This window comes from Acinetobacter sp. AKBS16 (assembly GCF_002899995.1).
GTDB classification, from domain to species: domain Bacteria; phylum Pseudomonadota; class Gammaproteobacteria; order Pseudomonadales; family Moraxellaceae; genus Acinetobacter; species Acinetobacter baumannii.
Genome location: NZ_POYH01000061.1, coordinates 1 through 43,817, shown reverse-complemented (window position 1 = coordinate 43,817; position 43,817 = coordinate 1). Strand labels below are relative to the sequence as shown.

Genomic DNA, 43,817 nt, shown 5'->3' with positions numbered 1-43,817 from the left:
CCTGTACAATATAGAAACCAGTTTATAAAAACTGCTTAACTAACTGTCCAACTTTATGGGGGCAGATCATTCCGCCGCAGAGGGGGCACGAGGGGCTAAGCATTAAAAGTAAAACCTTTAATGCTTCTATGATACGGTCCGTCAAAACCGACTAGCGATGTAGGCCAGCACGCAAAGGATAATAGTCACTCTATTTATCGTCAAGCACAAAAAATGACATTTGCACTAAAATACAGCAATTAAAATAATCGACAGTTAAACAAGTAGTTAACAAATTTTTTTAGAATATCTAACTAAAAAAGTTATAATTTCACAATATGCATAAGATTAACTAAAATCAGGCTTCTAATAATTAAATAGAAGCCTCTTTTTTATAAATTAATAAATACTTGTACACTTCTCATAGGCTAAGCGTACCGCTTGTCCTAATTCTTCATCAGTTACATTATTTGTAACAATAATTTCATCATCTTTACTTAAATCTGAAAAAACTATAATCTAATCATCTTGATGATATCAATTAAACTCTATGAGTATTACTACATACTAAATCATAAAACAATCCTATAATCCCTATCTACAAGGGGTTTTATTAATTTATTCCACCAATATATACCATTTTTTACATCATCTGGTAAATAATCCAAACTACTTGATAACCTATTAATCTGATCAATAATAAAATGAAAATCTTGTTTACTTAACTCATCAAAACGCATAAAAATAATTTGTTCAACAATTTGTTCATATATATCTGGATAACTTTTCTCAAAAAGATATGAAATCAAACTTGATATATAGGCATCAACAGTAGAGTTAACATTAATAGTCAACAATATTTCATCAGAAAGTTTTTTTCTTTACCAATAATATAAGTCATACCCATATTCTATCTCACTATTAAAATCTTTTCTCTTTGATAAGAAGGAAGGCTTTTTATAAAATTATTAGATACAAAAAATCAATTAAAATTTTGTCTTTATTAGACTTTCCTAATAAGACTATTAAATGATCTAAAAAACTATTCGTCATTTTTCTTAACCTCTTCCTGTATGATATTTTTTAGGAATTTATCATAATCCACATTAGTGAAATCATTAAATTCTCATGAACTAAATAAAAAGCCCCTGATCAAGCAGGTTTTTTTTATTATTAAGTATTAGTCTCGACTTTTGATCTCCAATCCTGGCTTAGAAATATCAATATCAAAATTATTGTTCTTAACAGTCCCTTTACTAATACCTCCAACAACAATTCCTGCTGCTGCATTAATTAAATACTCTGCTCCCTGCTTACTATTACTTAATTCATTTGATAAGGACTCATAAGTATCTCGTTCAGCTTCAGGGACTTCACTCTCATATTGTGGATTTGTTAATTTCTCTACAACATCTGTACTTGTCAAATGCGCCGATGCAGTAAACGCATTCGCCAATACATCTATACTTTTTCTTTATAAGGGTACACTCTTAACTATTACTGCTAACTAAAAAACCCACTTAAATTTAAGTGGGTTTTACTAATATACTTATTTAACCCCTAATCTACAGGTATTTAGTTATTCTAAAATTCTTTAATAATATTTAGATACCTTACCCTAATAAGTAATATCACTTCTTAAACTAAGCTACGAAAATACTGCTTGATTATGAGGCCTCCAAATTAACCCAACAAAAACGATTTTAGGTTCACAAAATAAAATATCAAAATTTCCACCAGAAACAATTATAAATATCAAACTTCAACGATTACTTTTTCCTTACTTCCCGATTTAAGATACTCCCCCACAAATTCAAAATTTTTAGAAATAAATCTGTAGGTATACCACCTCTATAACCTATTTGTATATTAGGCATTATATTAAAAGCAGTTATATCCTTACATACCTCTGCCTTTCTAAAATAGCCATCCACTATATATTGGCATTCATTACTATTATCATCCAATACATTACTTAATTGAATAAGTATACTTTCAACTTTTTTACTTGTATCAACATTACTGATAAAGTATAAATAATCATCATTACCTTCTAAAAAATTTTCAAACCCTCTATTTTCATCCAGATTATCTAATCTAAATAATTGTGGAACAAGAGTTCCTTCATCACCTTCATATTCTTCACGTAAAGTATAAGAAAATTCTAAAATCATTTTAACCTCAATCATTGTAAAGGCCATCCTCGCCATTGACTAATATTACCACTAGGTGGTACAAACTTAACTTTTACCCCAGAAGGTGTAGTAGTAAAATCTTCTTGTGGACGTAAATTAGCTGGCTTATTTTTAAAAGCCTCTGATAGTTCATATTTCAATCTTGCTTCCGACCATCCTTGAGGAAAAATGTCGAGCCATTAGGCTGACCTTGTTTATCCTTTTCTACCTCATTGGCAAATTTAAGACTGGCTATTACTACTAACTAAAAAACCCACTTAAATTTAAGTGGGTTTTCCTAATATATTTTTTAGCTCCTAATCTACTGCATCTACCCATTCTAAAAATTCTTTAATGATTTTTAATAAATAAGATTTAGGCACCTTACCTGAATAAGTAATATCACTTCTTAAATCAAGATATGAAAATACTGTTTGATTATGAAGCTTCCAAATGAATTCAACAAAATTTGATTCATATTCATAAAAGAAAATATCAAAATCATCAAAGGAGTCACCTAAACTTGCCATATATTTTCCAGTTGTATTAGGATTTAAGAAATAATCAAATTTTCCTTCTGTGCTTAGTTCTACTTTCTTTATATCAAGCTTTTCTGGATTAACAATTCTATTAAGGCTCGCTTTAAATGTAGGAATATAAGTGCCATCCTCTAATGTACCAACTTCAATTCCATTTATAACAAGCACTAAGTTAATCATGACTTTTCTTTGCTTACTATTAGCATCAATACACTTTAAGGCAAAAATACTAGGATCACCAAATAACATTTTACTTCCTCAATATTTCAGGTGGAATTTTGCTAACATCACTTCTATCAACCCCACTTGCTGTTTTACCATTCGTAGAACCGTTCCAATGGAAATTACCATTACCATCATTTTGGAAGCGATGATAAATGGTAGTTCCATCTTTCTGACCCTCTGATTTCAGCGTCAAGTTATTCAATAGCGCTATACAAACAAACATAAAAAAGGACTATTGCCTAGCAATAACCCTCTAAATTAAATTCTAAACATCATTCATGGAGTAATTTTAAGAAATTATCAAAAATTGTATTACTTGGGTACCTTAATCCAAATAGCTTCAACTTTGGCATTATCTCCCTCTTCATCAATATTGGGGATATAAAAACGAACTGTATCATTAAAAATATTACCCCCTAAACCTTCATCATCTAAGGTATATAGTATATCTAGGCTCTTCAATATTTCCTTCAACTCAAAATAACTTATTCCCAATAGATTCTTATCTGATAAAAATAAACGAGCATCTAAATCATAAAGTTCTATCTCAATTAAGACATTAGCTTCATCATACCAACATTGAGCAATTAGCCGACCAAATGAATCAGTTGAATTTTCACTAAACTCTGTTTTAGGTAAAACTCTATATTCTACACCTATGGCTGCACGTACATCTTCACGATTGCGTATCCCCTTTAATATTGTTAAACCATCTGTTTGACTATAATAAAAGTCCATATATTCATCCTATTTCTTAATAAAGTCTTTTGGCTCTAATGTATCAATATATTTTTGCATTTCCAAAATATGTTGATCATATTTGTCTCCAAATTTTGAACGTATATCATTTATATCCATATCTACAGCTTCTTGTAATCTTCCTTGGCTTAATAGTTCCTGTTGTTTGGCTCTATATCTTTTGGCAACACTGCCATTGCCATAACTAGCAGTCTCTCTATGATCAGCAGGCTCCATTTTAATTGCGGGACCATTTGCACTGCTAATTGGCGCCCCCTTGTAACAATCTTTTGCTGGGCAATGATGCGAATCAAACCCATCATTAACAGGTTTTGATGTTTCTTTATGTGCTCCACCTAATATACCTCCAGTCTGAGAAACCTCAACCTCATTGCCATCAATCTTAGCAGTCTTCGCAATACCACCAGTCCCTAACACCACACTTGCCAAGAAGCCAACACCATCTTTAGTGCGTTGTAATTGCTCAGAAACTTGTAAGGCTGTTTGTGATGCAGGATCATTCAGACCCGATAATTGCTGTTTTGTACTATTTGAAGTATAGCCAGAAACGGTGTCATAGCTCGTATCTCTCACAACCGCCGTAACTTCATTCTTCAGTGCATCACTACCCTGTGCTAGCGGTTCTCCTACTAAGGTATCGGTTATTAAATCTCTAGCTAAACCAACTGGTCCACCAAATGCTAAAGATAAAGCTAACCCTGCTGTTGCGGGATCTATGCCTGTTTTCTCTATCGCATCGTTTATCTTATAACTTACCGCTGCACTTTGATCGAAGAATTTAATTGCTAAATTACTTCCATCAATTACTTCGGCTAAAAAACTTTCATGAAATAAAAAAGCATGTCAATTTAGACATGCTCTATATTTTAAAAAACGAAATCTCAACAGTTAATATTAACTTTCATCATAAATAAACTTAGTATGAGCTCGGCCTTTCTCATCTAAACTTAAAATAAACTCTTTCCAATTACTTCCAGTATGGGCAGTCATAATGTTGTGTAATTTATTTACTAAGTTACTAACCATCAGGCCATCATATACTAAATATTCTGATTTAACCTCACCATTTATTTGATAAGAAAACTTTTCTCCAACTGAAACAGAGCCATCATCTGGATCTTTATAATAATCAAATATGCACTCCATAGAGTCATATGGTTCATCTACACTGTTATGCATTACTTGCAATAATTGGTTTAAAATCTCTGTTTGTGTTTCAATACTATTACTCATTTAATATCTCACTTAGAACTTTCATTTGTAAAAGTTTTTCGTAATTTAACGCCATTAATACTATAATCAATTTTTAATGAATCCAGTCTAATGTTAGTAGGATTTGATCTATCAAATTGTACTTTAACTTTTCCAACTTGCTCACCATTTTTTAAAGCGCCACGTATCTCATTTTCCCATTTTTTATAAGCAGAATTATTGAAATTACTATTTTGTGGAAATAAATTAAAATTATCACATGTCCCACCTAATGAGCATCCTTGAATGTGCCCACCAACATCTCCCTTATTTCCTTGCTTACCAACTGCAGTTTGTCACGAGGATTCTTTGTTAAACTAGGTTGGAATTAAACCTCATCTACACGTCCATATGAATTAGTCTTGAACTCAGTACCATTATCTAGCTTAACATGACTATTTGCTGGCGGATTATTCAATATGTCATACTCTTTTGTTCCTTTTATAGCTTGATCAGCTTTAATATTGATAACTTTAAGTGTCGTTTTAGGAGGTAAAGAAAAACCATTAGTCTGAACATTTAAACTAGGATCAAAATCTGCCTTAAGTTTAACCTTCTTGGCGGCCTCAACAACAATTTTGCCTCCTTTCTTAGCAACCGTGATTGTACCCGCACTTACAGCATTTAAAACTGTTGTCATCTCGGCATTACCCAGTTTTTCAAACTCTGCTGGGCTGTTACCAACTAAATTAACATTTGTTATAGTCTTTCCTGTTTGCCATAACTCGCCTGGAATATTTTTGACTCCATCCCAAATCGCTGCCATTGCTCCCATCGGATCGTTAGTTAGTGCGTCATAAACTTCTTTTGGAACATTTGGCAGGTTTTTAATGTCATTCATGAATTTTGTAACGGCTTTAGCCCGACCAAGCCTAAATGCTTTTTCTTGTGCAGCATCCATTTTTTGATAGGCAACTGTACATTCCTTACTCCAACAATCTAAGTGCTTTATATCTTGCCAATATGATGTTTTTTCATCAATCTGATCTGCATGATCAGATATTGCGTCTAATGCTTTAGTATTGTCTTTTTCTAACACAGCTACATTTTGTGCTTGAGTAGAAGCATCCTTTCCATCACCTAATTGATCTTTATATTGATCAATTGTGGCTTCATTATTTTTAACACCCGAACTGAATGCCCAATCTACCGATTTACCAACCAAGTCAGCAGAGGTTTCATTGCTAATCCCTTGTCCATGCGCTATTTCATGGCCTGTTGTGCTTAAGATAGATGATCTGTTTTCATTATTTACGTCTAAAACAACAGTATTTGTTTGATGGTCATAAGCACCTTTAATACCAAGGAATGACGTCATTGATGTTGTAAGTACATCCACATCTTGCCCTAGTGCTTGTGCCAATAATTGAATGCTGCCTTTCGTCTGTAATAAACCGTCATAATTTCCATTTTTGAATTGTTCGAGCACCGTTGCTGCCTCTGGATGCTTCTGTACAAAATCAAAAGTTCGTGCAGGATTCATAACAGTGTCATAAGCTTGTTTAAGATTTTGGTCTTTCGTCGCTAAAGCAGCCGTCGCCACGCCTAAACTGGTTACGCCTGCCGCTGTCATTTTTCCAACAATTTCTGCATTCCGCGGCAAATCTTTCTGCTGCTGAATAATCTCCGCTCTTCCACTTTCACTCAGTAATCGATGATCGACCATTACACTACCATTTAACATTCCTGTAGTTTGGTCACGGGTAATCTCTTGAGTAGTGTTAATGTCTCGATTGGTCAGTTCAGTTGTGTTTTTAACCGTACCAAGCCCCATCGTCGCTTTTGTTAACTGCTCCGTTTCCTGTCCACTGCTTTGTAATCCAAGCGTGGTACTGCCATTCGGATATTTCCCTTTCTCACCATCTTTTTCTTGAGTAGTCTTACCAATTGTCGTAGAGACATTTAGTCCACGGCTACTGTTATAGTTATGGTCTTGAATATCTTTCAACTCAAGCGCACCGCTATAATTCAGCCCCTTATGATCGGTCAACCTACCATCTGCATTCTTGGTCGCATTGGCAATCACACCACCAATATTCGTAACCTGTTTAACTCCCATTGCATCTAGGTTAGCATCGTGGTCTTTGTCACCTATAAGCAACTTACTCGTGTTATTGACCCACGCACTGTCACTACTGCCCTTACTTTGGTTATAGCTAGCACTAACATTACTGATTCCACTTGAACCAAAACCAGCTCCAATACTGCCGCCTTTGCTACTGTTACTACTTTTCGCCGTATCTTGTAAACTTTCTACATGGATTTGGTTGACCTGTAGATTACCTCGGTCAGCAATGGAAACTTCACCACCCTGAATATTGAGTTTATTCAACTGGCCTTCTGTACGGTTTAATGCAACCTCACTGTTCACATGAGTGAGGCTTTCACTTTGTGATTGACTGGTTTGTTTGCCAATTGAAGCACTTCCACCACCACCTGAACTATAACTAATACTTTGACTGTTAGTTTTACTACTGCTCTCTTGGGTACTATGTTCTGTACCTGCCGTTACATTTAAGTCTTTAGTTCCATTGAAAGTCGTTGTGCCCGTAGCTGTTAAACGACTGCCTTGAATATTGGCATTTTGGCCTTCAGATTTCAGCGTCAGATTATTCAGCTCTAAATTACTACCTTGCCAATCCCTGAGTCTGATTGTTATTGGTTGTGGTTTCTATGCGTTCACCATTCGCACCAATGGTAAAACCATAAGTCGCGGAACTGGCTGCTGCCGCGGCGGCTGAAGCACCCACTGCAATTTGTGCGCTGGCTAAGTTTGCTGTAGCTATCGCAACATTTGCTTTACTGTCATCCAATGCTTCTTTGGTGAGTTTACCTGCTGCATAATCACGCTGGGCCTGACTATAAGCATCTTTGGCATCTTTCAGTGCTGAAGCCGCATCTTTCACCGCACCCACTGCGGCCGGGTCAAGGCCTAATGCATTTAACATATAGTCCGACGATAACCACTGACGGTACTGGCTAAAGTCCGTATCCGTTTCAATGATATAAGCCGATCAGCTAAACCTCAAAAACCATAAATAAAAAATAATCGAGTAGCTTATCGCGCTCATCCACTTTATTTTCCCCTAGAAGCCTCACCATTGCTCCATCAATCACAAATAAAAATAGATAGGCATCTTCAACTGTAGCTGTACCTTTTTGAGTTAAAATAAGTTGATGGATTTCTTTAATTAGCCAATGTCTATAATCCGTTGCAACTTGATAAGCTTCTGGATACGTTTTTTTCAAGTTCAAATATCGCTTTAAATGGCAAATGATAAAAGCTTTCTATATCGACATGTAAAAAGTAAATCTTTTTTAATTTTTCTTGTACGCTTAAGTCATGAGACAAGTGTATCAGTGAAAATACTTTTTCCTTAAGCGCATCTTTTTGAAAAGTTAGGCTCATTTCAATAAGCCGTGCTTTGGAATGAAAATATTTATAAAATGTCGTTTTAGTCACATTTGCCGATGCTATGATTCGGTCTACGCCGACATTATGAAAACCATATTTATTAAATAAAAAACGTGACGTATGAAGTACACTTAAAGCACGAAATGAAAGGTCTAAATCTGACATAATTTTACCGTTATAAATTCTTGTTGTTTGTAAATGAGATACTTTTTTGGGAGAAAAAAAGGCACAGCAAAGCCGTAAAGACTGTGTTTGGCACATCTCAAGTTTTATAGTTGCTAAGTTTTTGGTCGTGATGATTTAAAGCCTGATTAGCCTAATGGCAATCAAACTCGTTACAAACTAAGTTGTGTCGTTATAGCTTTTGGCATTGAGAGCCAAAAAATAATGGATGTGCAAAGCCAACTCCTTTTTATTGGGAGTTCTGCCAGACATTAAAATTATGGTGGCAGAACGAAGGGGGTTCGCAGACTGGCTTCAAGACCCAGCACACCCGAAGGTGTCCCCCTCCGTTCCACCATAGAGGGGGCGCGAGGGTATACACACTAAAAGAAGAATCTTTTAATGCTCTTGAAGTACGGTCTGCGACAACCGACTGGCAATGTAGGCCAGCACGCAAAGAATAATAGTCACGATATTTGTCGTCAAGCACAAAAAGTGACAACTGTTTTAAAATAAATCAGTCAAATTATTTGATAAATCAGTGGGTTTTTAAAGTTTGGCTTAATAAAAATTATAATTAAATATTATTATGACTTTTCTGTTTCCAACACCACTAATATATCTCTTATAAAAAACCTATCTAATGTTGATAGGCTTTTGAAAATTTAGTATTTGATTATGCCAAAGGAAAAAGTTGATCTGTTTTATGAGTGTAGTAATCAATCCAGTTTTGAAGATATTCATACGGATACGACAACTTATATGGCTTCATAAAGTCAACAATATCCTGATATTCCTCTTCAGGAAGTGGCTGATATTGAATTAGCTCTTTTGGTGCTATCTCATGATCTATTCCTAAATCAAAACCATGCATAGATGCTAATTTTGCATAAACTAATACTTGTGGTTGTAAATAAAAATCAAAATAGACTAGGGTATGTTTAGCAGCATCTTGCGCTATTTTTTTTGTAAAAAATGGTTCTAAGGCTTTTTTCATCCCATCGATATCTTGCTCTGCAAAAGCCACATAGAAATGAAAATCATATTTTCTTAATTCGAGCTCTTTAACAAATTGCTTAACTTGAGGAATTGGAGCCTCAAGTACCTTTAAACTACGCTGCTTTAATCGCTCTAATTGTTTGCCTTCTAGCATCAGTAAAGTGTTGTAAATCATTTGACAATTTAAATCATATTCATCATCTAAATCCTCTGTATCATTTGCAACTTCCTCGATATTCCTCACTAAAAAATCACGAATTTGGGTACTATCACTCATCAGCATATGAAACATGGGTTCTTTTACATTAGTGTAATCCGAACGAAAAAAGAATGGCATTGGGTCTTCATAATCAACACTTTGCAATATTGCCAATTTTGAATATCTATAGGAACATTGCTTAAATTTGATTAAATCTTTATGAAACAACCAATAACCGGACATCAATCCATCAAACCTCATCATAATACTATCCATAGCAGCAAATGAGTTTCCTGTGCGTTCCACAATATGGCGTGATAAATCAAATAAAATAGCCTCCCCCCCTTCTAAATAACTATTAATCACCATCGTCATATGATCAAATCGTTGTTGTGCATCTTTAAATTCTCGACGTGCACACATCATATTCATTTGCATGAGTATCTTCCTTTTATTTGGTCACTTTTTTAGATATTGTAAGTTTAGACGGAACTTGAACTGGAATAATCACAGCTTTACCTGTAGCGCGATCAACACCTGTTACTGCTGTTTTTAACTTCCCAGCAATTCGTGCCTGTTCAACTGCAATTTTAGTAGGATCACTATCTGGTAATTTTCTCATAACAGCAGCGATCCAGTCTGAAGATAATTGTGTATTACCTCCCGCACCATTAGGGTTTAAACTGACTGTTCCATTTTTAATCTGCTTACTATCCGAAAGAATCGTCACACTCCCATCTTTTGCAACCCAAACATGGTCAAAACCATTATTTGCACCATATTTCCCACCTTTTACTACAGTAAATCCATTTTGTTTAGCTAAAGAGTCAAATAACTGTTCAGTTAGTTTCCCACCTTGATCTTTACCTTTTGCAATTTGATTCACTAAATGTTCATCTGATTTATTGGTTACTGTCAAAGTAGTTTGACTAGCTGTTATCTTGGTTTTATTGATATGCCCTTTCTCTGTCGCTATGGCTACACCTTTTTCCAAGGCTTTTTTCATTTCAGCTAAGTCACCAGCTTTCTCAGCAACTTTATAAGCATTACGTGCCTCTCCAAGTCCAGGTACAAATCCAGCAATTCCCCAAATTACATCAGCCGCTGATTGTGCTTGCGCAATTGTCTGGATATCGCCAATTACTGGTATAAAGCTAGTCCCTATCCAAAGTACCTCTCGTCGCTCTTTATACATTTGAGCAGAACAAGCAGATGCACTCAAACCTGAACAATTATTTTTTCTATAAGCTTCATCTTGTTCTTTAACTTGATCTTCTGCTTCCTGAGCTAGTGTCTTGCCTTTCAAATGTGCATTCACCATATCAGAAACAGTATTATTCTCCACCGCATTTTGCCCAATTACACCCGCTAACTGTGCATTCGATGCTGAATCCCCGACTGTGCCACCTACAACTGCGCCAATCGCTGCTGTTAAATCCCGAATACCTGACTTAACATTTTCCGGTAATAGGTTTGCATCGAACTTACCTGTCTCAGGATTAATCGCTGTTTTGCCATCATTGTATTGATTTGCAAAGTAATCTGCCGCTGCCTCACTCGCAACTGCTGCACTACCGCCCGCTGCCGGATTACCTCCATTTAAGTAAGCTAGCGTTGCACCCAATATCGCATGACTTGCTAATTGTGCAGCCTTGTTCTTGTCCTCTCCATGCCCAAACTTCTCTCCAATCATATTGGCTGCATAAGGTGCTAAGGTATTTGCAGCAACTTGTAAATCGGTTTGTCCACCAAGGGCACCCGTAATTGCTGTAGTTACCGCATTTAAAGCACGGCTCTTGTCTCCGCCCATACCCCATTGCTGGGTTACTGCTTTTTCTTTGGCAAGCGCTGCATCATAAACACCGTATTGCGCTAAATATGCATCCTTCTCAGCTGCAGTCATCTCTTTCAGTTTGGTTTGTTCTTCCGAACTTAATTGACTGGCAATCTGCTTTCCAATCGCTTCTTTTTCCGCTGCTGCATTCTTGATCTGGTCTTGGGCATAAGTACGGGAGGCAGCCGCAATCGTAGAAGTCGCATCCGCTACTGTTTTTTGCTTGTCTAAAATAGTTTGTGTATCTCCCTTTAATTTCAAAGTCATTAGTGTTTTTTATAAAAAAAGCCTATCTAATATTGATAGGCTTTTTTAGGGTCCAGTCATTACTGAAAAATCAAGCTAAATACAGCTACTAATATAAATCTCTAAAGCATTTTCCGAAATCATCAACCATTGTTTTTGATTGTCCTAACTCTCATCTATTTTAAATACTTCAAATCGTTGGGAAAGGGTGATCTTTCAAATAATTTTCTACTTCGATCATCTCTAATCCTTTAACACCATTTTCAAGCCATTTATTAAAATAATCTATATACCATTTATACACACTTCCATCCTCATCAACTACCACTTGATCAGTAGCACCAAACTTTTTTAAAAAACGAATATGATGTACTGAAAGAGTATATTGCTCAATTTCATCTTTTGTTTGAGGTATATTATTCATTGAATCAGATGAATAAACTGAGTCTTCACTTAAAAGATTCAATAAATCATCAAATCGCTTTAATTCAATCATTTTTAGAACAAAATTTTTAAGCACCTTATTTCCTCTCAAATATAACTTTAGGCATACCACTAGTATTTTCTACTGATTTAACTTTAAAACCTAAGTCCCTCATTGACTTACCTAATGGCGTATTATTAACAGCATCGATCAAATTTCCTGATTTTTTATACGCGTTATCAAAAGCTTCTTTATTTGTTTGTGCTAACTCAGCTTTAGCGGTTTTAATTTTTGAATATCCTATTTTTTCAATAACCTGAGATAACATTTCTTTACCTGTAGCATTACCTGGTTGTAAAGCTGCCATTTTTTGAATGTATAACTCTCCAGAATTTTCATTAAATGAAGAATATAAATATGATTTTGTAAATTTACCATCTTTAGGAATACCGTTACTATCAAATGTTTGTTTTGTTGAAACATCAATATTTTGATATCCATGTGCCTTATTCTCTATATCAACGGTATAATTTAATTTTGGTTTTATAGGAACAAAAGCATTAGTTGACTTAATATCACAACAATTCGCATTATGGACCCATACTCCCAACTCACCAACATGATAGGTATGAAATCCCTCAACTTCAATGTTATAAACCGTTTCCAGTTTGTTCGAAATTAATGCCTGACTTACTATCGTAATCTCTTGATTATCACGATCTAATAAAGTCATACCTGACTGTAATAAAGATGCTTTTAACCAACCTAAATCTTTAATCCAAAATGGATGTTCAGCAGTGGTTTCAAGAACGTCTATCTGTCCTTGTTCATTCTGAACTGTTACATGGAAAATTGGTTGGTCAGCCGTTACTTTCGTTGCGATTACAGGACGATAACCATACTCTAAAGTAAGATCATTTCTTGCCCAAACTAGTTCTCCGCCTACAAATTCTTCTACAGCTTTTAGACCTTGATCTGTTTCAATTAATGTCCCTGCCGTAAAACATGTACTTCCAGAACATGCATGAACTGCATCTTGCATGGCAGCCTTCATTTTGGCTACATCACCTACTTTGCTTGCAGCCTCATAAGCTTTTTCAGCTTTATAAAAATCTTTTGCTGCATCTCCCACTAATGGAACTAATCCCACTGAGGCAAATACATAATCTCCCACCGTTTCTGCTTCTACGAAGCCTTTGATATCTCCAATAACAGGTAAAAAATCTGCTGTTAAACTTCCAGCTTTTTTGAGTATTGTTAATGTTTCATTACGAAGATATTGGCCACAAGCCGCTGAACCTGGTGCTAATCCGGCAGCAGAACAAGAAGCATTTAACTCCTTTTTCATAATTTGTTGGCTTGCTTTTCGCTCGGCAGGAGAATCAATATTATTCTCTACCGCATTCTGACCAATCACACCTGCTAACTGTACATTCGATGCAGAATCTCCGACTGTGCCCCCAACAACTGCACCAATCGCTGCCGTTAAGTCTCGAATACTTGATTTCACATTTTCAGGCAGTAAGTTCGGTTCAAACTCTCCTTTTCCATTCTTATAAGCTGGGTCATCTTTGTACTGATTCGCTAAGTAATCTGCTGCTGCTTCACTTGCAACTGCTGCGCTGCCTCCAGCTGCTGGGTTACCCCCATTTAAGTAAGCTAGCGTTGCACCCAAAATCGCATGACTCGCCAATTGTGCAGCTTTGTTCTTGTCCTCGCCATGTCCAAACTTCTCTCCAATCATATTGGCTGCATAAGGGGCAAGTGTATTAGCTACGACTTGAACGTCTGTTTGACCGCCAAGTGCGCCTGTGACTGCCATGGTCACTGCATTCAGTGCCCGACTCTTGTCTCCGCCCATACCCCAAGCTTGATTCATATCACTTGCCTTAGCGTAGTCAGGTGAATATTGACGTAGATATTCCTCTTGCTTCGCTGAATCAAGGCTTTCGTAATACTTCAGCGCATCACTATCTAGCCCTAGTTGATTAAGTACATTTTGCTTTTCAGCATTTTTTGCTTTTTCAGCCTGTTGTTGCTGATTCTGACTATACGTTCTTGTCGCTGCTGCAATCGTAGAAGTCGCATCCGCTACTGTTTTTTGCTTGTCTAAAATAGTCTGTAAGTTCGGCAAAGTCTCAACCCCTCTGTTGGCTGTCGAGGCATCGCTATGAATACCCAGTTGCTCAACCGTAGTCGACTTACCACCAACTTTAATATTCCCCTCACTTAAAGTCGCATAAGTGGTACTGCTGTCTTTGTCAGACTCATGTTGCGGTAAGCTTGGGCTAAAGCTGGTTGCATTACGCCAATTGTCATTATTGGTTGGTGTTGATGCTTTGCTATCTCCAGTTTTACCTTTGCCTAAACTTGTACCTCCAGACAGGCTAACTGTAGTCGCGTCGTACTGACTTTGGTTCTCGATATTGCTAAAGGTTAAGCGGTTTGTGGTCAGATCATTCTTATCTTTAGTTGCAGTTGAAACAATTGCACCGCCTTTTAAGTCAACACTATCTGCTTTTACATGGTAACCACCGTTTCCAGCAAATAAACCAGACTGTTGATTAACGCTATTCGAATCACCCGAAGCCTTACTACTGCTAAAATTACCAGATGCTTGCCAAGCTGTACCAAACGAAGCTTGCAAGCGCCCGCCTGCTCCAGTTTGTTTGGTATTTTGCTCAACAGTGTCTTGTAAACTTTCAACTTTGAGCTGACCGCCTACATTCGCATCAATACGATCTGCTTTTGCCTGTGCTCCACGTAGTGTGGTGTCACCTTTACTGGTTAAACTGATATTTTTTGCATCTAGTGTTGTTTGGTTATGTGTATTGCTGTCTAAATGGTTACTTCCTTTTCCAAATCCAGCCTCACCATAAATATAAACACCTGTTTGTGCACCAACAGATGCTCCCACTCCAACACTTAAACCTGCATTGCTATTTTTACCATCGGCTTTATTTTGGCTTTGGCCAGATTCCAGCACAATATTTTTTGCAGAATCCAGATTAATCTTATCTTCTGCTTTCACCTGAGTATTTTGAAGGTGAATATCTCCATGAGTACTGGTTAAGTTGACATTGCCGCCAGCTTTCAGGTTGTTTTGTTGTGAAGTGGCATAGCTGCTATTTTGCTGGTTGTTACTGGTACTAAAACCAATGCCAGATTCAGCTTTAAATAGTGCTCCACCTTTTATATCACTATAAGTTTGGTAACCTTGAGCACCTGCTGCAATAGCTTGTAATGCTTGCGTACGGTCATCCGCTTGACTCTTTGTGGCTTTATCCGCTGCATTCACTAAATCAATAAGAGGTGAACTCACACGGCTAAATTGTCCAACTTTTAAGTCTTTGCTATTTTCAGATGAACTTCCCGTATTATGGCCTTCTAAAACCTGAATATCTTGCGCTTTAATATTTAGATCTTTTGCAGCAATAACATCAGCAACTTGTTGGGTATATTGACGACCGGCCTGAATATTCACATTGCCTTCTAAACTACCCACCTGACTACGTTGTTGTTCAACACTATTACTTGTACTTTGGCTCTTGCCACTCATATAGCCATAGAACTGCTCAGTATCTGAAATCTGCGCGCTACCAATACCTTTATTCGAACTCTGCTCACTTTGGCTTTGGCTGTTCTGGCTCGACTTGATATTGATATCACGAGCAGCATGGAGATTCACATCACCTTTTGAGGCAACCGAACTACCTACAATATTAATGTCGCCTTGCCCTGTTTGTAGGGTTGTTTTCCCGCCAACCGAAAGCTGAGTTACCGTAGTTTGTGTATTACGCCCATCACCTTGATTTTTGTTTTTAAATGTTCCGGCAGGTGCAGCCCAATCACGGTTATCAATACTAAAACCACTTTGTTTACGATCAACCGTCTGCTCTGAATGGCTCTGTGCAACATTTAGGTTAATATTTTCCTTAGCATGCAATAAGGCATCACCTTCAGCTGAAAGTTGTGCACCCTGGCTATTAATACTTCCTTCTGTTGCAATAATATTTAAATTGCCTTTAGCCGTAGCTTGGGTAATCACAGCCTGAGTGCTGGATGTATTACTCACCTCATTTGTTTTTTTGCTACCTGCTTGAATAGTCACTAGCGTCATCGCCGCCATAGAAGCCTTACGAGCAGCTTCACCTTGGGCCATCACTTGACCAACGGCGCTATCAGAGAATTGACCATTGTTCATACTGTTTTTGTAAGCAGCTGCAGCAGCCATAGCTGGAGAATAGGTCACGCCAACCGAAATACCAGACTGTTTGCTATGAACTTCTGAATGTTGCTCATCAGTTGTGTAGCCCGCATTCAGGTTCACATTGGCACCTTTAAGGTTCAGGTCTTTACCTGCATCTAAAATAGCGGCTTCTGTGGTCAAATCTTTACCAGCGATAATGGTTGTATCACCTGTTTTGCTACGAATCACACTTTGGGTAAGTGTTGTAGATTTTCCATCCTCTTTTGTATTAAGGCTCGATTTGCCATAGCCTACACTTGCAACACCATCAGAAAGACTCGCTTTAAATCCTGATTTCTTAACTGTCTGCTCAAATTGATTTGAGTACTGATTCTCTGCTGTGGTAATACTGATGTTTTCTTTAGCCTGAATCTGGGTCAAATCATCCGACACCACTTGGCTACCACGAATATTGATATTATTCGCGTCTAGTATGACTTTTTTCCCTCCAATCGTACTGGCAATTGCTTCATTGGCTTGATCATGAATAGAACCTGTATCAGTCTTACTGCTTAAAGTACCTTTACGTTTACTATACCATTGGCTATCTAGCTGACTGGTTTGTCGGCCCTCTTCAATATTCAACTGCTTCACAGCTGCAAGTTGTGTAGTCGCTTGGCTATTTAAACCTGAACCTTTAATATTGATATTCTGACCGTTGATAAGCAATGAGCCTGTACTATTAATCTGACTACCGACATCTTGAGTTTTCTGGCTGACTGAATTATTTCTAGCATCTAAAACTGTGCCAAGTTTATAGCCTGTTTGCACAGTACCGATATCAACATTACCCTGTGTATTGATTAAGGTTGCACCATTGCTGTTATTAATTTCAGCGCCTTTTAATACACTATCACCCGCAACATTCAATACAAATGTCGCTTTATTCAAATCGACTGCCCCGGCTTGAATATCACCAACATATAGACCTGCAACCCGATCCAAACCAGTTGTACTTGCACTGAATCCACCGACTTGCGTATCAGTGGTACGCGTGGTTGATGTGACATTAAGATTCCCACCGACATTCATGGCCATGGCATCTTTAGCTTGAATTGACCCACCAATATTATTCAGGTCTTTTTTACTGGTGATATCAACCGTATTCCCTTGAATACGTCCCATCAGGTTGTTGACATTGTCTGCGGTAATCTGCACGGCCTCACGTCCAGCAATTGTTGCTGTATTGAGTAAATCACCATCCAGATTAAATTTGATGCTATTCCCTGAAAGTAATGTTCCATCTCCTTTTAAATCACCCACACGAGCTTTGACATACACCTGTGGTGCTAAAGCCTTGGTTTGAGTTCCATCTGGTAATGTGACATCTTTTTCAACCAACCATACAATATCACTGGTCAGTTGTGCGATCTGTGCTGGGGTTAAAGCAATGCCCGGACGTAAGCCATATTGTTTGGCATAAGTGACACCGTTATTCATCAAAGCTTTATATTGTTCTTCATCCGAACCATAGCCTTCAAGGAAGCGATAACCAGTTAAATTAGCAATCTGGTCTTGAACCATACGCTGCTCATAAAAACCATCACCCAGACGTTTTTGTTGTAACGCTGGGTCTAACCCTAATGCATCTAACATGTAGTCTGAAGAGAGCCATTGGTTATAATTGGTAAAACTTGGATCAGTTTCGATTAAATAGCCAGCTTTGCTGTCAGCACCCACACGGTATAAGGCATTATTTGCAACTTTAAACTGGCTATTGTTGATCGTACGGATTTCAAGCTGCTCGCCTGTTCCAGCTTGGTCTGGTGCATTTGCTTGATCCGTTGTCGATGCCTCAGACACCTGTTCTGCCGTTTGACCTTGCAATTGCTCCAAAACTGAAACTTGTGTCGTATTGTTTTTAGCCTGAGTATTAGCAGTATCTTGATTGAGATCAGAAACTTGTATGTCTGACTGAACAGCATTTGGCTGTGCAGAAACTAAATCTTGCCCTTGTGCCTTTTGAGCATCTGCTACATCAACTTGTGATGTACTCACAGTCACATCATTATTTTGTGTAGTCTGAGAAATATCAGGGTTTTGTGAAGTCGTTTGAGCATCAGTACCTTGTGCAGTCTGACCAGAATCACTCACTGATAAATTCTGTCCTTGTGATGTTCCAGCCTGTCCAACATCTGTGGTTTGATCTGTTCCTTTTAAACCATTGACATTAGTTGTATTGGTTTGTGCTGATGTTATGTTATTGCTACTGGTATTATTAGATACCCTAGTAATATCTTGGTTCGTTTGGTTAAGCGGATAATGCCCTATCGTTTGACTTACAGGCAATTTGATCGTTTCTACTGAACTAAAACTAAATTGATAATCTCCAAAGAAATCTTTTCCACTACGCTTTTCATAGAGATGTTGCCAACCACTTACATTCGTTTCTCGATTACCAAGAACTTCCGTGTTTGTAATCGTTCCGCCCGTATTCGTTAAATTTCCGCCCGCAAAAATCTGACTTTTATCATTAATCACTTGTGAACCTGATAAATCCATATTACCACCAGCGATAATTTTTGCAGGTGCAGAAGTTAGAACCTGAGTTTCAGTAATAACTTCATCGTAATCATAGCTACTGGAGTCCTCACCAGGATGCATGTATCTAAATACAGTCCCATCAAAGTTGGCCCAAACACCATCAAAATACTTATTTAGCCCCTCTTGACGTGAAACCTCCACCTCATGAGTACTAAAATTCTTATTAATATTATTAATCGTTTGAGTTGAAAGGCGCATATCGCCCAGTGATTCAATCGTTGCACTTTCATTATTAATGACAGTCGCTTGACCTGTGGCTTTACGATTCTCATCTAAAGCACCACCCAAATATAAATTTCCAGCACTAAAGATCAATGCCTGACTGTCATAATCCTGCGTATTCGCCAGATTATTCAGAACATTAACACCTAAGTTCATGTCACCACGTGATGCAATCACCGGTGCAGTGCCATTGGCATCAGGTAAGTTATTTAAAGTGTTAGTACTAATCGCCAAGTCTGTTCCATAAATACGACCCGTACCTTGGTTATTCACCGTATCGGCAGTCAAAGTAGTCAAATCACCATTGATCAACCCTGTATTATTAATCTGCTGCTGAGCTATAAGCTGGGTATCATGACTCTCTATTTTAGCGTTGTTACTATTACTGATATTCACTGCACTGAGTTGTAACTGATTGCCCGCATTAATAGTGCCATCGTTATTGATGTCACCAGCACTGGTTAGGCTCAGGTTTTGATTGGCTTGCAGTTGCGCAGTTGCATTGTGTTGATAACTGTCTTTAAGCTGGATATCAGCATTCCCTAGACTTAACACCTTGCCATCACCTGTCAATGATTTCGCATTGATATTCAGATTTTCACCAGCAAGTAATTGCCCATTCAGGTTATTCATCACAAGCTGGTCACCTTGAATACCCAATTGCTTCACTGCACTGATTTCACTAGATTGGTTATTGAGTTGCTGGCTAATATTCAATTGACTGTTTTGGCTACTACGGATTGCACCCGACTGATTATTTACAATCGCAGCATTCAGGTTCAGATTTCCAGCATCAATACCCTGAACTGTATCAGCTACTAAAGTATTTTGGTTATCGAGTTGCTGAGTTTGAATATCCAGCTGACCTGTTGCCATGATATGGCTGTCAGCATCGGTGGATGCAAGTTTCCCCTGATTATTGATATGCTCAACAGACAGTTGCATATCTCCCATCGACAGGATTTGACCTGACTGGTTATTTAACAACTGATTTTGACCAATGCCCTGTAATTTTAAATTTTGGGCTGCAAGTAAAGTACCACCACTGTTTTGTACTTGATTTGCACTGATATCCAGATTTTGACCACTCGCAAGATAGCCAAGTTTGTTATCCAACAGACCAACATTTTTCAGGCTAAGATTGCCTTGGCTGAGTAAACCACCTTGTGTACCGCTATTGGTGTTGATCAGGCTTTGGCCTTGAGTATCAATCATCATGGCACTATTCGACTGGATCAAGCCTTGATCATTATTTAACAATCCAGACGTAATATTGACAGTATCTGAACTGATTAAGCCTTGCTGGTTGTTTAACGCTTGCAACTCAGCATCAATATCCAGAACTTGCTGTGCAACAATCTGACCTTGGGTATTGTTCAAACCTGCCGCATGAATATTGATTTGATGACCAGAAAGTAATGAACCAGACTGGTTATTGAGAATCTGTTGACCACTGTCTAAATTGAGGCTACCTACAACACTGCCAATTTGACCTTGTGTATTATTTAGGCCCTGACTCGTTAATGTAATATCCTGATTGGCTGTAATTGTACCGGTTTCATTATTCACAAGACCTGTGCTTTGTAATATGGCACTGCCTTGCGCATTAATCTGTCCAGACAATAAGTTATCAATTGCTGCTGCACTGATGTTAAGGTTCTGTCCAGCTTGTAATAAACCTGTCTGATTCTGCAAGACCTGAGTACCAGCCTGAACTGTTAAATCCCCTTGTGTACCAATCTGACCTTGGTTGTTATTCAAACCTTGACTGTTGATATTGATACTTTGATCGCCAACAATTACACCTTGCGTGTTATTGATACTTTGCTGGCTAAGTAAATTGATATTCCCCTGAGTATTAATTTGCCCCACAGTATTGTCTATTGACAATGCTTTAACACTGACATCAGATTTTGCCTGTAAGGTACCAGACTGATTACTCAATGCCTGATTTCCAGCATCAACCGTTAGACTGCCTTGAATGCTGCCGATTTGCCCCTGATTATTATTTAAGCCTTGACTGGTCAATGTTACATTCTGATTGGCAATCATTTGACCAGCTTGGTTATCAACCAAACCCGCACTAATAATATTCAATGCATCTTGAGCACTGATCTGCCCTTGCTGACTGTTATTGATTGAGTTGGCATGAATCTGGGTATTTGCACCGCCGTGAATTTGACCTGTCTGATTGTTCAACACACCATTGATAGTCAAATCAAGATTAGCCTGCTCACCACTTTGAATAATCCCCGCCTGATTACTCAAATTCTGGCTCGTCAATAGAAGTTGTTGGTTAGATAAAATTTGCCCGTTGTCGTTGTTTACATCACCTTGGCTGTTTAAAGTCAACTGATCTAAAGCGCTGATCACACCACTATTCGTGAGGCTATTGACATCAAGTGTAAGTGTTTTTCCAGACTGGATCGCACCAGTACCATTATTTAAAGCCAAATCACCAGTCTGAATCAGAATATCGCCTTGTTCTGTTCCAATTTGACCGGCAGTATTCTCTAACCCTTGGCTCTTCAACTGCATCTGTTTTGTTGCAACAATCACACCCTCTGTATTATTGATGTCTTGTGCAGTTGTAATATTTAAGTCACCTTGGCTATTGATCTGCCCTTGAGCACTATTGTCTACAGAAGCGGCTTTGATTGTAGTCTGACCGCCACTATAGAGCTGTCCAGCTAAACTATTATCCAGTACACCACTTAAATTAAGGTCAAGGTCAGCATTGGTTTGTAATAAACCACCCTGATTATTCAAGTCTTGTCCAACGAATGTGAGATTCGTTCCCGAGATAATCTGCCCTTTAAGGTTATTTAATCCTTGTGTATTCAATACCAATTGTTGTTGAGCAGAGATAAGACCTGACTGGTTATCTACATGTTGAGCATTTAATGTTAAATCTTGAGCGGAGATTATTTTTCCTGACTGATTACTTAAATCACCTGAACCCGCATCTAAGATAACATGACCGGCAACACTACCAACTTGACCTGCATTATTGTTTAAACCCTGACTATTTAACTGTACAGCTTGATTGGCAACAATCTGACCCGCACTGTTATCAATATCCTGATTGATCTGTGCCGACAACTTGCCTTGTGTATTGATTAGACCGGATTGATTCAATAGGCGATCAGCTGTTAATTGAATATCACCTTGTGCCTGTAACAAACCAGCCTGATTTTCAAGTGTTCCTGAACCACTATTAATGTTCAGTACATCATTCACACTCGCGATCTGACCCTGATTGTTCTTAAGTCCCTGACTTTGTATTTGTACCGCATTATTGGCAATAATCTGTCCAGAGCTATTATCCACCAGCTGATTTACTTGCAGATCAATTCCAGCTTCTGAACTGATTAAACCCGATTGGCTATTCACCTGTTCAGCATTCAGCTGAATATCCCCTTTAGCCTGCAAAGTGCCCGATTGATTATCCAGAACACCAGAACCACTATTCACTGTCAATGCATCATTGAGGCTGACAATTTGACCTTGATTGTTATTGAGTCCCTGGCTATTCAAATTGACTTGCTGGTTTGCAGCAATAATACCGCTTTGGTTATTAATATCTTTTGTGGCCTGGATATCTAAAGTCGTTTGACTGTTCAACTGTCCTGTCTGGCTATTGTCCACCTGACCCGCGCTGAGTTGCAAAGCCTGACCTGCAATGACTTTACCTGTTTGATTACTCAATACACCTTGGCCTGCATTCAGAACGATATTGCCCTGTGCACTGCTGATCTGACCTAAATTATTATTCAGACCTGTACTTTTAACCTGAATACCTTGATCGGCAGAGATTATCCCTTGCTGGTTGTTGATTTCTTTCAGGCTTTGCAAATCAATTTTTGCTTGGGAAATAATTTGCCCTTCAGTGCTATCAATCGATAATGCTTTTGCTGTTAAATCAGTTTTTGCCTGTAATACGCCAGACTGATTGGTAAGAGCCTGATCCCCAGCATCAATAGCTAATCCACCTTGAATACTGCCAATCTGTCCCTGATTATTATTTAAACCTTTACTGCTCAAAGTTACATTTTGGTTTGCAACCAAAGTACCCGCCTGGTTATTGATAAGCCCAGCACTAATGATATTTAGTGCATCTTGTGCACTGATTTGCCCTTGCTGACTGTTATCTAAAGTATTCACTTTCAGATTCAAACCAGCACCACTCAGTAAATGGCCTGCTTGACTATTATCTAATGCTCCATTAATTACCAGATCTAAAGCTGAACCACTACCTGACTGAATCATTCCAGCCTGATTATTTAAATTCTGAGTTGTAATTGTAGTGTGAGCATTCGATGCAATTTTTCCAGCTTTATTGCTGATGTCATCAGTGCTTGTAATTGTATTATCGGTAAGCGCAAGAATAGTGCCCGAATCGTTATTCAAGCCACCACTCGTGATTTTCAGACTCGTTCCTGCTTGAAGTGAACCCGAAGTATTTAATAATTTTTCTTTTTGAGCATCAATGGTTAATGAACCCTGAACACTACCAATTTGCCCCGACGTATTATCCAAGCCCTGACTTTGAATGGAAACGTTTTGATTAGCGGCCATTACGCCAGTTTGGTTATTAATTTCTTGTTGCGATAAAACAGTTAAGGCATCTGTAGCATTAATTTGGCCTTTATTACTGTTATTTATTGAGCCTGCTGTAATTTTTGTAGTGTTTCCGGTCAGTTTACCTGATTGACTATTATCTAATGCATCAGTGATATTTAAAGTAAGATCAGCATTTGTCTCAATTGAACCACCTTGGTTATTCAGACTTTGCCCCATAATTTCTATGGCATCGCCACTTTGAATTTGCCCTTTAAGGTTATTTACTTTTTGAACTTTTAAGGCCAAATGTTTTTGAGCGGAGATAAGACCAGACTGATTATCTAAATTTTGAGCGCTTAAAGTCAGATCTTGAGCGGCAAGTATCTTGCCTGATTGATTACTCAAATCGCCTAAACCAGCATCTAATGAGACATTGCCCTGAACGCTACCAATTTGTCCCAAATCATTGGCCAGACCTTGACTCTGTGTAGTCACATCTTGTTTAGCAATGATTTGTCCAGACTTATTGTTAATATCTTTACGGCTTATTAAAGCAAGCGAGCTTTGGCTATTCATGAGACCAGATTGGTTATTAATCTGGTCAGCACTTACAGATAAATCTTTTTCAGCTTGTAGAGTTCCAGAAGTATTATTAACTACACCAGATCCTGCATTGATCGCTACAATGCCTTGGCTACTACCAATTTGGCCACTGCTATTGTCTACACCATCAGAAGTAAGAGTGACATCTTGATTCGCTACAATTTTACCGGACTGGTTATTAATGATTCCCAAGCTGGTCAGAGTTAATGCATTTTGTGCAGAAATGAGCCCATTTAAACTATTATTAATAGAACCAGCTTGAATAATGCCATTCTGTCCTGCGTAAATTTTGCCTGATTGACTATTATCGAGTAAGCCTGCCACATCAAGTTGTACATCATAATTAAGAGCAGAACTTAACTGACCACCCTGATTATGAAGAGTAGTCGTTTTTAGTTGTAAACCCGATTGGCTCTGAATAAAACCTAATTGGTTATTCATTTGATCTTTAATCGCTAAGGTGAGCGGGTTTAGTGTTCCGCTCTGAACCATTTGACCTTTTTGATGACTCAAACTATCTGCAGAGATATTGATCTGATTCGCCGAAGTAGTTGCTCCATCTAATACAACTTGTCCACCCTTCAATAATAGCTGTCCATTACTGAGAATCTGGCCTTGTGCACCTTGCAATTGATCGGCAGTGATATTCAGTTGTTGATTCCCTGCATGGATAATCTTTCCAGTTTCATTATTCAGAGCAGACGTGTTCAGGTTAATTGAAGATGCATTACTGCTAATTTCACCTGCTTTGTTATTTAAACCGTTCACAAAATCTAGGGTAAATTCATTATTGCCCGTATGCTGAATTTTACCTTGACTATTATCTAGCTGTTTTGCTGTAAGGATGAGGTCCTGACTACTCAATAGGCCTTGCTGATTATTAATCAAATTCTGGCTAGTCAGTTTAAGTTGATTCTGGGCAACTACGCTTCCAGCCTGCGTAGAGATGTTGCCTGTCACACTATCTAGCTCAATATTTTGTGCCTGCAATTGACCTTTTGCCGCATCAATATTGCTTTGCGCTTGTACTTTTAAATTACCGCCAGCTAAGGTTTGCCCATGTAAACCGACTTGATCTGAACGAATAGTCACATCACCAGCATCACCTAATTTACCTTCACGATCTAGGCCCGCAGCAATCAATCCACCTACACTATGTTCTAAAGTTGAACTGGTAATCTGGACATTTTTTCCAGCCCCCAAAGTACCAGCATTCTGGATATTTTGCCCTGTAACTGTTAAATCCTGATCAGCATAAACACTACCCGTGTTTTTAAGTTGATCATGCTGTAGCTTTATTGATTTAGCGTGAATCTGACCTTGAGTATTATCAAACTGCTGGGCAGTACTGTTTAAATTTTGCTGAGCTGCGATAGATCCCTGATTGTTATTAACCGTCACATGTTTCTGTTTAATTTGGTCTGCAACAATTTGTCCTGATGTATTATTAAGAGATTGGCTATTCAGATTTAAATTGGTTTTAGCCTGAATGAGCCCCTCAGTATTATCAATCGCTTTATTCGCTTTAATATTTACAGCTTGGTTTTCTGAATACACAACACCTGACTGGTTCTTCAAATCACTTGCATTAACGTTGACAGTTGCTCCACTAGCAATTTGTCCATCAACATTATTCAACTCACCACTTACAGCTAAATCAAGCTGTCCAATTGACTGGATTTTTCCGCCTTTATTGTTGGCAGACTGAGTTTGAATATTAAGAGTACTATTAGAAGCAAGCTGACCTTGTTGGTTAGTGAAACTTGAGGTTTGGATATCAGCACTTTTAACTGTGAGCTCACCTTGGTTGTTATTAAAGCTATTCCCTTTAATATGAATAGCACCCAAATTCAGTTGACCGCCTTGGTTATCTAGACCATTTTGGCTATCTAAATCTACACCACCATTGGCAATGATCGCCCCTTGGTCATTATTTAGTTGTTCCTGAACATGGATATAACCTTGGTCATAAGTTTTTGGGGTCGTATCTATTGGAGTGGCAACTTCTAAACTTCCGCCATCTTTGGATGGATCAGTTGGAACTGTCGGAACACTACCACCCGTACCGCCACCTGTCGTATTCTTGGCAATTCCGATTTTACCACCAAGGTTTGTCATTGAACCCGACTTTAAATCAAGTCCTTGTATGCCTGTTTGTTCGATAGAGCCCCTATTTTTTAGATTTTTAGAATTAATCGCTATTCGAGCAGCATTTAACGTACCACTATTGGTAATAGTATTCTGATTTTGGAGATGTAACTCATCTGCACTACTGATTAGACCAGAGTTATTTAAATTTTGGCTCTCAACTGAAATTTGTGAAGTTGCGCTACTGATATTACCTGTATTCTGGATATTCTGAGCTTTCAGTTGTACCTGATCTTTATTCGCGATCAAATTACCATTATTAACAAGATCACCATTTGCATTCAGAGTAAGGGTGCTTTGAGTGCTATTAATCGAACCAGCATTACGGACACCTAACCCTTGCTCTGTTCCTACCAAAAAGATTTTACCGGCATACATTCCACCTAGCTGGCCTACATCTAAGGCAAAGTTTGGTTGAGGTGTAGATGTAGGCCCTGTAGTTGCTGTAATTTTAGGAGTAACTTGGTCTTTGACTTGAATGTCATTTTGTCCAAGTACCGTGCCCAATTCATTTGCATACAAGCCAGCATTGACTTTTAAGGCACGTGCATAAATATCGGTATATGGTGTTAAGCTTCCATTTAAGCCTTTACCTTCAATCGTAACCTGACCTTCACGAACACGGAATGATTCAAGATAACCTTGATTCATTACCGCTTGTCCGGTTGTTAAAGTAAAACGGTCTGCGTTAATCACACCACAGCCATCACAGATCAAACCAGATGGATTCGCAATAACAACTTGTGCTTGTTTTCCAGCAACCTCGATATAGCCTTTGAGTTGACTTGGGTTACTGCTATTGACCTCGTTCAAAATAACTTTGGCTTCACCTGTTGCAAGCCATGGGTTGCCTTGTACCCACCCACCAATCTGGGTTTGAGTGTTATTACGTGAGTTATTTAAAATGGCACCTTCTTGACCAACATCAAACTGCGTATAGGTATTCCGCGAAACACCACCTGCACTTGGTGTCTGAATATTGACTTGAGTTGTTCCATTTGCACTATTTAAAATAGTTGGCTGCTGTGATGTCGGAGCACCTTTGTCTGCAATAATCTGGGTTTCAGCCACACTGCTCATTGGCAAACTAATCACCAATGCTCCCAAACAGCCAATTACTGCAAAGTTAAGTGGATTTAGTTTTTTATAATGAATAGGTCTTACAGAAGACGTCACCGAATCTGTTTCCATCATTCCCTGACTTTGCCCGGCTTGCTTAGTTTTACTTTTTACAATCTCAGCAACAGCAATAAACATACCGCGAGCATGACTAAAAATAATACGATAACGGTTCTTATTCATTTTAAAATCTCACTAAATCTTTTTTTAATACAGTTAATTGAGTTCTAGAACTTAAACTAATAGGTCCAGTTCACGCTAAACCCAGTCGTGTAATCATCCGTCTCGAAGTGATCTGGCTTTTTCAACGGTGCTCCGACAAAAGCGTCATAATTCAAATAATAACTGCACCTAACAAACTGGTACCTGGTAAAGGGTTTGGATAATGCGCGGTTTTTCCCCCCACCTCTCCATAATCAATACCTGCATACCACGAATGTGGTTTATTCATGATTGAGCCGCTCAGTTCATTGCGAACTAAAAAACCATTATCTGCCAATAAAGTTTGTTCACCGTCAAAACCCCTTACGGTATAACGGTTTCCAATCGAGAATCGGTCTTGCGGTGTCAAAGGCTTATTACTGTGTTGGGTACGCCATTCTGCAAGATATTGAAGGTTCTGTTGCCCTACTTTAAAAGGAACTTGTAAACTGGCATTGGCCTGCAAAATGCCTACATGTGTATAAGCCTCACCAAAGCTTTCTTCTGGTGCTCTCATTGCATTCAACCAACCTGTACCACGTTTATAAGTCACATTACCGCTTAAAGTGGCATTAGAAAAATATTCTGTATGATCAAGAGTTGCTTTCCAGCCTGCAGTTTTACGGCGCTGTACCTCCACTTCTACATCATTAATATAATTTTGTGATTCACGGTACCACCCACCAAAACCTACAGCAGTTTTACGGTGTGCATCTCGATAAATAATTCGAGATAAGTCTGCATTAATGAGTTCGCTTTTACCGCTATATTGATAAGTTTCACTACTTCCAGCGACTGTTTGCAGATAGTTAGAACGACTATAACTGGTTGAAAACAACCAATAATCAAATGGAATGGTATAACTTGCATAAAAACCATCTGTGCCATGTTTACCAGAGTTTCCACCACCTAAATCATGGTTATAACTGATATAAAATAAATCATTTAAAGTTAACACATGGTCAAGTGACAAGGTCGCTGTACCTTGGTATTTTCCAGTAGCATCAGAACCTGAATCATCAATCCCCACATGTAAGCGATAAGGTTTTGCTTGTTGCCATGCAAGAATCACATCACTATAACCTGGTTCATTTTTTTGTTCTGCTGGCTGAATTTTAAAATCAGCCTCAACCGTAGGTACACGTTTAAAGTTTTCTAAGCCTTGCTCCATATCACGAATATTTAAAAGCTCTCCCGACTTCATCGGTAAAGCATTCCATAAATGTGCTCGTTTAGAGGTACCATCGGCAAACTTAATCTGATCAACTCGGCCAGGAATAACACGAACCCGAACTGTGCCAGATGCAATATTTTGCTGAGGTAGTAACACTCGTGTTGTGACATAACCATCTGCAATAATTTTATTTTGGACAAGATCAAGTGCCTGATTAAGACCATTTACACCTAAACAACGTCCAATAATATTATTCTTACCAGTTGTAACCACATTAAAGCTAGAAATGAATTGATGAGCTAAATCACCTTCTAAAAGTATTTTTTTAATTTCAAAGCAAGGTGTTTCACTATTAGAGCGTAAATATTGTAATTGCTGAGCTGAAATTTTATTTTGTTCTTGCCCTAAATTCACACTTACGTTCGGCTGAATCTGTTTTTCTAATGCAGTATCTCGCTGCTGTTGCCGAATGGTCTGATCAGCCTGAATTCTCTGTCGAATCGGATCATCCGAGTCAGCCGCATAACTTACGCCCCCCATTAGTGATAAACAGATGAATAAGACATTTTTATTAAATTTGTTATAGTTCACCATATAAAATCAAACCGTGATTAATATCAACTTAATTTTATTTTAACAAAACCTTAACAAAGTGGAAGTATTTTTATACAGATTTGTCTGTATAAAAAATAATTTTTATTAAAAAACTTTTAGAAGCACTCAACCGAGAAACAAATTTATATATAAAACCAATAAGGTATAAAAAAAGCTCCACAAAAGGAGCTTTTTTAGAATCTTGGCAGAGGATCAAGGACTCGAACCTTGACGAACGGTTTTGGAGACCGTCATGCTACCATTACACCAATCCTCTATAGACAATTAAACCATTCAGATTTAATCATAAAAAAAGCAAGATCATCGTCTTGCTTCTTTCTATGGTGGGGGCGAAGAGACTCGAACTCTTACACCTTGCGGCGCTGGAACCTAAATCCAGTGCGTCTACCAATTTCGCCACGCCCCCGATGGCTGTGTATATTAGCGATAAGATCTAACAGTGACAAGTGTTTTTTTTTCAAAAAAAACTGACCGAGTAATTTGTATACAGTTACTAGATCAATGATTTTTATCAGGTTGAGAGCATTTTTAAGCAATTTATCGCTTCATGTACATTTGAAAACCGGTTTTGCTGCTGTTTTTGTAACAAACCTGAAAGTAGTGGCAAGAAAACTTGGAACGAACTTGGTAATACCACATTTAATTTTTGACAGTGCAATACCGCCCACTCATGGTAACTATTTGCTTGTAAACGAGTTTGCGTTAACCATTCATACAATACGATTCCCAATGCATATAAATCACTTTGTACGGTTTTATTAGCACCATGAAATAGCTCTGGCGCCATATACCGTGGTGTAGCATCAGTTATTGGATCAGGACTTGAAATAAGTCGTGTTTTTTCAAAGTCAATTAAATAAAGCTCTTGCTTAAACTTTCGAAAATGTTCTTTTTTAATATCACCATGAATCCATCCCAACTCATGAAGCTCTGCCAACTTAACAAGTGCCAGATAGATTTTCTCATCTATATTTTTTAAATTTTGTTTTTGATCTAAAACATCAAACCAACAATCTGTATCCGGTAAAACTAATACTCTTCCTTGAAATTGTGGTTGTTGAGAAACAGTACTGCCCTCGATAATTTTAAATGGCAAAAGCCAATTCGTTTTTTTATATGTAATATCTTCATAAAATTGCAATTCATGCAAAAAATCTTGCTCACTTTGAGCATGTACATTTGGCAAATGAAATTTTAACCAGTAGGAATCAGCATCTATAGTACATGTCCATAGATGCCGTCCTAAAGCTTCACTTCTAGGCTTTGTCACACATTTTAGGTTTTCTATATGAGAAGCAAAATCATGCTTCAGCATAGTAAGATTCTGGCTGTTGTTTCTTTTCTTCAAAACGTAAAACTTCTAAACAGTGCTGAATCGTTTTACCAATACGCGCGTGCGTTTCAATAGAAGAGATTTTCGGCCAAGTCGCGCGCTCACCTTCTCGCTGTAAACGTTTAAACAAATGTGGGCGTGGGTTTTGTAGCGTATAGGCATAATGTTTTAAGCTATATTTGGCAATAATATTAACATCACCATAATAGCGCTGCCCTACTACGCCATATCCATGATCGAGCAGTCTTCTTACGGGTGAAATCGCGCCTAATCTTTGCCGTGTAAAGTCCATCAGACCCATTGAAAGTACTTTACCTTGGCGTCTTAAAATTCGTTCAGGCCAACTTAAAACATCTTTACGGAAACGGCGCGCATCATCTTGCATAAACGGTACAACATGCGGATTCACTTGACTGGCAATGGTGTAGTTTAAATTATAAAGTCTTGCCATTCTTTCTTGTGGGAAATCGCTACGTACACTACCGTCTACCCATTTAGTATTTGCCATATAAGGGGTATGTTCACCATCATAACGCTTACTGGTTAAACGCACAGGTGGAAATAAAACTGGCACAGCACAAGAAGCCAATACCGCACTCCAAACCAAAACATTTGGAGTCATAATCGCATTCATAATTCGAGGGTTTTCAGTTGCATCGTACGGCGCAACAGCGACATTAATATTCAAACCTGATTTTTTGAATGCTTCTTCAAAAGTAAGATCACCTAAATTTTCAATTAAGAATTTTTTTAAATAGTGAACATCGGCAATCCCACCATTCCCTTTTATAAGTTCACGAAGTTTTCTAAAGTGAAAAGCATCACTAAAAAATTGCTCACCATTTAGCAAGTTTTGGATATCTTCACTGGCAGAAATTCCTAACATACCCGTCATAATGGCACCCGCACTTGAACCAGACAGGACTTTAGGCATTAAATCTTGTTCAATTAAAGCCTTACATACACCGGTATGAAAAAGACCTAAGGTTGCTCCGCCCGAGAACATAAGAGCAGGTTGTCCATATGCTTTTTCACAATTTTCAAAAAATTCGATTTTTTCTTTTCTTTGGAATGTAATACATTCACTAGATGCAATATAAGCCAAGCTTTGGCTGACTTCTTCAATATAATCTTCAATTAGTTTTTTTGTGCCTACATGTGTGGCAGCAAACAACATAGGGTGGCCAATATTTGCAATATCGTAGGTCAACCCTTCTTTTAAAAGATAAATCAAATCTAAAGTGCGATGTTGCTGACGATATCTTTTCAGTAAAGTGTAACGATAAGAAATGAGCTCGGCATCGAAGTAAGGCGAACTATTATCAAACTTCCACTCTTGTGCCCCAGTTTCTTCATCCAGTTTTAATGCAAAAGACTTCCACTCTTCATAAGATTCAGCCATGTCTAACTGACGTTGTAATTTTTTGATACGGTAAGCCTGATGCGGATTCATATCACTTCGTATTTTTTCAAACATATTTCGTCCTCATCTTCACAGATGATTTTACTGAATAGACATGACAACACTATGCGCGGTCTGAACATTTCAATCAATTGCAAAACCGATAAACTGCATGGATCGTATCTTTTTTGTCAGCTTGCAAATTTCGGTGTTAGTATCCTAGTAAATTACTGTTTAACATGATTGATTAACCATGGCTACCATTGATTTACCCGACAATTTAGTTCAAACCTTATCACTTGTATTAAATCAGTTACAGCAGGTCTTACCTGAACCGAAACAAGAGACCGATTTTACTGCCCCTGCTTTTAGATGGGAAAACCAGCAGCTTAAAGCCATTTATACACCTAAAAATATTTACCTTGATGACTTAAAAGGCATCGAAAGACAAAAAGAAAAGATCATTCAAAATACTTTGCAGTTTTTAAATGGCTTACCAGCAAATGATGTACTTTTAACGGGTTCACGTGGTACGGGTAAATCCTCTATTGTTCGTGCTTTACTCACGGAGTATGCAGCTCAAGGATTACGTTTGATTGAAATTGAACGTGATGATTTAGCAGACTTACCGAAAATTCAAAAAATTATTCAAAACCGACCTGAAAAATACATCGTCTATTGTGATGATCTAGCATTTAATGCTGAAGATGAAAATTACCGTAGTTTAAAAAGCGTATTAGATGGTTCCTTACAGTCGGGTTCAACAAATTTTATTATTTATGCGACCAGTAACCGTCGTCACTTATTACCTGAGTTCATGCATGAAAACACCCCTGTAACCAAAGTAGATGTGCCTCAATATACTGAGCTTCATCCGCAAGAAGCGATTGAAGAAAAGATCTCTTTGTCTGACCGTTTTGGTTTGTGGTTATCTTTTTATCCAATGGATCAAAACTTATATTTAGAAATCGTAGAGCATTATCTAGATAAAGCAAACATGCCTTTTAATGATGAAGTTCGTGCTGAAAGCTTGCGTTGGTGCCAAATGCGGGGTCAGCGCTCGGGTCGAGCTGCTTATCAGTTTTCTAAGCATTGGATTGGTTTAAACGCCTTAAAAGATTTGTCTAACAATTAAATAAAATGTCCCGCAAAGCCTTAGCTTTGGCCTATAAACCGCTTAGCTTTGGCAGTTGTTTTTCATAACCTAAAACAAAGATAGCCCTTCTTTAGGTTTATATATGAAAAAACAATTGCCAAAAATTTCTACAACAAGTAAAGCGCTTGCTAAAAGTTTATTACTTGCACAAGGCGTTTTAGACCAAGCAAAAAAATATTCAACTCTTTCTTTTACTCAAACTCATATCATCCGTCCACGAATTGACGAAAAATATTATAGCTGGACACACTACGGTATCTTTTTCCCACTTTTACCAGAGCCGCATCGTTACTTAAATATTATGATTTTAATCGGTACGCCCGGTGCACTTGCTTTTGATCATGATGACATCATCACTGGTAACCCGAGAAAAACCGCTACTTTCTTTTCAAGCACAGCTGCTCTGGAACAAGCTTTACTGAAGGCCTATATCATTCCTGAAGATACAAAAATTAATAAAGATGGGACCTTAATAGAACTAGGTCAGGAAATTTCAATTCAAGGAAAATTTCCACACATCCATATTAATGGACATTATGGTGGGTTTGATTTCGACTTTGATATCGATATCACTTCACATGTTTCATGGTTTATAAAAACACCAATCTATGATTTAGTTTATTGGCAAAGTTTAAAGGTTTTTTAAACTATCAAGCAAAACACATTGAAACCCAAGGACTTTGTACTTACGAATATGCACGAGCAGTGGGTCCTCATTCCATTACAAACAAACTTATTCCTGATGCATATAAACTGCCACTTGATTTTTTTACTTATCAAATTATCAATTTAAACGAGGCCACTCAACTTCTTCTTACCAAAGCCGATATTGCCGGACAAACAGCTGCATACACCCTGCATATTAGACATCTGGACCAGCCAGCTGAAATTTACACAGATGTAAGCTTTGATATTATTTCGCATCAAGTTGATGACTTCGTTTCACCTAGTGGGCAAAAAATGCGACTTCCAAAATATTTTTCATGGATCGCTCGAAATGATGCAAAGCAAATTATCTTAAACATTCAGGCAGAAATTGACTGCCCATTCCGCTATGGTCATGGGCGAGGTTATGCAAGTAGCTATATATTTACTGGTCATTATTTTGGCAATGAAGTTCAAGGCCGTGGATACATCGAATATATTGATATCGAAAATCCACAAGCCTTTGACGATGAATAATTTTACTCAGGAATAGTAAGTTCAGTCATTGGCCATCTTGGTGTGGTCGTTACAGCTAAACCATCATGCTGACCTGCTTTTAAACGCTGATAACCTGCAAATGCAATCATTGCACCATTATCAGTACATAAAGCAGGTTCTGCATAGTAAACCTGAGCTTTAATTTTCGCCAATGAAGTTTCCAACTGTTCACGTAATCGTAAATTTGCACTTACCCCACCAGCAATTACTAAACGTTTAAGACCAGTTTGCTTTAAAGCTTTTACAGATTTTTTTACTAAGGTATCTACAATGGCTTCTTGGAATGAAGCAGCAATATCAGCATCACGGTTTTCGCCGTTCAATTTTTTCAACTGAACAGAAACTGCCGTCTTTAAACCACTAAAAGAAAAGTCTAAGCCCTGATGAAGCATTGGGCGTGGAAATTCAAATGCTAAAGGATCACCAGATAACGCCAACTTAGCAATATTTGGTCCACCTGGATACGGCAGATTCATCATTTTTGCGACTTTGTCGAAAGCTTCACCCGCCGCATCATCAATTGACTCCCCTAATAGCTCATATTGACCAATACCATGAGCTGCCATCAATTGTGTATGACCACCTGAAACAAGCAATGCAACAAATGGAAACTCAGGCGGTTGGCTTGAAAGCAAAGGAGCTAACATATGGCCTTCCATGTGGTGAACACCAATTGCCGGTTTATTTAAAGAAAATGCTAAAGTTCTTCCAAACAAGGCTCCAGTCATTAACGCTCCCATTAAACCCGGGCCACGTGTATATGCGACTGCATCAATTTCCTGTTTCTTAACACCACTTTGTTCAAGCAGCTGATTCATTAAAGGAATAAGCTTACGAACATGGTCACGAGAAGCTAACTCTGGAACCACACCACCATATTCGGCATGAAGTTTTATCTGGCTATAAAGAACCTGTCCCCGTAAGCCGAGTTCGCTATCATAAAGTGCCAACCCTGTTTCATCACAAGAAGTTTCCAAGCCTAAAACAATCATCAAAACTGCCTTTTATATGAGTCAAAATATTGCAATCGCTATTATAGACTTGTGATATGAGTTGTAAATGAGTAAAATACTGACCTTCACTTGTGATCTGGCGCAATGGTGTGCCTGATCTTATCCATAATCTAGAGGATTTTACATGCCACAAGTTAAGTTGAAAGAAGGCGAACCAGTTGACGTAGCTATCCGTCGTTTCAAACGTTCATGCGAAAAAGCTGGTGTTTTAGCTGACGTTCGTAAACGCGAATTCTACGAAAAACCAACTCAAGAACGTAAGCGCAAAAAAGCTGCTGCAGTTAAACGCTACCAAAAGAAATTGGCTCGCGAATCTGTACGTACTACTCGCCTTTACTAATTAATTTGTGATTGACTGCTAACATTATGACTACTTTAAAAAACCAGATTACTGATGCATTAAAAACTTCTATGCGTGCCAAAGATATGGCAACAGTGACGGTTTTGCGTAGTCTACAAGCAGCAATTAAGCAAATCGAAGTCGATGAGCGCATAGAGCTTGACGACGCTCAGGTTCTTGCGGTCATTGAAAAGCAAATTAAACAACGTAAAGAATCGATCAAAGCCTTCGAAGGTGCTGGTCGTGATGATTTAGCTAGTAAAGAACAAGCCGAAGCTGAGGTTTTATCTCAGTTTCTACCAGAAGCTATGACTGAGGAAGAGCTTGATTCTCTCATTGAGCAAACGATTGCTGCTCAAGAAGCAACTAGCATGAAAGATATGGGTAAGGTGATGAATTCTCTACGTCCGATCATAGCCGGGCGTGCCGATCCTGCTCAAGTTTCAGCAAAAATTAAAGCTAAATTAGCTTAATCCCCTCTCTCTTCTTATATACCCTTAAATTAAACTTTCTCGTCAGTTTAAGTATATTTGTGCTTGTGAAAATTCCAAAGTCATCCTAGACCTTAAATTTTCATTCGTCGCTCATCTTGCATTTGCTTTAATCGACTATCTATTCTGGCTGACATGGCCTGATTACCTTTTGCAAGACGTTGTGCATGCAACATCGATTTAATTGCATCCTCTTCACTACCAGACCAGTACTGTGCTTCAGCACGATATCGTAATACATTCACAGCTCTTAATGGTGAATTTTTATCTAAATTGGCGGCTTGTTGTAATAATTGCCAACCTTGAATATCTCGGGCATTTTTATTAATAAAACGCTGCACCAAAGTTTGCACTTGAGCATATTTACCTTGACGTAATAAAACCTCAGCCAATTTGTAGCTAAAAGCTTTATTTTCAGGCATTGTCATTTGCAAGGGAGCAATTGAATTATAGGCCTGATCAAGTTTATTCTGGCCTAAATAAATATCTGTTTGAATTAAGGCAACTAATGGCTTACCGCTTGATTTCGCCTGCTCCAACGTTGCTTGGGCTTGAGTATAATCCCCTTGTTTAAGATAGAAAGCCGACAAAGCCAATAAGCCTGCCAGATTTTTTTGCGATGCCAGACTTTGCAACTGATTTTCAGTAGCTTCTCCAGCAACCACCATGGTATACCATTTTAAAATTTCAAAATCGACATCATATATTCGACTTTTAACTTTAGGCATCTGGTTTGCTCTCAAGCGAGCCTCACTCATACGTTCAGATGTAAGAGGGTGAGTCAGCCAAAAATCTGGTAAAAAACTTACTCGGCTCGTCGCTCTATGCATCGTTTCAAAATAATCCGCCATGCTTTGCGGATTATAACCAGCGGCATACATATATTGCATACCAATTCGGTCTGCTTCACGCTCTTGATTACGACTATAAGTGAGCTGCTTATCAAGAAGCGCTGCTTTACCCAACATAACAGCGGCACCAGCATCTCCACCAGCCTGAGCAGCTAAAGCCACCCCTGCCAACAAACCAGCCAAGCTTAAAAGGGTTTGTCCTTTAAAAGCTTCTTCCGAACGACTAAAGTGCCTTTGCGAAACGTGAGCAATTTCATGGGCCATTACCCCCGCAATTTCATCGATATTTCGTGCCGATGAGATAAGGCCAGTATTTAATGCAAATAACCCACCTGGAACAGCAAATGCGTTAATTTGAGGGTCTTTAATTACAACCAGGGCAATCGGCTGCCCCAGTTGAGTTTCACTTAAAATATTAGAGAAAACTTGAAAAAACTGATCTTCTAGCCATACATCCTGTATAACCGGCATTTGCTTATGAACTTCACGGAAAACTTTTTCGCCAATAAATTTTTCTTTCTGTTGGTCGAGCAGCCCTATTCCACTTCCAATATTTGGAATTTCAACCTGTCCAGAAGCTGGCTTGGGGTCAAAAGGATTAGCGTAAGAGGCATTTGTTATCAAAGCCAAACTTAAAATAACTGGCAAAAATTTCAAAAGTTCTTCTCTTATTAAAAATTAAAATAACAAAAAAGCCCATCAATATCATGCTTCAGTTATTTTGCATCATATCAACAGACTTTCACTATAACATTGAAAATAGACTATATTTGCAATGAAGTGTTATTCATCCTTTACACAAAATTAGGATTCACTAAATATCTAGGCGTCTTGTCCTCTAGTGCTTCCACCAAGTTTTTATAAGCTAAATTTGCCATTTTCTTACGTGTTTCAGCTGTAGCAGAACCTACGTGAGGCAAAGTGACAACATTCGGCAAATTGAAAAGTGCAGATTCTTGCAGAGGTTCTTTCTCATAGACATCTAAACCAGCCGCAAAAATAACTTCATTTTGCAATGCTTCAATTAGGGCTTGCTCATCGACAACTGAGCCACGCGCAATATTAATAAATATGGCATGCTTTTGCATAAGCTCAAATTGAGCCTTGCCCATTAAAGCTTTAGATTCCGCATTTAAGTCAACAGCCGTCACTACAAAATCAGATTGTTGTAATAATTCTTCCAACCCCAGATATTGAGCTTTTAAAGGTTCCGCTAACTCAGGTTTCTCGCGACGATTATGGTAAACAATATTCATGTTAAAACCATAAAAGCCACGACGTGCAATTGCAGCACCAATATTACCAAGTCCAATAATACCTAATGTTTTTCCAAAAACATCGAGACCAAACTGCTGTGGCCCAACTGTTCTTTTCCACTCACCTTGTTTAGTCCAGTGATCTAGAAAAGGAACTTTTCTGGCTGCACTTAATAACAAAGTAAAAGCAAGATCTGCGGTCGTTTCAGTTAAAACATGAGGTGTGTTTGCTAACCAGATTTTTTTCTGATTTAAATAACCAACATCATAATTGTCATAACCTACAGTCACAGAAGAAATAATTTTTAATTTTTGGGCAGGAGAAAGATTACTTTCATTGAGCAAACGACCCGCCCCAATCATGCCATCAGCATCTACTACTTCTTGTCGTATCTGTTCATTAATATCACCCAGTTTAGGGTTCAATACGACAACATGGTAATCCTGCTGTAACCGTGACAAAATTTCCTCATCAATTTGGCTAAAAACCACAACCTTTTTCATGTAAATCCCTACTACTCATTGTTATCTTGCATAAGTTGCCACAACCTTTTCTTAAGAAGAGGCTTATCTAACATTTCTTTTAAACTAGCTAAATGAATAATATCTGCATGTTGAATATAGGTACATTTACCCAAACATAAAATCCTTTTCTCTGCTGCTACAGCATCTAAGAAACCTTGAATATAAGAACCTACCCCTCGTTGATCTTGATAAGCTGCCAGAGGGAAAGGCCATCTTAATTCAGAATATTGTCCCACCTTCGCCTTTTGTATATTTGCCCAAAGTTGTTTTTCTTCTGTTTCCAAAGCCGTTACATCAACAAAAATTACACATTTTTCAAGACAATAAGCCTGTAACTCAAATGGAGTAATTGTCTCTTGCTCAATGACTTTAGGTTTTTCTACAAGTATCTCTGGCTGTGAAACTTCTGTAACTACTATTGGTGGCTCTTCCACCACTTTAGGAATTTCAAACACCTGTGGCTGAGTGTTCTTTTGCTCAAAAGCAGGAACATCTATGGTAGGTACGGTAATTGACTCATGAGGTTCAACAACCTGATCTCGCCACAAAGTATGGGCATTATTTTTTTGGCACACTTGTGTTCTAGGAATCCATACGTCTATTCCTAAAGTTGCCAGTATATTTCTTTGCTGCCCAATCATGTCTAAATCAGTACCTCTAATCTACACACATTCTAACGGGCTTCTGATTTTTTTTCAGCGTTTTCTTTTAATGATACTCTTTGGAAACTACATATGTTTCTTAAATAATCATAACGCTATTTTTCTTCTGCATTTGCTCTACAATTTCATCAGACTCAAAACCAAATCGCCAATAGAGCAACTCAAGCACATCAAGTTCATCTTGAGTAATAATACGATCACTCCACAAGCACATTTCAGCAATTGCCAATATACTTAAGCGGTCACGCAGCAATAACCCAGCAATATCATTTAAAATTTCTGCCAAGTCTAAAGGTTCATCCGAAATTTCATCATAAATATGCATTTCATCAGGATTAAGCAAAGAACGTAAGATACGTTCGCGAACCTCTAACTGATTCGGACTATTGATTTGTTGCACATGAAGTAATGCATCAATTAAACGAACAATTTGAGGTTTTACCTCTTCAAATGCTGTCGGCAAATGAAGTGGCATCAAGTTTAACTCGTACTTAACACGCTCGAGTAGAAGTGCATCAAGTAATCCAATTTCCCCATCTTCTTGAATAATTAGTGCCAGTTTAGTCAAAAATTGACGAGCAATACTGGCAGGCATATGACCAATATTTTTACATGCATCATGAAATATCTGAATATGAATACGCCCATCAAGATTAAGTAAGGCATCCACAATTGCATGGCTTACTGGCGCATCTTGTGGAATAAATTCTCGATATTGACGAATCATTAAAATAGCAACCATCACCTCACGCGAACCAGTCGCAGTTTGTAATGCACGTTGAATAAGTTCAGGACGCTTTTTATTACGACGGATATCACTGCTTAACGGTTTAATTGCATCATTCAAAGCAAAACTGATTGGAGAAAGACGCAACAAAGGCAAAGGTTGTGGAGATGACCACGGCGTATAAATTTCAGTCTCAGATTCTTCTAGTACATGGAACAAACTAAATAAAGGACGATTTCGAAGTTTCTTTAAATTTTCTAATTGCAAATCTTGCAATAAAGTTGGGTTAAGCTCATAAATACGTTCACGAATACTTGGGTGAATATTCATCCAACTTTGCGGGCTAAGTGAATTCGCAAAACACATATGTGCAATCGATTCAGAATAAGCACTATGAATCTGCGAACCAGAATGGTGAACGTAAATACGCAATAAAGTTTGGGTATTAGTGCTATTTTTTAATAACCGCATCGTTTTTTGGTCATTGCGAAATGTACGACCACTTAATGTTAAATATTTAATAAAACGAGTGATTAAAACACCTAAACTTCCCGCCAACCAAATCACACCACCTACGGCTACAAATACAGTCTCGAACTTATGCTTATAACCTGGACTGTAGCGCTTAAACCCTTGTTTGGCGAGCTTACTCCCCCACTGACTAAAAGTAGTCAAACCACTATATAAAATTTTTAGTTTAGTATTTTCTACTGCTTCACCCGATAAAATCTGGTTAAATTCATGACCCAATAAGCCATATAGCTCTAGCTCATCAAGGTTCTGTAAGGCACCCCAAGTTAAAATAATTACAATATCATTCGAGTGAAAGCCTGCCGTTAATGCATTAACACCTACTTCATCAGGTAAAACATAAAGTGTTGGAACGTTCAGGGAAAATGTTTGTGCCAGATGCTCTGTAATTTTTAATGCGGCATGTTCTTCTGGTGTACTTTCACCTTTTACCAAACGACGAGCTTTCAACTGCTTGGCAAGTGAATGGCCACCTTTACGCAAAATATAAAGTTCGGTCACCACAGACCAAACCATGATAAAAAGCAAAAGAGCAATAAAATATGGACTTAAAGCATGCCACCAAATTGGCTCGCTATAATCAAAGAAATGAACAAGTAAACCTAAAATTAGATTTAAAATAAAAATAGTTAAAAGCACAGCAACCAAACACATAGTGATGGACCATGCCATATTTTTATTTTCGATTAAATAGTGGCTTACTTCTTTCAATGTAAATAATCCCAATTACATTGTTAAGTTTCATCATAAAAGAAAAAAGCGGGAAATACCCGCTTTTTTCGGCTATTTCTATTCTTCTTTAATACCGGTCAAATCTACTGATGCTGCATCAATATTGACATCAATATAACCATCTTTTTTCTTTTTCGCAGAATCATTACGTTTCTGCTCCAAATTATTCAGATAGTCTGCATCAATTCCACCAGTTACATAGATACCATCAAAAACAGAGCAATCAAACTCGGTTAATGTAGGTACTTTACTTGTACGTACAGCGTTCTTCAAATCTTCCAAATCTTGGAAAATTAAACGATCAGCACCAATAATTTCCTGAATTTCTTCTACACTGCGTTCTGAAGCAATAAGCTCAGTTTTAGCAGGCATATCGATACCATATACGTTCGGATACATCACTTTCGGTGCAGCTGAAGCAAAGTATACTTTTTTCGCACCTGAGTCACGCGCCATCTGAATGATCTCATTACACGTTGTACCACGCACAATTGAGTCATCCACTAATAGAACGTTCTTGCCTTTAAACTCTAACTCAACAGGGTTTAATTTCTGACGTACAGATTTTTTACGCTGTTGTTGACCTGGCATAATGAAGGTACGACCGATATAACGGTTTTTCATAAAACCTTCACGGAACTTCACGCCAAGAATATTTGCCAACTCTAAAGCTGAGGTACGGCTTGTATCTGGAATTGGGATAACCACGTCAATATCATGGTCTTCACCCCAGTCACGCAAAATTTTATGCGCCAATTTCTCACCCATTTTTAAGCGAGCTTTATAAACCGAAATACCATCAATAATTGCATCTGGACGAGCAAAATAAACATATTCAAAAATACATGGACGGTATTTTGGATCTGCAGCACATTGCTTTGTAAATAACTCGCCGTCAGCATTAATGAAAATTGCTTCACCTGGAGCAATATCACGCTCAATTTTAAAGCCAAGCGCCGTAATCGCTACAGATTCAGATGCAATGATATATTCCATCTCGCCTTGCTCAGTTACACGAGAACCGTAAATAAGCGGACGGATACCATTTGGATCACGGAAACCAACTAAGCCGTGACCAGTAATCATTGCCACGACACCATAAGCACCTTGGCAGCGCTCATGTACACGCGAAACGGTATGGAAAATATCTTCCGGCGTAGGATTTAAAGTTCCTATCTTTTGCAACTCATGAGCAAAAACGTTTAAAAGAACTTCTGAATCAGAGTCCGTATTCATGTGACGCAAATCTGTTTTGAACAGGTCATCATGAATTTCTTCTGCATTTGTCAAGTTACCATTATGTGCAAGTGTAATACCGTAAGGTGAGTTCACATAAAATGGTTGAGCTTCCGCACTGCTCGAAGAACCAGCAGTTGGATAGCGCACATGACCAATACCGTAATTACCAAGTAATGCTCTCATATGACGAGTATGAAAAACATCACGTACCATACCGTTATCCTTACGAAGGAAAAGACGGCCTTCATGGCAGGTTACTATTCCAGCTGCATCTTGCCCACGATGTTGCAACATCGTTAATGCATCAAACAACATTTGGTTCACTGGCGATTTACCGGCTATACCAACAACTCCACACATAGCAACCTCGCAGACAAGCTAGGAATTAATAAAAAGGATTCTTTGTTGAATGGTCAGGTCGAAGCTCTGTTTCCTCCGACTCGTCCATTGGTTTTGGAGAAGTGCGCGTTACACCGCCCCCAGATGTTATCTGATGAAATGCCTCACTTGCTGCATCTTTAGAAAGCTCTGTTGCTAAAGGTGCATAAGGCAATAAAAACTGGATAAATTTGGATTGTTTCCAATGAGGCGAACTTTCTACCCAAGGACCAACACCCTGCATGGTAATAAGAACAACCAATAAACCTTTCAACGAACCAAAAGCACCACCTGCTAAACGATTTAATGGCCCCAACTTCAAACTTTTCAAGAG

General features: G+C 38.2%; 23 protein-coding genes, 2 tRNA genes and 6 pseudogenes. 4 read left to right on the top strand and 27 right to left on the bottom strand.

What is annotated here, in order from left to right; all coding sequences use genetic code 11:
- Window positions 1–551: 551 nt before the first annotated feature.
- From C1642_RS10895 to C1642_RS10795, 20 genes and pseudogenes are all read right to left on the bottom strand, one after another.
- A complete protein-coding gene (locus C1642_RS10895; protein WP_032068663.1) occupies window positions 552–833 on the bottom strand; it encodes a hypothetical protein in 282 nt (93 codons plus the stop codon).
- A gap of 326 nt (window positions 834–1,159) precedes the next feature.
- Window positions 1,160–1,435, bottom strand: a complete 276-nt coding sequence (locus C1642_RS10890) for a hypothetical protein (RefSeq protein ID WP_001262214.1) — start codon at window positions 1,433–1,435, stop codon at window positions 1,160–1,162.
- Window positions 1,436–1,748: 313 nt separating this feature from the next.
- Window positions 1,749–2,168 carry a hypothetical protein gene (locus tag C1642_RS10885; protein ID WP_228153834.1) on the bottom strand — a complete coding sequence of 140 codons (420 nt, stop codon included), beginning with the start codon at window positions 2,166–2,168 and terminating at the stop codon, window positions 1,749–1,751.
- Window positions 2,165–2,314, bottom strand: coding sequence for a hypothetical protein (locus C1642_RS18950; protein WP_000873035.1), 150 nt, complete (start codon window positions 2,312–2,314; stop codon window positions 2,165–2,167). Before C1642_RS18950 ends, C1642_RS10885 begins: the two co-directional genes overlap by 4 nt.
- A gap of 156 nt (window positions 2,315–2,470) precedes the next feature.
- A complete protein-coding gene (locus tag C1642_RS10880; protein WP_000896070.1) occupies window positions 2,471–2,941 on the bottom strand; it encodes a hypothetical protein in 471 nt (156 codons plus the stop codon).
- A 288-nt stretch (window positions 2,942–3,229) separates the two neighbouring features.
- Window positions 3,230–3,655, bottom strand: a complete 426-nt coding sequence (locus C1642_RS10870; protein ID WP_103236320.1) for a hypothetical protein — start codon at window positions 3,653–3,655, stop codon at window positions 3,230–3,232.
- Between the two features lie 9 nt (window positions 3,656–3,664).
- Window positions 3,665–4,249, bottom strand: coding sequence for a hypothetical protein (locus tag C1642_RS10865; protein WP_103236319.1), 585 nt, complete (start codon window positions 4,247–4,249; stop codon window positions 3,665–3,667).
- 321 nt (window positions 4,250–4,570) lie between these two features.
- Window positions 4,571–4,909, bottom strand: a complete 339-nt coding sequence (locus C1642_RS10860) for an immunity protein YezG family protein (RefSeq protein WP_000071510.1) — start codon at window positions 4,907–4,909, stop codon at window positions 4,571–4,573.
- Window positions 4,910–4,917: 8 nt separating this feature from the next.
- Window positions 4,918–5,199, bottom strand: a pseudogene (locus C1642_RS20185) (DNA/RNA non-specific endonuclease); the annotation flags it as partial.
- A 1,319-nt stretch (window positions 5,200–6,518) separates the two neighbouring features.
- Window positions 6,519–7,857, bottom strand: a pseudogene (locus C1642_RS10850) (hemagglutinin repeat-containing protein); the annotation flags it as partial.
- An 88-nt stretch (window positions 7,858–7,945) separates the two neighbouring features.
- Window positions 7,946–8,507 (bottom strand): annotated as a pseudogene (locus C1642_RS10845) (TetR/AcrR family transcriptional regulator).
- A gap of 673 nt (window positions 8,508–9,180) precedes the next feature.
- Entirely contained in the window at window positions 9,181–10,140 is a 960-nt protein-coding gene (locus C1642_RS10835) for an immunity 49 family protein (RefSeq protein WP_103236318.1), read from the bottom strand.
- An 886-nt stretch (window positions 10,141–11,026) separates the two neighbouring features.
- Window positions 11,027–11,776 (bottom strand): annotated as a pseudogene (locus tag C1642_RS20180) (VENN motif pre-toxin domain-containing protein); the annotation flags it as partial.
- Between the two features lie 196 nt (window positions 11,777–11,972).
- Window positions 11,973–12,302 (bottom strand): hypothetical protein, encoded by a 330-nt coding sequence (locus C1642_RS10825; RefSeq protein WP_000916586.1) that lies wholly within the window; start codon window positions 12,300–12,302, stop codon window positions 11,973–11,975.
- A gap of 1 nt (window position 12,303) precedes the next feature.
- A complete protein-coding gene (locus tag C1642_RS10820) occupies window positions 12,304–27,837 on the bottom strand; it encodes a hemagglutinin repeat-containing protein (RefSeq protein ID WP_103236316.1) in 15,534 nt (5,177 codons plus the stop codon).
- Between the two features lie 56 nt (window positions 27,838–27,893).
- Window positions 27,894–29,623 (bottom strand): annotated as a pseudogene (locus tag C1642_RS10815) (ShlB/FhaC/HecB family hemolysin secretion/activation protein).
- A gap of 203 nt (window positions 29,624–29,826) precedes the next feature.
- Window positions 29,827–29,900: transfer RNA gene (locus C1642_RS10810), tRNA-Trp, on the bottom strand.
- Between the two features lie 65 nt (window positions 29,901–29,965).
- A tRNA-Leu gene (locus C1642_RS10805) sits at window positions 29,966–30,050 on the bottom strand.
- Window positions 30,051–30,155: 105 nt separating this feature from the next.
- Window positions 30,156–30,959: a protein kinase domain-containing protein gene (locus C1642_RS10800; RefSeq protein ID WP_103236315.1), complete on the bottom strand. Its 804-nt coding sequence runs from the start codon at window positions 30,957–30,959 to the stop codon at window positions 30,156–30,158.
- Window positions 30,946–32,454 (bottom strand): DUF3336 domain-containing protein, encoded by a 1,509-nt coding sequence (locus tag C1642_RS10795; RefSeq protein ID WP_000461855.1) that lies wholly within the window; start codon window positions 32,452–32,454, stop codon window positions 30,946–30,948. Before C1642_RS10795 ends, C1642_RS10800 begins: the two co-directional genes overlap by 14 nt.
- 178 nt (window positions 32,455–32,632) lie before the next feature.
- Between C1642_RS10795 and C1642_RS10790 the strand changes: the two genes are divergently transcribed.
- Window positions 32,633–33,514, top strand: coding sequence for an ATP-binding protein (locus C1642_RS10790; protein WP_103236314.1), 882 nt, complete (start codon window positions 32,633–32,635; stop codon window positions 33,512–33,514).
- Window positions 33,515–33,617: 103 nt separating this feature from the next.
- Window positions 33,618–34,717: pseudogene (locus tag C1642_RS10785) on the top strand (DUF6670 family protein).
- Window positions 34,718–34,719: 2 nt separating this feature from the next.
- On the opposite strand, the gene tsaD reads toward C1642_RS10785, so the two are convergent.
- Entirely contained in the window at window positions 34,720–35,730 is a 1,011-nt protein-coding gene (gene tsaD / locus C1642_RS10780) for a tRNA (adenosine(37)-N6)-threonylcarbamoyltransferase complex transferase subunit TsaD (protein ID WP_000636263.1), read from the bottom strand.
- 145 nt (window positions 35,731–35,875) lie between these two features.
- Between tsaD and rpsU the strand changes: the two genes are divergently transcribed.
- Together rpsU and C1642_RS10770 are read left to right on the top strand one after the other, a co-directional pair.
- Window positions 35,876–36,091, top strand: a complete 216-nt coding sequence (gene rpsU, locus C1642_RS10775) for a 30S ribosomal protein S21 (RefSeq protein ID WP_001136722.1) — start codon at window positions 35,876–35,878, stop codon at window positions 36,089–36,091.
- A gap of 26 nt (window positions 36,092–36,117) precedes the next feature.
- The gene (locus C1642_RS10770) at window positions 36,118–36,564 is read left to right on the top strand and encodes a GatB/YqeY domain-containing protein (RefSeq protein ID WP_000209410.1); all 447 of its coding nucleotides are present in this window, start codon (window positions 36,118–36,120) and stop codon (window positions 36,562–36,564) included.
- 92 nt (window positions 36,565–36,656) lie between these two features.
- Here the strand turns inward: C1642_RS10770 and C1642_RS10765 are convergent, their stop codons facing one another.
- The 6 genes from C1642_RS10765 to C1642_RS10740 form a co-directional block, all read right to left on the bottom strand.
- A complete protein-coding gene (locus tag C1642_RS10765) occupies window positions 36,657–38,081 on the bottom strand; it encodes a M48 family metalloprotease (RefSeq protein WP_103236322.1) in 1,425 nt (474 codons plus the stop codon).
- Window positions 38,082–38,227: 146 nt separating this feature from the next.
- Complete coding sequence (locus tag C1642_RS10760) at window positions 38,228–39,193, bottom strand: 2-hydroxyacid dehydrogenase (protein WP_000758315.1); 966 nt, start codon at window positions 39,191–39,193, stop codon at window positions 38,228–38,230.
- An 11-nt stretch (window positions 39,194–39,204) separates the two neighbouring features.
- Window positions 39,205–39,855 (bottom strand): hypothetical protein, encoded by a 651-nt coding sequence (locus tag C1642_RS10755; RefSeq protein ID WP_103236313.1) that lies wholly within the window; start codon window positions 39,853–39,855, stop codon window positions 39,205–39,207.
- A 100-nt stretch (window positions 39,856–39,955) separates the two neighbouring features.
- Entirely contained in the window at window positions 39,956–41,845 is a 1,890-nt protein-coding gene (locus C1642_RS10750) for a M48 family metalloprotease (RefSeq protein ID WP_000665946.1), read from the bottom strand.
- A gap of 78 nt (window positions 41,846–41,923) precedes the next feature.
- A complete protein-coding gene (gene purF / locus C1642_RS10745; protein ID WP_000334670.1) occupies window positions 41,924–43,465 on the bottom strand; it encodes an amidophosphoribosyltransferase in 1,542 nt (513 codons plus the stop codon).
- Between the two features lie 25 nt (window positions 43,466–43,490).
- Window positions 43,491–43,817 (bottom strand): CvpA family protein (locus C1642_RS10740; RefSeq protein WP_146035324.1); only part of this gene is annotated, 327 nt, incomplete at its 5' end.

What these genes read in the sequence shown, in the direction of transcription:
- C1642_RS10885 (WP_228153834.1), bottom strand. Translation starts at nt 2,168, where the DNA reads ATGATTGAGGTTAAAATGATTTTAGAATTTTCTTATACTTTACGTGAA.
- C1642_RS10880 (WP_000896070.1), bottom strand. Translation starts at nt 2,941, where the DNA reads ATGTTATTTGGTGATCCTAGTATTTTTGCCTTAAAGTGTATTGATGCT.
- C1642_RS10870 (WP_103236320.1), bottom strand. Translation starts at nt 3,655, where the DNA reads ATGGACTTTTATTATAGTCAAACAGATGGTTTAACAATATTAAAGGGG.
- C1642_RS10860 (WP_000071510.1), bottom strand. Translation starts at nt 4,909, where the DNA reads ATGAGTAATAGTATTGAAACACAAACAGAGATTTTAAACCAATTATTG.
- C1642_RS10835 (WP_103236318.1), bottom strand. Translation starts at nt 10,140, where the DNA reads ATGCAAATGAATATGATGTGTGCACGTCGAGAATTTAAAGATGCACAA.
- C1642_RS10820 (WP_103236316.1), bottom strand. Translation starts at nt 27,837, where the DNA reads ATGAATAAGAACCGTTATCGTATTATTTTTAGTCATGCTCGCGGTATG.
- C1642_RS10800 (WP_103236315.1), bottom strand. Translation starts at nt 30,959, where the DNA reads ATGCTGAAGCATGATTTTGCTTCTCATATAGAAAACCTAAAATGTGTG.
- C1642_RS10795 (WP_000461855.1), bottom strand. Translation starts at nt 32,454, where the DNA reads ATGTTTGAAAAAATACGAAGTGATATGAATCCGCATCAGGCTTACCGT.
- C1642_RS10790 (WP_103236314.1), top strand. Translation starts at nt 32,633, where the DNA reads ATGGCTACCATTGATTTACCCGACAATTTAGTTCAAACCTTATCACTT.
- tsaD (WP_000636263.1), bottom strand. Translation starts at nt 35,730, where the DNA reads ATGATTGTTTTAGGCTTGGAAACTTCTTGTGATGAAACAGGGTTGGCA.
- rpsU (WP_001136722.1), top strand. Translation starts at nt 35,876, where the DNA reads ATGCCACAAGTTAAGTTGAAAGAAGGCGAACCAGTTGACGTAGCTATC.
- C1642_RS10770 (WP_000209410.1), top strand. Translation starts at nt 36,118, where the DNA reads ATGACTACTTTAAAAAACCAGATTACTGATGCATTAAAAACTTCTATG.
- C1642_RS10760 (WP_000758315.1), bottom strand. Translation starts at nt 39,193, where the DNA reads ATGAAAAAGGTTGTGGTTTTTAGCCAAATTGATGAGGAAATTTTGTCA.
- C1642_RS10755 (WP_103236313.1), bottom strand. Translation starts at nt 39,855, where the DNA reads ATGATTGGGCAGCAAAGAAATATACTGGCAACTTTAGGAATAGACGTA.
- purF (WP_000334670.1), bottom strand. Translation starts at nt 43,465, where the DNA reads ATGTGTGGAGTTGTTGGTATAGCCGGTAAATCGCCAGTGAACCAAATG.